We start from the raw sequence: 57,671 nt of genomic DNA on the forward strand, positions 1-57,671 counted from the left end.
TGCCTTTCAAGATGTTGGACTCTCTGATTTATGGTTTAGCGGACAGTAATAATTACGGAATCTGAATTAATGACGCCTGACACCGTAGGTTACCCTAATCGGATGCCGGAATTTTTTAGAGGTCGTACAAATGTATAACCTTTAAGTAACTCGCAAAAATTATTTCGCAGATGATAAATTCTAAAGCTTTATATTTCCGCCGGAGAATTTTCGGTGCTTTCCGCTCTCTTCATCAGTCTTTTTCGCCGGCTCAAAAGCGCTTCGCGATAACATGTAGCTCGCTACACTCCCTCTTCATCGAGCAAAAATCGCTCGAAAATTCTCTCGTCGTAAATATAAAATAATTTTTGCGAGTTACTTATTCAATAAAAAACGGACGGGCGGAACCGAATATTTCGATGCCGCCCGTCCTGGGGTGTGCCATGAATAACTATTTAGATTATTTCATGTCGGGGAATTATGAAGTCATCGTTATTTCATGATCTTGGCGGAACGTGCCACCTGGCCGTTCTGCATCTTCACTACGTAAACGCCTGTGGCGAGATCGCCGAGGTCGAGGGTGTCGGCAGCGCTGACAAACTTGACGCAACGTCCGCTCATGTCGTAGATCCATGCCTTGTCGACGTTGGTGAAGTAAGCCACACCGTTGACAACCTTGACTGTCGATACGGTAACGTCACCGTCGATGTTCTCAACGGAAGATGTGCCGTTGATGCCTTCGGGCTGCTCGGGTTCGCCCTGGTCGCGGTAGTCCTTATAGGTCTTGGCGGGCTGACGGTCATTCTCGTTGTCACCTACGATTTCAACGGGGAATTCGGTGCAGCAGCCTTTCCATACGCCGCCTGTCGGGCCGGGGTGTGCGCCCCATGCGTCAGACGATACGATTCTCAGGCGGGTAACGCCACGATGTGCGTCGGCGGGAACCTTAAAGGTGAAAGTAACGCCCGGATTGATGATTTCCATCACGCCCTTCTTGTTCTCTCCGAACTGGGCGACTGTCTCGTCGGCGTCACCGAAGGAGTAGTTGCCGTCATAGTCCATGTAGACGTAGCTGAGGTCGTAGCGCATAGAGTTGCCGGAGTTGGCTGTGTTGGAGTTGTCAAGACCCTTGGCGGTGATTGTGATTTCCTGACCCTGGGCAACCTTCAACACGTGATCCTTTGCGAAATAGTAGTTGTTTTCGTCAGCGGGATTGGTAGCGGCGGTGTAATTGAGATTCTGGGTTGCACCGGTAGTGGTAATCTTCTCCCAATATACGCCTGCAAGGATATTTTCAATTGTCTGTCCGCCGAGGTTGGCCATATAGACATCTCCGTAGGGGTTCTCTTCCTTGAGTTCGGGAAGTTCGCCTGCCGAGTGGGGTACTTCAACCCATTGTACGGGAGAATAGGACTTGAGGTCGACAGACACAGCGCGCACGCCGATGAAAGCATTGGTGGCCTGGGTGATGGGGAGGTTGCCGATATATGTGGCCCACTGTGCGGTACGGCCGATTTCCTTTACCTTGCCATCGTTGCCTTCCTTGTAGAATACTTCGAAGTGGTCGATGTTGACCTCGTCGTTGTAGACCATGCCGAACTTGTCGATGGATGTGTTGTAGCCGGTGTGGTCAGGCTCCCAGTTGAGCTTAACGGAGAGCGACTTGGTGTACTCTTCCTTTACCTCTACGATGAAAGAGTTCTCCTTGATATTGGCGGGAGCCACCTTGAAGTCGTCGCTGATGTTGAGTTTGCCTACGAGCATCTTATAGCCTTCGTCGGAAGAGAGAACGCGGAGACCGATGTACTCGATCACGTCATCCTTGGCGAGTCCGCTTACGGCGAGTTCCTTGGCTTCCCAAGTGGTGCCTTTGAGTTCACCTACGGGAACCTCGATCCAGTTGTCAGAACCCTCTTTCTTGAGGATGACGGCGAGGTTGGAAGCGCCTGCAGCGCCCTTGACTGCGATATTGACCTTTACGTTGCCTGCAGAAGCCTTGAGGGCTGTGCGGTAGAGCACGATGTCGTTGCCGGAAGCGGTAGCGCCGGAAAGACGGATGCAGGAGCCGCCTACGTAGGCATCCTCGTGGGTGAAGCGCACGTCGATGTCGTTGGCATATGACTTCATGTCACCCTTCTTGGTTACGAGCCAGCGGTAGGTGGGCACGATGTCCTGCATAGACATATTGTACCATGAGCCTGCTGCTACTTTTCCCTTATATAAGTAAGCCTCGCCGTTACCGAGGTTGAAGTGTGTCTCGAAGGGGAGGTTGCCACCGATAGCGGTGCGTTCGGGGAACATGGATGCGAAGCCCGGGGAGTTTTTGAGCTGAGTTTCCACAAGTTCAGCGGATGCAACCTCAAAGTCACCCCATGCATTGTTGATGGCGGGGCGGTTAAGCGGGTTGCGGTTGGCTCCGGAGAATGCCTTTTCCAGAAGAATCTGGTAGTTGGACTGTACATTCAGAGGATCCGAACCTGCACGGAACTGGAAGAAGCGGCTCTGGTCATGCTCGCCCCAGATACAGATATTCATTGCCTTTCTCTCGTCAGTATTCATCTCAGTCCAATAGTCATTGGAGAGACCTACGAGAAGCTGTCCCTGATAGATGCCGTCAAGTGGCAGCCCGTGCTTTTCTACAGCTTGCAGAGAAGAAGCCACTGTACGATATGCAAGTTTGTTGCCTGAGTAGTTGAGCATGCAGTCGTAAATCTTGCCTTTCTCGGCTGAACCGTAAAGATATTCCATATATGATTCGGATGCGCCGGCATTCTGGGTATATTGTCCTATACCGAAACCTTCAATCTCAAGTTCACGGGCAATTTTGCTGACTTCGGCATGGAAGTTTACCCAGTCATCTGTACGCCAGGTAGTGCCTTCTTGATTGTAGTTGTAACCGTCGCAACCGAAGAATGCGGCAGCATTGACGAATGCGCGTGCATACTTGTACGAGCCGTCCTCGTTCTTGGTGGAAATGAATTTCTGGAAAGCACCCTCGGAGCCATCATCGTTCCAACTTTCGAAGAACTTGATACCGCCATAGATGCGCGTACCGTTCTTGTGGGCTGCGTCGACCCATGAGCCTGGAGCCATAAGGAAGCCATAGTTCCATGAACCGAAGATGTTGGTGTAGTTCCACATCGAGAATACGTCGTTGTCAAATTTTGTGGAGGGGTATCCGCCGAGATTCTTGCCGTAGCCTGCGGGGAGGTTGCACCAGAGTAGACGGTCATGGTTGATGTCGGAAACCACGTCTTTAGATGCGTCCTTGTAGGTGGGGCGCTGACGTGAGTGCGAACGAACGAATTCGAGGTCGAATGTCAGACCGATAGCTTCGAATTCAGCCTTGGTGGGATAGTTGCGTCCCTGGTCCCATGCCTTGGAGAAGAGTTCGAGTACCTGCTCGTTGGCCCACGGTGACTGGTCGTAGACACTCTCCGAAGATTCCTGGGCCATCATAGGGCTTGCGAACATCAACGGAGTCAGGAACACCGGACTTAGAAGAAAAGATCTTTTCATGTTGGTTGATGATTGGGTTAATTAATTGGTTAAAAGATTTAAGATATATCATCTACGATGTGGGGATGCACCGGGTGTGTATTCGCTTTCCGGATCATGCGCTCGGGTTTGTCGCGGATGCACCGGGGTGCATCCCTACACCGCAAATCGATGTATTTGTCTTTGTTGAATGGTTGTTTAGAAATTTGGGGTTTCTTTGTCCCAGAACACGCGCGTAGCCTGCTTGTCAGGACCGCCGAGAGCTGCTATACCGGTGTTGGCGATGTCGTCATGTCCGGCCTGGAGGTCGCCATGGGGGAGGGGCATGCGGCGGATAAGGTCTCCGTCGTTGAGCGAGCCGTCGCCGAGAGTGGGATTGAGTACCGGGAAGGTCTTGGGATATCCGGTACGACGCATATCAGTCCAGGCTTCGTAGCTGTAGGGGAATATGGCGATATATTTCTGTGTGATGATTTTCTCGAGTTTGGTCTCGCTGTCATCGCTGTCGTTCCACTTCACGCCGATTTTGGTCACGCTCTCGATGTCGTTGTTGGAGTCCATCGGATCGACATACTTGTAAGCGGTCGGAGTCTCTACGGCCATGTAGTCGTCGAGATATGTTTCATAATTTCCTGTAGGATATCCGAAGCGGTCGCCGCAGTCGCCATTCTTGATGCCGCGTTCGTAGAAGAATTGCGGGGTGCCGCCCATGGCCCATCCTCGGAGAGCTCCTTCGGCACGGAGGAAATCTACCTCAGCCCATTTCATGGCGTAGATGTTCATGAACTCGAAATCTTCACCGGTAAACTGTGAATAGGCCACACGGGGATTGGCGTAATATTGCTGGCCGTTCAGCATGCGTACGCCTGCACGCAATCCATAGATTCCGGAGTTTTTCTCCACATCTCCAATATTATCGGTGTTTTTTGCAATCAGATAGTGGATGTACGGATGGTTAAGTGATGATAAAATACTTACGAAAGATGCGTTTACGCGGCAGTCGTTCCATGATGACATGATTGCTTTCAACGGATGGGCATTGAAGAAGTTGGTGGTGGAGTTCAGTCCGACTTCCTGGGACTTATCCTCAACTACTCCCGATGCAACAGCCTCTTCCGCTATTCTCTGGGCCTCGGCGGCATCGACTTTCACAAGGTGCATTGCCATACGGAGCTTGATGGAGTTGGCAAAGCGTTTCCATGTGGAGATCTGCTTGTCCTGGGTGATGATGTCGTTCATCGAGAGGATGCTGTTGATCTCATCCTTGTACCACTGCGGACGGTTGGGGAAGTTGTCGAATACGGCAACTATATCATCGATGTTCTTGATGATGGAGGTATAGATGGTGTATCCGTCGTTGAATGCGAACGGGTTGGTCTCTTTGTTGCTCTTGTGGTCCTGGTATGCGATAGAGCCATAGAGGTCGGTGCACTCCTGTGCGGCTATGTCAAACAGCAGCAGGCCGATAGCCTTGATTTCTACAAGATTGTTGGTGGCATCGTTGTTGAGGAGGTTTCCGAGGTTGTTCTTCATTGAGAGGAACCGTCCGTGGGGCCCTTCGCAGAAGTTGCGCTTGTAGCTGTAGGTGGTCTCGAAACTACCGCCCCAGCTTTGGTCGCAGGTTGTATAGCCGGCATAGGCATCGGTAGTCAGGCTGTAGACATACTGCCACTGGTGTTCTGCCGGTGGGTTGCCGTCCTTACCGCCCATAAGATAGTATTGGGCGGTAATTAGCATGTCTACATCATTTTTGATTTCGTTTTTGGCAGCTGCAAAATTCGTTTTTGCAGCAACGAAAGCTTCATACCCTTCGCTGCCTTCTTGAACTTCAGCGGGTATTTCCTTGATTTCGAGGTTGTCGGCGTCACCGTGAAGCGGCTCCGGACGTACGTTTACGTCTTTTTCCTTATTGAACTCGTCGGAGGGAGTGTCGAAGTCCAAGCAAGACGAGAATGCAACAAGAGGGAGTGTCGCGAACGCGTATTTTATAATATTGATTTTCATATCGATTAATCTGATGATGGAGATTAGAACTCAAGTTTGAGATTGATACCGTAGGAGCGGGCCGAAGGCATGTTGAAGATGTCAAATGCACCGAGGCCGTTCTTGGTGGAGAGGGCGATGTCTGGGTCGGAGGGGCAATCCTTGTAGATGAAGAAGAGGTTGCGTCCTACAGCCGATAGGGTAAGGCCCTTGATTGCGCCGTGGAAGAGGTCGCGCATGGTATAGCTTATAGATACCTCGCCGAGACGGAAGTTGGTGGCGTCGTAGACATATTCGGAGGCGATTGTCTGGCCGCCAACGGTGTTGTAGTAGTCCTCGATGGGTACGAGAGTGCCGTGGGCCATCATACCGGGCTTGCGGGTCTGGCCGTCTGACGAAACCCATGTCAGCTTCTCGGGATTTGCCTCATAGGCGAGACGTGCATCGGCTGTGCGCTGCGAGATACCTGCCTGGTCGAGATATGCCTCGGTGAGCGAGATGAACTTGCCGCCGATACGGCCCGAGATAAGGAAGTAGAGCGAGAGGTCTTTCCAACGCACGGTGTTGGACCATCCGAGGTTCCACTTCGAGTTCATGTTGCCAAGGTAAATGTAGGAGTTGCTGCTTTTTACAGGTGTTCCGGCCTGGGGATCGATGTAGATCGAGCCGTCATCGTTGCGGCGGAAGTCGAGGGCGTAGATGTCGCCGTATGAGCCGCCCTCTTCATAGCGCACTGCAATAGAATTGTTGGCTATGAGCTGCTCCATCTTGGAGGGGTTGCCCTGCTCGTCCTTGAAGGTCTTTTCAATCTTGTTGTCGTTGTACGCCACGTTGAATCCGGTTTTCCATGTCCAGTCGCGTCCGGCAAGGATATTGTAGGAGATCGATGTCTCTATACCACGGTTGCGGATGCAGCCGGTGTTGACCGGTTTCGATTTGCCGCCGGTGGTGGCTGCGAGGAAGTAGCTGTTGGTTAGCTTGGTGTCGTAGTAGGTGAGATCCCAGTTGAGGGTGCTGTTGAAGAGCGAGATGTCGTAGCCCGCTTCGAACGATTTCGATTTCTCCGGACGTGGATTGTCGAAGTAGCCGTAGGTGGAGGTGGCCAGTGCGCCGGTGACGAGGTTGGCAGAGCCTTTCGAGAACACCTCGTTGGGGATTGAGTTACCTACTTCGGAGTAGGATGCGCGGAGCTTGAGGTGGGTGATGACCTCCGGGAGCTTCAGATAGCGGTGCACGAGGGTATTTGCGCCGAGCGACCAATAGCCGTAGTGGTCGGGTGTGCCACGGTCGGCGAACTGCTTGAACGAACGGTACCAGTCGATACGGTAGCTTCCTTCAAGATATACCATGTCTTTCCATCCGAGCTGTCCGGTGAAGAACCAGCCCTTGTCCCAGTTGGAGGAACGGCCGTAGGAAGCCCCGTTGCCACCCGACCAGCGTGCGGTGGGGTCGAAGTAGTTGACGAGGGTCGGCATCTTGCGCATCGAGAGCGGCTCGAAGTAGGTGGCTTGCGTCCATATCTTCTGTGTTGTGCCCTTTACGGTGTGGCCTACCCAACCTGTGGATGCGGATACGGAGAGTGCCTCGGCGAAAGTCTTGTTGTAGCTGGCCATCACGTCGACATACCAGTCGTTGCTTGAGTAGATGTCTTGGCCGTAGATACCGAAGTCCTCCATCTGGGCCACATTCTGGGTGGTCGCATAGCGTCTTGTTTCGCCCTGGAACTTGGAGCGGTCGACGTTAAGACGACCCTGCACCATGAGTCCGGGTATGATCTCGTAGCTTATTACGGCCGATCCATAGACGCGCTCCTCGGTCTGCTGTCCGCGGTTCATGTTGGTGAGCCAGTAAGGGTTGTTGTTTCCTGCTGCATTGTATGCCCAAAGCTGCTGAGGGCCTTCGAGCATCGTACGTCCGATCACGGTCTTTCCGGTCTTGTCAAGATAGGAGATGTCGTTCGACTCCCACTTGCCGTTCCAGTCGACATAGTTGTCGCGGTAGTAGTCCATATCCACGTTGCCGGGCACACGGTAGAGGTCGTAGAGCGGGTTCATAACCGTGCCACCGCCGGGACGGTTCTTGTTCTTCGCATAGACATAGTTGATCGAGAGGTCGATCTTCAGCTTGTTGTCGAGGAGGTTGTAGTTCTGACGGAAAGAGAATGTGTTGCGGTTGTAGGAGTTGTTGGGCATCATTCCTTCCGAGTTGGAGTTGGCGTAGGAGAAGTATGAACGTACTTTTTCAGTACCGCCGGAGATAGAGAAGGAGTTGTTCCATGTGGTTCCGGTGCGGAAGAAGTCATCCACGTGGTCGGAGGTGGTGTTGCGCAGTTTGGCGTTTGCGTAGGCAAGTTCGGCATCGGTGTATGTTCCGATTTTCTTGCCCCATGCTCCGAGGCGCATACCATTTGCTTCGCCGCTGGAGTTCAATGTGACCAATGAGCCGTAGACGCTCTGCAGGTCGGGAGTAGAGAGGGGCTTGTCGAAAGTGACGTTGGAGTTGACCGTGATGCTGATCTTGCCTTCCTTGCCTTTCTTGGTTGTGATCATGAGCACACCGTTGGCGGCAGCCGAGCCGTAGAGTGCGGCGGCGTTGGCGCCTTTGAGCACGTTGATGCTCTCGATGTCGTCGGGGTTGATTAGCGAAAGGGCGTCGCCGCCTTCGGATGAGCCGGAGTATCCGAGACCGCTACCACCATCCCAGTTTGATTCGGCGGCCTTGCCTACCTGGTTTGTCATGGGGATGCCGTCGACCACGATAAGCGGGCTGTTGTTGCCCATCACCGACTTGTTGCCTCGGAGAAGGATCTTGGATGTACCGCCCGCACCGCCTGCGCTCTGGGTGATGGTGACACCTGACACCTTGCCGTTGAGCGAGTTGACGAAGTTGGCATCCTGCACTTTCATGAGGTCGTCGCCCTTGATTTCCTGGGTGGCGTAGGTCAGCGATGATTCTTTGCGCTGGATACCCATGGCGGTCACAACGACCTCGTCGAGCAGCTGGCTGTCCTCTTTCAGAACCACGTGCAGCGGAGTGCCGTTTTCAACTTTGATTTCCTGGGTAGCGTAGCCGATATAGCTGAACACAAGGGTGTTTCCCTTGTTGAGTTTGATGGAGAAATTACCGTCGATGTCGGTAGCCGTTCCGTTTGATGTACCTTTTACCATCACACTGACGCCAATCAACGGTTCATCAGTTCCATCGTAGACAGTTCCCGTTGCGGTGATGGCATCCTGAGCCCAACCGATGAGGGGAAGCAGCATTAACGCAGAAATAAGCAGACGTTTTATCATGCGATTTAAGTTATGTGATAATTAATATTGGAATTTAAAATGTTTAGTGTTTTCCCTCGGGAAAGTCCGGAGTTGTTCACTTGATGTCTGCAAATATAAGATAAAATTTTTAACGAAATTTCACCCCCCCTATTCTTTTTAACGTTAATTAACCGAATTAAGTCTACATGTTAAATAATATTTTTAAAAATGTGCATTTTGATAGTAAATTTTTTATGAATTATGGTTTGACTTATTTTTTGCAGGAGGATATTCCGGATAAAACCGGGATATGTGTTTCAGCGACTTGGAATGACATATAGATGCGACGCTGCCGTGTCGCATCATGGATTGCTTATCAGCATTTTACCCTATGCAACACGGCAGCGCCGCGTAGTCGGATATTTTACCGGAGTGGAGAGTTGCCCGGTAAACTATTTTTTCTTATGAACGGGGAATTGCATTGAATTTATCACATCGCCTCCGCGAAGCCGCAGCCATGTGTCGAGCCGCGGTTCGCCTTCATAAAGCACGATTACGCGTGCTCCGTTCTTGCCAAGATGGTTGTAGACGGTCTTGCCCCCGGAATAGCGTCCGTAGGCAAGTAGCACGCCGGCAAACTGTGTGGCGAAGTCGTTGTCGTGGTCGTGGCCGCAGAACACACCGAATACGTCGCCCATCTCCTTTATCGAGGCGAACATGCCGCTGTTGGCGGCCTGGCAACATATCTCCTCACCTTTGGTGCCGAGAAGGAAGTTCCGTGTGTCGCCCTGTGCAGCGGCATATTCCTGCAATGGTATGTGCATGAACATCAGCGAAGGCAACGGCGCTCCGGCAGCCTCGGTGCGTGAGGCGCTCTGCGCCCTGTACCAACCTATCTGGTCGTACGTGAACCATGCATATTTGCCTATCCCCGGCACACGTGCGCCGGAATGGCTGTCGAGGCAATAGAATGCTCCGACCGGGCGCTCGGACCCGTCGCTTCCGAGCAGGTCGATCACGTAGTCGGGGCTGTCGACTCCCATGGGGCGGGGCGGCATTATGCATCCGGGCATCACCTGCAAGGCATCGTACATCTGCGGGAGCGTCATGTCGAACTGTTCGTCGTGGTTGCCGAATACCATGGCCCATGGCAGTCCCCGGCGTGTAATCGGTTCGGTAAGTTCTGTCAATGCCTCGGCCACACCATCGGCATAGACGAGGTCGCCCGTGATGATGACGAAATCGGGATTTTCCGCGTCAAGGACCTCGTCCATCATCTCTGTGGCCGCCCGCGAGGCCTTTTTGCCATGCTTGTAGTGTATGTCGGTGAATTGCACTATCTTAAGCTTTCCTTCCGGATTGAAACGCAGTGACGACTGCACTTGGGCGGCAGCGGGGATGAAACATGCCAACAGCATGGCCACGGACAGGATGATGGCTAACGGATGACGGATCATATGTTTGATATCCTATTGACGGTTTAAAATCAGTCGGTGGTGAGTACGAGACGGAAACCGGTGGAACGTTCGCGCATGTTCTCCTCTACACGACGGCGGTATGCGTTGCGGAGATGATCTACGCTTTCGCTGTCCCATCCGCCGCCTCGGCGCACGCGGTTTTTCGACGGCGACGAACCGAACTGGTCGACTACATCTTTCTTAGGATAGTCGTTCTTATAATCCTCGCAAAGTTCCCAGACGTTGCCGCTCATGTCGTAGACACCGATTTCATTTGGTTTGAGCGACTTCACCGGCTGTGGACGCGACGAGCTGTTGATGTACCAGAAGCCCACTTCCTCGGCGGTGTTGTCACCGCTGTACTTGAAGTTGCCGGTCTTGTGGCCCCCACGTGCGGCATACTCCCATTCGGCCTCTGTCGGTAGGCGGAAGTTGACACGGGTAAGTTGGTTGAGGGCGCGGATGAATTCGTGTGCGTCGTTCCAGCTGACATTGGTCACGGGCAGCTGCGGGTCTTTTATCACCGAGGGGTTTGAGTTCATCACATATTCCCAGAGTTCCTGGGTGACCTCCGTCTCCCCGATGTAGAAGTCCTTGGAGATGGTCACCCAGTGCACCGGTTTTTCATCATCCTCGTTGCTTCCCTGCTCGGGGGTGGCACCCATTTTGTACATGCCTGATTTGACTTTTATCATGTTGAAGGTCACGGGTTGTCCCTGGTCGGTGGCCATACCTCCGATGGACGCTCCGGCGCGTGCGGGGAGTGTCACCGGCACGAGATCGCCGAGCCCCTTTTTCTCCTGCGGCTTTGGCATGACGTTGAGCACGTAGGTGGTGTTGGCCTTTACCGCTTCGGGGAAATCGTAGCGCAGAGGCACGTACTGCGAAGTCTTTACATTGAGCCAGTTGGAGCCTTCGGGCATGTAGATCCAGTATTCGCCTTCCTTCGGTTCGGACTTGATGATGTCGCCTTCGAATGACGCTTCGGGCACTGCGAGGCCAAGTCGCACGAGGGCGCATGGGTTGCCGTTGGCATCGGATACCTGGTGGACGACGGCGCTGAGGTCGGACGGGTCTGCCCGGAATTCGCGCACCATAAGTTCCTGCGCCATAGCGCCGGCTATCATGAATAGGGTTGCAAGAAATGTTGTGACAATACGTTTCATGGGTTATAAGTCTATTATTACGTATTACGTTGAGAATCAAATGGAAATCAGTTGCGGTCGAGCGTGAACGATGCGTTTTCGGAAGGCTCAGGGAGCTTGAAATCGCCCATGGTGAAGGCGGTGTCCTGGAGAGGCTGCCACGTGCGCACGTGGATTTTTGGATGGTCCTCGTCATTGAAGTCCCATATGAGGAACACGATGCCCTCGTCGGAGTATCCCCTTGTGTGCCATTGCTGGCGGAGCGTCACTCCGTAGTAATTAGGTTTTGATGCGTGGCGCACAACGCGGTAGTCGTCGAACTTCACATTGACGTAGCCGCCGCGCTTCTGGCGGTCGAACACGATCTTGAGCTTGCTGAGATATTGCTGCTTGTTCTGCTTGACATACTCTACCTTCGTGGGGTTGGCAAGGGCTATGTCGCTGCGGCGACGGTCGGTGACCACGCGTCCGGTGATTATGAGGGCATCGTCGCTGAACAGGTCGTCGAGCATGCGTATGTCTTTCTGGCAGTAGGCGTTGCGCAGCTTCTCGCACCAATTGATGATCTGCATGCGGTTGGCGGCATCGCCAAGGCGTGCGCCGTCGCGCAGGAGTGTTAGATACTGCGTGTTCTCCATCGCGAAGTTGAAGTCGGCGAGCTTGCCTGTCGGAGTGAAGTCGAGCACCACTTCCTGGGCGAGCGGCCCTTCGTAGGTGTCGTCGAGCGGCTTCATGTCGACCTGTTGGTTGCGCACCTGGAGGCCGCGCATCGAACCGTTGGAATTCTTTTCCTTAAGGAGCTGTCCCACGTAGTCGTCCTGCGCGGTGGTGAAATGCACGTTTTCCCATGTCATCACTATCGACTGCTTGGCGTCGGTGGTGAGGTCGATGCCGGCGAAGTTGATGTCGGCGCCGGTGGCTGCGGCGGTGTTTATAGCGGAAAACAGTCGTGACACGTTCTGCTCTATCGCCGACTTTACAGCCGGGCTTACCGTGGTGGGTGCGAGCTTGAAGTCATAAGCACCCTGGGCCGATGCTGCCAGCCCGAGGGTAAGAAATAAAAGTGAGATGTATTTTTTCATATCGTATATTTGCACGTTTGTTTCATGAAGAAGGACCTCTAAATCGGTTCGGTATGGTGGTTTGTCAGTCGGCGGTCAGGTGCGTCGCTCGTCCTATCTGCTGCGTGGGGTGAACCATACGGCATATTTCCCGCCGTAGGATGCGAGATGCCCCGTCGTTCCCGACACGTAATCGTGGCGGTTGTCGTCGGCACCGGGGCCGAGCAGGGCGATTATCGAACCGTCGTTGTTGATTATCAGCCAGTATGCTCCTGCCGCGTCGCGACATGTGGGGAGTGCGCCGTAGCCGCGCAGTTTGCCGGTAGTCTTGTAGATGTTGAGGAGATAGGCGGCTTTGCGGGCGTCGGAGCTTTCGAGCAGTTCGGAAATCATATCGGCTACACGGCTGTCGTCGCCCTCGGCGGCATGGTATTCTATCGGCGCGGGTTCGTCGTCCCACAGGTCGTCGCTGAATGTGTCGCCGAAAAGCATTCCCAGCATCATGAGTCCTGCGGCAGCGGCCTCTGGCGAGAATGTATCGGTCTCCGAGGATGGTGCGGTCGTCTCGGCTATGGCTGGCGCCGGAGTCTCGGCGGGTGTGGGGACGGGTGTCGCCGGTTCTGCTGCCTGAGCGGGTTTGTTCGAGGCGAATGCAGAAATGGGGATGTAGCCGAATACGTAGTTGGCGTTGCCGCGCTTTCCGGTGATGTATTTTATCGCTCCGAGTTCGGCGGCGGCCACCTTGCGCGGCTCTCCACTCTCCTCCAGGTATTCGTTCATGAAGTTGGTGAGGGTCAGGCACACCGTCTCACGCGCCTCGTCGGCATTCTCCATGGTCGATTCCGCAAAGACATAGGCCGGATCAAGCTTGATTTTGTTGATCTCTTTTGTCTGCGACTCGCTTTGGGCCGACATCAGCATCGGTAGGCAGGCCGAAAGGATGCAAAAGAAAAGGCGATTGATAATTCTCATATTCGTTATTGATAAATCTTTTTAAGAGAGAGTTATTTTTATTTGTCGGGTGTCGGAGGTTCGCCGAAGAGCGCCGCGACACGCGACATGGGTATATATGGGGTAAGGCGGCACTTTATTCGGCCCTGTCGTTCATCAAGCTGCGACACGTCGGCGGTGATACGCATCAGGTGGCAGTAGCCTTCAGCTGCATTTCTGAGCACGAGATAGCACGTGGCCGTCCCGTCGGCAAAATCGCCGACTCCGAAGAATGGCGAGCAGCCGTGGCTACGGAAATAACCGAGCGCATTGTTGACCGCTACCGTGATTGGTGGGAGGGGGTTGTAGCAATCGACTTTCATGTCGAATGTGAAATCGTTAGGAATCGCGCCTGTCACCAGGAGGGTGGCAAGGGATTCGAGAGGATAGTGTCCGGAATATATAGGGACGAACAGCGAATCGGCATGCTCTTCTTTCCGGAAATATCGGTTGGAGGTGAGATTGTCAAGGAGATATGATTCACCAGGGAGGATGTAGTAGTTCTTGTGGTAGATCGGGACAAGTCTCTTTCTGGATGGTACGACAGCTTCCGGAGGGGCTGTATCCACGAAAGATGTGAGATTGTCCACGAGGCGGCGCTCGTTTTCAATCATCGATGTGCCGTGGAGTAGATCGTAATCGATGGGAAACTCGATATGGTACAGCGGTCTGTCGTCTTTAATCCATTCTATCCGATAGCGGTTTCCGTTGAGATTTGTCACAGTGACCGCAAGGGTGGTGTCTGTGGCAACGGGATAGAGCTGCCGGAATCCGGATTTCGAGCATGTCACGTGGTCCTCGGCGAGCATCTTCTCCACGCTCTTGACGCGCTTTCCCGGGAGGTCGGCATCGAGTGCGTAGCGTTCCAGAAAGTCGAATACCGGACGATATGGCATCAAGCCTCGCTGGCTGTCGGAAAACATGCGGTAGCCGACATGCGTCACGCGGCCTGCGGCCATGTCGACGCGCACTTTCCGTTTCTTGAAGTCGAGCAGTAGGGTGGTGTCGCCAAGTTCCGATAATTCTCCGGAATCCGGGACGCCGGGGACTGCCCGGAGCATGCGCTCCAGGCAATCTGCGTCGTAAGATACAGGTGCACCAAACGCTGCCGACCCACCAAAGGCCGACAGCGTCAGTGTAAATGTAATTATGTTGGCGAAAAGTTTCATTCGTCAATCAAGGTCCGGAGGATGTCGTATGACATTCCTCTGTCTGTCAGTTCACACCGATGGTGATCTGTCTCGCTGTCTCGTCGGGACGTTCGAGCATTCCTGAAGCAAGTTTGCCGTTGACAAACTTGCATCGGGAAATCTTGTCACCCGGGTTCAGCTGCAACTGCTGTCCGTTATGGAGATTGAGCGAGTACGACTTCGTCACTTTCACATCGCCGTTAGGACCGTTGGGGCGGCCGTTCTTCGCCGGACCTGTGTAGAGTCCGTAGGGGAGGGCGTAACCGGTGAGATAGTTGGTCGGCTGCTCGGTTGTTCCCCCATTGTTGTCATCGGTTTTGTTTCCCCCTTTCGCTTCTGATTCAGGCTCGGTGACGGGGGCTACGGTGTCGGTTTGGGCTGTCTCTGCTACTACTACAGTGTCGGTAGTGGCCTGTTTCACCACTTCCACGACATTTTCTTTCGGATCTGCTTTGGCCTCGGGGGTCTTTTCACCGGAGAATACTCCGAGGAAATAGCATACAGCGAGGGCTACTACTACGACACCGCCTACGATGCCGCCGATGACGGCACCGCCGGGTCCACTCTTTACCTCCACGATCATATCCTTCTTGCAGTCGGGGCAGATCTTCTCCGCGCCCTCTGCTATCTCGAATGTCTTGTTCTCGTTGGCTGTCTGGCAGTTGCCGACGTTCATGCAACGATACTTCTTTACATTTGCCATTGCTTAAATTTTATATGTCAGTTTATTGTTAAATCGTTAAATCAGCGTTGGGGACGGTAGGTGGCGATGAGTTTCTTGGCCTCCATGGTCCAATTGACGAAATCGTTGTAACGCGACTTGGGAGTGGGGTTCTCCTCCTTCATCACCTTGCCGACGACAGCCATGAACTCCGCATCGGTCTCTTTCAGCTTGTCCTGTATGGCCTTAAGCGCGGCGGGATCTACATCCTCAAGGCGTGAGGCAAGAGCCTCGCGGGCTATGCGGATGGTCTCTTTGGCGTGGTTCTCGATAAGGCGGTCATCATAGGCCATCTCCGTGAACTTGGAGTATCCCCAAGGCACGATGGTGGAGTTGCCGAATATGTCAGGCTCGCCGGCTGCGCCCCATTGCTCGGAAGTGGACGAGTCGAACTGTATCGCACCAAGTCCGAGGGCAAGCATCATGTAGGGCATCACTTCGGCACGCAGTTGGTCGGGAGTTTTTGGCGGACGTGCGGAGAGCGATCTGTAGTCCTCTGCCTTGCCTTCTGATGTTAGCACGATTGAGTTGGACGGATTGGCGGCGATGAGGCGGTCGAACTCTGCCTTCAGCATTGGCAGCGAGCCGATAGCGCGCATCGGGAAGCAGTTCTCGACAATCATCACGGTTATTTCGTTGGGTCGTGCGCCCTCGGTGCTTACTGCCACGGAGGCACCAGTGCCGCCGGGGATGGCGCCCTGGAGCTTGCGTTTCAGTTCATCGGCAAACTGCATGAGCGCGGGATCCTTTGCTTTCGGAAGGGTTACGAGCACGCGTTTGATGAGGATGTTCTTGCCTACCTCGGGAGCTGCTGTGTTGGCGTTGTTCAGAAGAATCTCATTCTGGTTGATTTCAAGGAAAGCGCCGCTTGCTTGTATGATGTCCTGGGCGAAACGTCCGAGAGCCATGTCGTTACCTCCGAACTTGTGTTGCAGACGCTCGAGAATGGGCACGTCGAGCACTTTTTCGGTGCGCTCCACGAGCAGATCATTGTGGAACGTGCGGATAGTCTCGAACACCTGGCCGAGGAATGCGCTTGATATGGTGTTCTCTGACAGATTGGTGACGTTGGCGAAACGTCCTTCGCTGCTGAGGGCATCGACGATAGCAGAACGCACGCTGTCGGTGATGGTGCTCATGCGGTCGTGGTCACCATTGAGGCGGCGTTCGAGATCCTTCATGCGGTTGCGGTTGTAGAACTTGACGATAGGATCGGTAAGCGTCTCTGTTCCGTCGCGGTTCTCACCTTCGGCAAGGGTCTCCATGTCGCTGAGTGCGGCCATGCGTTCTTTAGTGAACTTGTACAGTTCGTCGAAGCGCGATTCAAAGCCGATAAGGCGTGTGTTGAGATCGTTGAAACGCTGTTCGAGATTCTCCAGAAGGGGCTTCGTGAAGATATCGACGGCTGCACGCTCCGTCATGGCTGAATAGAGCAGCTTGGCATAGTGTGTGGCACGCTCGAAGCGGTTGCCGAAGATGATCTGGCGCTTTACTATGTTGGTGTTGAGCACATCTTCCTTTGCCTGGTTGATGATGCCTTTGAATTCGTTGATTTTGGTGTCGAGGTCGGGTATTGTTTTCTCCGAGCAGTCAAGAGCCTGCTCGCGCATCTGCTTGGCGAGTTCGGCCACGACGTGGCGCACGCTGACGAGGGCTATGCGTCCGTCGGCCCACTCGCGGAACAGGTATTTCTCCACGCCTTCGGCTATCTGCTTGGCGTATGTGTCGAGGCTGCGTGCCTTGTCACGATAGAAATTCTCCACGCCCACGCTGCGAAAACCTTCGGCATATCCGCCTCGGCAGAGGTCGACGAGCTTGTCGAAAGGATGCTGTGTGCCCTTGGCGGCTTCGGCCCAGCGGTCGACACATGGATTCCAGTAGCTTGCGAAGTCACCTACGGGCCATTTCTCTTTCTCGTCGGAATCGATGACATGCTGCTTCAGGCGCAGATGTTCGGGAGTGAGTTTCCACGAGCCTCGGCGTCCCGGGTCACGCACGTATGTCACCTCGTCGAACGAAGGTGCTTCCTCGCGGTATCCGGAAGTGTTGCTCCAGTTGTTATATTTAAGTTGCAGCAGGGCGCTGCTGCCGAGTGTGTAGGCGATGTGTTCCTGAAGTTCGGTTTCCGGCACGATGATACGTTTGATGCCGAACGAGCCGATGGCACGTGTGCGCACCGGCATCGGTGTGCCCTCTTCAGGATCGGCGGTCTCGTCATACTCGTCGCGATTGTTGCTTAGGTTCTCGAAAGTGTAGAAACGTCCCAGTTCCTGACCCATCTGGTCGAGGGGCGAGAAGATGCGGCTGTAGACGAAATCGGCTACCAGCCCGGAAAGTTGCACTGGGTCGTTGACGGTGTATCCGAAGTCGTTGCGGTTTGTGTAGAGTATGAGGCCGCCGGCAATGTTGACCTCCTGGGGTATCGCACCTTTCTTGACATTCTCGGGTGTGGGGTTGGCATAAGTGAGGTAAAGGCGTCCTGTCTCTACTGTCGTCGATACGTCGTAGGGAGGGGTCGACACGCGTGTGCCCCATTCCATATTGTAGTGTGAGGTGAACATGTTGTTCAGCTCCAGCAGAGCGCCGTAGCCGTTGGCCTTGTAGCGTCCGTTGTCTCAGTTGGGCTGTGGATTGGCTTCCGGAATCTGGCAGAACACGGTGAGGGTGAATCCGTTCTTCTCGGCAATGTTGTGCTCGAACATCCATTTGCGCGTCTGCGCGATTGCATCTACTATCGAACCGGATCCGGTGCCGCCTGCAAGGCCGCAGAATAGGTGTATGTTGATTGTGCTCCCTACCTCTTTTTGCTGAACTTCCTGCACGGCATTCGCAAGTTTCGAGAGGTATGCGTCGATGTTGGATGCGAAGAGCAGACGCCCGGCACGGCGCTTCTGGTCGGCGGCGGCGCCTACCGGGCATACGGCAGACTGTGTGGCGCCTACGTTGCCGAGTATGCCGGTCAGTCGCGGATATCCTTTGGGATTGGCGAATATGGCATCGATATTGCTATGTGTCTTTATATCGACGAAGTCGTTAGTCTCGAATACGCAGTTTCCGTGTATTGTCTGGTAGGTGATGTCGGAAGCGTCGAGCATGGCCCGGTCGCTGTCTACATATATGAATCCGATAGGTAGGTTGCGACGCTGGGCAGCATCAAATTCTGTCCACAGGCGCTGACGGAATGCTTTGAGAATCTTTCCTCCGGTGCCTCCGAGACCAATTAGAATATCAGCCATAATGGTTGTAGGTGTTATATAGGTATTATTGTGTTAAGTCTAAAAATTTAAAGATGAGGCCGATGATGATGACGAGTAGCTTCCACCCCTGTACGTGTCGGCAGACAGGTCACGACGGCTGCGCCTGCGTGACGGGATTAAGAATCCTGCGGCAACGGTCACCCCGGTGAAGGCTGCGAGCCATAGCCAGCGGCGCAGGATATATCCGGACAGTACGTCATCAACAAGCTGCTTCAAGGTGACAGCTCCATCCTCAAGTCCTTGTCGTCCGGTCTCTACATAGTCGGCCATTCCGGGCACTTCATCCACGAGCGTCTGTATGCTCTGCGTGTCGGCGAGCATTGATGCCACCCGGGCGCTTTCCATAGCCGTTTCGGCATATCCTTTCACTGCTTCCGCCCCGAAAAGGAGCACAAACTGGAATGATGCCAGCACAAGGAGCACAAGTGAAAGAAGCCCATTGGCCAACCACGACGTGCGTGCCATATGGTGGAGCAACAACGCTACGGCCGTTGTCAGTGCCAAAGCGGCACCCACTCCGGTAATAAGAGAAGATAAGAAAGCCCAAACGGTGTCCATGGCGTGATTGAATTGCACTGTAAGTTGTGTTCTTCCTGGCAGTCATGTTAACAGCCGAAAAAGTCGGAAGATGTAGATATGGGCAAATTTAAAGTATTTTTCATAGTCCCGCAACTTTTTCCAGCCAATTTAACTTTGCGATTTCAAATTTTTGATGTTTCCCGCCGGCTGCATGTCATTTGTCAGGTATTAGGCCAAATAATACATACCAAATAATACATAAGAGTAGTATATCTCTATGAAGTAGCGGCGCCGAAATGCATGTAAGCATTCCGGCGCCGACGGATATCAGTAGTTTATGAGTAAACTTACTTGTTCTCGAGTGTCTCTACTTCGGGATCAACACCCCACTGCTGCTGGGCGAGACGCTTGTAGTTGTTGTAGCGCCACTGGGCGTTGGCCTTTGCTGCTGCGAACAGCTCGGCGGCCTCGGTGGGATACTGCTTCATCACGGAAGCGTAGCGCACCTCTCCCTTGAGGAAGCCCTCGAACTCGTCCCAGTTCGGCTCCTTGCTGTCGAGGGTGAAGGGGTTCTTGCCCTCCATCTCGGCTGCGGGATTGTAGCGCCAGAGGTGCCAGTAGCCGCAAGCGACCGCGTTGGCCTCTTCCTGCTGAGCCTTGCCCATTCCGGCCTTGATGCCGTGGTTGATACAGGGAGCGTAGGCGATGATCAGCGAAGGACCGTCGTAAGCCTCGGCCTCGCGGATAGCCTTGAGGGTCTGGGCCTGGTCGGCACCCATAGCCACCTGTGCGACATATACGTAGCCGTAAGTGGTGGCGATAAGGCCGAGGTCCTTCTTGCGGATGCGCTTGCCGGAAGCGGCAAACTTGGCGATAGCACCCAGAGGTGTGGCCTTGGAGGCCTGGCCGCCGGTGTTGGAGTAAACCTCGGTGTCGAGCACGAGGATGTTGACATCTTTGCCCGATGCGATCACGTGGTCGAGACCGCCGAAGCCGATATCGTAGGAAGCGCCGTCACCACCGATGATCCACTGGCTGCGCTTAACGAGATAGTGCTTGAGTTCGAGCACCTTCTTGCATGCGGTGCATCCGCAGGCTTCCATCAGCGGGATGAGGGCATCGGCTATTTCACGTGAGCGGTCGGCGTTGTCTTTCTCGTCGAGCCACTGGGTGGCGAGAGACTTGATCTCTTCGGAGCATGTCGGGCAATCGAGCAGGGCGCGCACGTCGGCATCGACGCGGGCACGGAGCTTGTCGTTGGCGAGTGTCATGCCGAGACCGAACTCGCAGAAGTCCTCGAAGAGGCTGTTGGCCCATGCCGGACCGTGTCCTTTCTCGTCGGTGGTGTAAGGTGTCGAGGGTACCGAACCTGAATAGATCGATGAGCAACCGGTGGCGTTGGCCACGATCTCGCGGTTGCCGAAGAGCTGGGTGATGAGCTTGACATAAGGTGTCTCGCCGCATCCCGAGCAGGCACCGGAGAATTCGAAGAGCGGGGTGGCGAACTGCGAGTTCTTCACGTTGGCTTTCACGTCGACGAGGTTCTGCTTCGACTTCACGGAAGCCACGCAGTAATCCCACTCGGCCTGTACGGGGAGCTGAGTCTCGAGAGGTTTCATCACAAGGGCCTTGTTTCCCTTCTTGCCGGGGCAGACATCCACACAGTTGGAGCAGCCGAGGCAGTCGAGCACGTCTACGCTTTGGATGAAGCGCATGCCTGTGAACTGCTTGCCGATGGCGGGAATCGTATCGTTCTCGCCGAAGGGAGCAGCTGCCATCTCCTCGGGTGTGAGGACGAACGGACGGATGGCGGCGTGGGGGCAGACATAGGCGCACTTGTTACACTGGATACAGTTCTCTTCGAGCCATTCTGGAACGAAGGCTGCCACACCGCGTTTCTCAAACGTTGCTGTGCCCTGCTGCCATGTGCCGTCGGTGAAATCGACGAACGTGCTTACGGGAAGGAGGTCGCCGTCCTGTGCGTTGATAGGACGCACCACGTTGTTGATGAAAGCGGGGTCGTTGTTGCATGCGGCAGCGTCATCGGGAAGCTGTGCCCATGCGGGATCAACGGCGAGCTTGTGGTATTCACCGCCACGGTCAACGGCTGCGTAGTTCTTGTCTACCACGTCCTGTCCCTTCTTGCCGTAGCTCTTCACGATGAACTTCTTCATCTGCTCTACTGCGAGATCCACGGGGATTACCTCGGTGATGCGGAAGAACGCCGACTGGAGTATGGTGTTGGTGCGGTTGCCGAGGCCGATTTCCTGGGCGATCTTGGTCGCGTTGATATAATATACGGTGATGTCGTTCTGAGCGAAGTAGCGCTTAACCTTTGCGGGAAGGTTCTTGGCCAGCTCATCGGCATCCCAGATGGTGTTGAGCAGGAACGTTCCACCCTTGCGCAGGCCGCGTGTCACATCATACATGTGGAGGTAGGCCTGTACGTGGCAAGCCACGAAGTTGGGGGTGGTCACCAGGTAGGTGGAGCGGATAGGCTCGTCGCCGAAGCGGAGGTGCGAGCAGGTGAAGCCTCCAGACTTCTTGGAGTCGTAGGAGAAATATGCCTGGCAGTATTTGTCGGTATTGTCACCGATGATCTTGACGGAGTTCTTGTTGGCACCGACCGTACCGTCTGCGCCGAGTCCGTAGAACTTGGCCTCGAATGTGCCTGCGGCGCCGAGGGCTATCTCTTCCTTCATGGGGAGTGACTGGAAGGTCACGTCGTCGACGATACCTACCGAGAAGTGGTTCTTGGGCTCGGGAAGTGCGAGATTTTCGAACACCGATATGATTTGTGCGGGAGTGGTGTCCTTCGAAGCGAGACCATAGCGGCCGCCTACGATGACGGGAGCGTTCTCAACGCCATAGAAGCAGTCTACTACGTCGAGGTAAAGAGGCTCTCCGTTGGCGCCCGGTTCTTTGGTGCGGTCGAGCACGGCGATTTTCTTGGCGGTCTTGGGGACTGCGGCAAGGAAGTGCTTTGCCGAGAAGGGACGATAGAGGTGTACGCTCACCAGACCTACCTTCTCCCCGTTGGCGTTGAGATGGTCGATAGCCTCCTGTGCGGCCTGGGTCACAGAACCCATGGCGATGATCACACGCTCGGCGTCCTCTGCACCGTAGTAGTTGAACAGGCCGTATTTGCGTCCGGTGATTTCGGAAATCTTGGCCATGTATTCCTCTACTATGGCGGGAACGGCGTCATAATACTTGTTGCATGCCTCGCGATGCTGGAAGAACACGTCGGGGTTCTCGGCCATACCGCGGGCCACGGGGGCATCGGGATTGAGAGCGCGGGCACGGAACTCGGCGAGGGCCTCGCGGTCTACCAGGGGAGCGAGGTCGTCGTTGTCGAGAGCCTCGATTTTCTGTATCTCATGGCTGGTGCGGAACCCGTCGAAGAAGTTGACGAAAGGCACGCGGCTCTTTATTGTCGAAAGATGTGCCACTCCTGCGAGATCCATCACTTCCTGCACCGAGCCTTCAGCCAGCATGGCGAAACCAGTCTGGCGCACCGACATGACGTCCTGATGGTCGCCGAAGATGCTGAGGGCGTGGCTTGCGAGAGTACGTGCCGACACGTGGAAAACGCAGGGGAGCAGCTCGCCTGCAATCTTATACATGTTGGGGATCATCAGCAGCAAACCCTGCGATGCTGTATAGGTAGTGGTGAGCGCACCGGCCTGGAGCGATCCATGGACTGCTCCTGCAGCACCGGCTTCCGACTGCATCTCCTGCACGAGCACAGTCTCGCCAAAGATGTTCTTACGACCGGCAGCGGCCCACTCATCGACATATTCCGCCATTGTCGACGAAGGTGTGATGGGGTATATGGCTGCTACTTCCGAGAACATGTAGCTCACATGCGCAGCGGCCTGGTTTCCATCACAGGTCAGGAATTTTTTTTCTTTACTCATAACTCTAATTATTGGAAATTGTAATTTCTATCTGTTGGATGATATTGAGGACCGGGGGGAGACGGAGGAGAATGTCAGTCCGGTCTGCGGCAAAATTAGTCAATTTAGCCGAACCGACCAAATTTTTTAGAGCTTGCGGCAACTGTGTTTTCACAACGATGAAATGATTTGAACCCGTTGCAAATCAAACCCCATCCGACATCTCGTGCGCCATATTGAACAAATCTCCGCCGACGGAATGTTTTATAGGGGTAGGAATCTAAAAAATATATCCTCGTTGCGAAAAAATAGTGCAATGATTTTCGTTTTCATTGAAAAAATATTTACTTTTGCGATGAAACTTTAAAATTGCCTCTGCTCTTCGCTCCGAAAGAAGCTGCAAGTACTCACGATACTCCGGTATCATGCATGATGGACTGTCAACCCTAAATAATTATATATCTGTTTGGTCATGAATAACAACAACGTTACTACCCGCTACGACGTGATTGTGATAGGCGGCGGAGCAACCGGTGCCGGCACTGCACGCGACTGCGCCATGCGTGGCCTTAGGACGCTCCTTGTGGAACGGTTTGATTTTACCGCCGGTGCCACAGGACGCAATCACGGGCTGCTTCACAGCGGTGCCCGCTATGCCGTGACCGACGGTGAGTCGGCTGCGGAATGTATTAAGGAAAACATGATCCTGAGGCGCATCGCACGTCATTGCGTAGAGGACACCGGAGGATTGTTTATCACTCTGCCTGAAGATGACCTCGACTATCAAAAGACTTTCATAGAGGCTTGTCACAAGGCCGGAATCGGGGCAGAGGCCATTGATCCGCGTGAGGCATTACGCATAGAGCCTGCCGTCAATCCCTATATCACCGGTGCCGTGAAAGTACCGGACGGGGCAATCGATCCGTTCCGTCTCACGGTGGCCAATGTGGTGTCGGCCAGGCAGAACGGCGCCGATGTGCTCACCTACCATCAGGTAGTGGCGTTTGAGCGTGATGGCGATCGTCTGACAGGTGTTAAGCTTCGTGACACACGCAACGGGGAGGAACGTGTCGAGCACGCCGACCTTATGATCAACGCCGGCGGCATATGGGGGCACAACATTGCGGCTCTTGCCGGCATAACAATAAATATGTTCCCTGCGAAAGGTGCACTCTTGATTTTCGGCCACAGGGTCAACAATGTTGTGATAAACCGCTGTCGCAAGCCCGCCGACGCCGACATATTGGTGCCGGGCGACACTATATCGCTTATCGGCACCACATCCTCCCGTGTGCCTTATGACCAGATTGACAATATGGAGGTCACTCCCGAGGAGGTCGACGTACTGTTGCGCGAAGGTATCAAGATTGCTCCGGCACTGGCATATACGCGTATATTGCGCGCATATGCCGGGGTTCGCCCGTTGGTAGCCGCCGACAACGATCCGTCGGGACGCTCCATATCGCGAGGCATCGTGTGTCTCGACCATGCGGTGCGCGACGGTGTGGAAGGCTTGATAACCATCACCGGCGGCAAGCTGATGACCTATCGCCTGATGGCCGAATGGGCCACCGACATGGCCATGAAGAAACTTGGACGTACCGGTGCGTGCTCGACCGCCGAAACGCCTCTGCCCGGCTCGGAGCTTGACGGAAGCTATGGCAAGGAGCCGGCATTCACCCATCATCACGCCCACACCATATCTTTGCCGGTCGGACAGAAGGCGGCTGAGGACCGCCACGGCACACTCAGCTCGCAGATAGAGTTCAACAGCCTGGAAGATGAGGCCGTTGTGTGCGAGTGCGAGCAGGTAAGCGTCGGGGAGATAAAATATGCCGTCGATCATCTGCATGTGGAGAACTTGATCAATCTAAGGCGACGCACACGCCTCGGCATGGGCACATGTCAGGGTGAGTTGTGTGCATGTCGCGCCGCAGGCCTTCTTGTAAAGGCCAACAACTGTGCCGAACGCACGTTGCGTGACCTGTCGTCGTTCATCAACGAACGATGGAAAGGCATGTGTCCCGTATCGTGGGGGGAGACGTTGGTGGAAGGCCAGTTCATGTCGTGGCTCTACGAAGGAGTTTGCGGCATCGACAAGATCGCGCTGCCTGAGGATGTGATAGACACAAAATAAACGGTCAACCGAAATTCAGCCAACTGTATAGACATGAAATATGATACCATAATAATAGGCGGAGGCATGGGTGGCCTGGTCACGGGCATAAATCTGCTGCGCCAAGGGCAGAAGGTGGTCATCATATCGGCCGGACAGAGCGCCCTGCATTTCAATTCCGGCTCGTTCGGATTATATGGACATCATGACGGGAAGGATGTTGTCGACAACCCGCTCGAACTTATCGCCACACTGCACGAATCGCACCCCTACGGCAAGGTAGGAATCGACAATATACGGCGTTATATCCCGCAGGTCCGGCCTCTGTTTGCCGATGCCGGAATCTCCCTGTATGGCGACGAGAGACGCAACCACTACCGCCTCACCCCGATAGGAATGTTCAAGCCGGCCTGGCTCTCGATGGAGGGATATGCCACGGTAGCCGACAGCAGTTCACTCCCGTGGGGAAAGACTCTTCTGGTGAATATAAGTGGATATCTCGACTTTTATCCTCAGTTCATAGCTCGCGGACTGGAGAAGGCGGGAATAGAGACTGTGAGCCGAACGTTCACTCTTGATTCACTACAGCATCTGCGCAAGAGCGCCACCGAGATGCGTGCCACCAACATGGCGAGAGTGCTTGACGGGAAGGTGATTCTCGATGTCTCCCACCATATCAACCGTTTTGTCGATGAGACCGGCGCTACCACTGTGGTAATGCCGGCTGTGGTGGGACTGTTCGACGAGTCGCCGGTGAAAGTCCTTCGGGAGCAGGTGAAAGTGCCGCTCTACATGGTCTCAACCATACCTATGTCGGTGGGCGGAATGAGGGCGCAGATGAAGCTGCGCACATGGTTCCACAGTCATGGCGGAACATATCTCCTTGGCGACACTGTCACCGGTGGTACGATCTCCGGCGGTCGGTTGAAGGAGATTCACACCGCCAATCTGTCCGACATGCCTCTTGCCGCCGACAACTATGTCATTGCCTCAGGCTCGTTCCTGAGCCACGGACTTGAGGCTAACCCCGACCGGGTGTTCGAGCCTATATTCGGCCTGGATGTAGTGGCCGACGCCGACAGGCCGGATTGGTGTGCTCCCGACTTGTACAAGGAACAGAATTTCGAGCATTACGGCATCGTCACCGATGAGTCGCTGCGTGCGAGCCATCACGGTGTGACCATCGATAATCTGTTCGCTGTAGGTGCGGTGATAGGAGGATGCAATGCCTTGAAAGAGGAGTCCGGAGCCGGCATAACCTTGATGACATCATTCAAAGTATCCGAGCAGATACTTAACGGAAAGAAAGGAGGCAAGCTATGAGCAACCCTGCAATAAGCCCTTCGGAGGCACGTGTGCAGTCGCTGAAAAGTCCCTGCTATCAGGCAACCAACATAAGCGACAATAATTTTGAGGATTGCATAAAGTGTACGATCTGCACCGTTTACTGTCCGGTGACTCCGGTTAATCCGGACTTCCCCGGCCCGAAGCAGGCCGGTCCCGACGGCGAACGCTATCGTCTGAAGAAACCGTTCTACTACGATGAAGCACTGAAGTATTGTCTCAACTGCAAGAGATGTGAAGTGGCGTGTCCCTCCAATGTACGCATTGGCGACATCATACAGTCGGCGCGTGTGCACTACAGCAAGAAAAAGCCTTCGCTACGCGACAAGATGCTCGCGTCGACAGACTTCGTCGGCACGATGGCTACCCCGTTCGCTCCGATTGTCAACGGCATGCTCCATCTTAAGCCGATGAAAGTGGTGCTCGACAAGGTGATGGGGATAGATAAGCACCGCCAGTTCCCATCCTACAGCCACACAACCTTCACGTCATGGTTCAAGCGCCATGCCGCTAAGGATCAGGCGCGGTATGCGCGTCAGGTGAGCTACTTCCACGGATGCTATGTCAATTACAACTACCCGCAGCTTGGCAAGGACTTCGTGAATGTGATGAATGCCGTTGGCTACGGAGTCAATCTTCTTGAAAAGGAGAAATGCTGCGGTGTTGCGAAGATCGCCAACAATCTTGTGGATGCAGCACGCCGCGATGCCGAGATCAATCTCGCATCGATACGCAAGTCGGTGGGGCAGGGCATGGAAGTGCTTACCACCAGCTCGACATGTACGCTGACAATGCGTGACGAATACCGCCATATTCTCGACATGGACACCGCCGACGTTCGCGAGCATATACAGCTTGCCACACGCTTCATATATAAACTTCTCGACGAAGGTAAGATAAAGGTTGCGTTCCGCTCCGACTTCCGCCGACGTGTGGCATATCACACGCCGTGTCACATGGAAAAACTGGGTTGGGCCATATACTCCACGTCTTTGCTGAAGATGATTCCTGGACTGGAGTTTGTTCCGCTGGAGTCGGCCTGCTGCGGAATCGCCGGGACTTACGGGTTCAAGAAAGAGAATTACAGGTACTCTCAGCAGATAGGCGACGTGCTGTTCGAGCAGATACGGCATGCAGGCATCGACAGTGTGGCCACCGATTGCGAGACGTGCAAGTGGCAGATCGAGATGTCGACCGGAGTGCATGTAGACAATCCGATAAGTATATTCGCCGAGGCGCTCGATATAGAGGAGACACGCCGTTTGAACGGCCTTCTCTGATTCCTAATAGAATGACGGTACTATGTGTCTGAAATCGGGTGGAGCGCACGGTACCACGTCGTACGCACCCCGGTTTCAGACACAGGATACTGACGGATATATCGAAATCATAACAACCAATCAATCTATTCCCGCCACGGGAAACACTTTTGAAAATGGGAAAAAACAACATCTACGCGTCATGGGATCCGGAGGTGACCAGACGCTTTAAATCCTGGCAGTTGCGCACCATCGTCGTGTCGATGGTAGGATACGCCATCTATTACTTTGTGCGCAAGAATTTTTCGTTGGCAATGCCCGGTCTGACAGCCCAGTACGGCATATCCAACACAAGTTTCGGCATAGTGATAGGCATAGGCTCGCTTGTCTACGGCTTCTCGCGCTTCGCCAACGGCTTTATTGTCGATAAGTTCAGCGCCCGTACCATCATGGCGATAGGCTTGCTGCTCTGCGCGGCGAGTAACTTCGCGTTTGGCTTCGGAGTGAACATATCGTCATGGATAACAGGAGTGTCCGATGGTCCTGACTTGATTAATATGCTCATCCTCGTGATGGGCGTGACCATCGTCCTCAACCAGGCATTCCAGGGGGTTGGTTATCCGCCATGTGCGCGACTGCTTCCATGCTGGATACACCCGTCGGAACTTGCCACCAAAATGTCGATATGGAACACATCACACTCTATCGGTGCGGGTGCGGCAGTGATAGCTTGCGGCTACATCATGGGTTCGATGGGCACCGACCTGAGTAGCAATCCGGAGATTATCAACCGCATAGCTGCCAATCTCAAGCTTGATCCGTCAACAGCCGAGGGTATGAACCAGATACTCCAGTATGCCACACATTGGGATGCCTGGAAATGGTGTTTCTGGATTCCGGCGGTCATAGCTGTGGCAGGAGCCGCATGGCTTTACTTCGGTCTGCGTGACGATCCCCAGTCGGTGGGACTTCCGGAACTCCCCGGCACAAAGACCGGCAAGAGCACCGGAAGCGGGGCTAAGAATCCTTCGCATGGACGTTTCCTGAAAGTGATGGTGTGGACCAACCGGTGGATTTGGACGCTGTGCATAGCCAATGTGTTCGTCTACGTCATGCGCATGGGTATCCTTGACTGGGGGCCGAAGTTCCTCACCGAGTCGCGCGGCATGAGCATAGAGGCCGCGGCATGGTCTGTCGCCGTGTTTGAGCTGTTTGCTATTGTAGGTACTATCGCGGCGGGATGGGCCACCGACCACATATTTAATGGAAAGGCCCACAGGATGTGTCTTGTCTGCATGGGGGCTGCCGCCATATTCATGGCATGCTTCATCATGTTCCCGGGAATGCCGGTAGTCGGTTCTATCGCACTTCTGGCCGGTGCCGGGTTCTTCATTTACGGACCTCAGGCTCTGATAGGGATCGGATCGGCCAATCAGGCCACCAAGGAAGCCGCTGCCACGGCCAACGGTCTGGCCGGGATATTCGGCTACGTAGGCTCTTTCCTATCTGCCATAGGAGTCGGCATAATTGCCGATAAGTATGGATGGGACATGGTGTTCTATCTCATAATCGGGGTGGGTGTGCTCGGTGCGATCACATTCGCCACCATGTGGCTCGCCCCGCGCGACGGGTATGCCCGCTCGCAGGCATTTTATGCCTCAGAGGCTCGCAATGTGGCGGAAGCCGAGGAGAACATAGCCCGTAACGGTGACGGCCCTGCATCGACCGATGAATAAACATATTCAACCATACTATACCATTAAACCAATGAAACGCTTTGCAATCATCGGTGCCGTAATGGCACTCTGCGCCGGTACGATTACCGCACAGAAAGTAGTGGCCCATCGTGGCTACTGGACAGCGCCCGGCTCGGCGCAGAACTCTATCCGTTCGCTAGTGAAAGCCGACTCCGTAGGTGTCTACGGCTCCGAACTCGACGTCTGGATGACCTCCGACGGACATCTGGTGGTGAACCACGACCGCAAGTTCAAGGGTGTGCAGTTCGAGAAGGATTCCTATGCCAAGGTGCAGCAGATACGTCTCGACAACGGAGAGACTGTGCCCACTCTCGACGAGTATCTGGCGGAATTTTCCAACCGCCCGAAAATCCATGTCGTGCTTGAAATGAAATCGTTGATGGATCCCGTGCGCGAGGACGAGATGGCCGGGAAAATCGTAGACGCCCTGCGCAAGTACAAGCTCCTCAACCGCACCGACATCATCGCATTCTCAATCAATGCCTGCATGGCCTTCAAGAAGCTGCTCCCCGTAGGAGTGCCCATCTACTACCTAGACGGCGATCTCGCTCCCAAAAAGATCAAGAGCCTCGGATTGGCCGGCGTGGACTATTCCATCAAGGCTCTCAAAGAGCATCCGGAATGGGTGGAAGAGTGCCACAAGCTCGGCCTGAAGGTCAACGTATGGACCGTTGACGAGCCTGAGGACATCCGGTACTTCATCGACAACGGCGTGGACTATATCACCACCAACTATCCGGAGCGTGTGCAGCAAATGATTGCCGACAGTGCCAAAAACGCAAAATCATCTAAGAAAAAGAAATAACAGGCCATATATTTCCGTATAATGATTGGAATATGGGTCAGGAAGCATCCTTGACCCGTATTCCAATATGTTTTTACAGTCTACTCCGTAAACCGATGCCCGTATGGAACAGCTCCTGACCCCGTTCTCCCGTCCGCTCTACATCATGACAAAGCCTGCCGGCTCTTCATGCAACCTCGCATGTGAATACTGCTACTATCTTGAGAAGAAGAATCTCTACAAGGACGCTTTGGCCGACCGTCGCTTCGTCATGTCCGACGATATGCTCGAACGCTTTATAAAGATGTACATCGAGTCGCAGTCGATGCCTCAGATTCTGTTCTGCTGGCACGGCGGGGAGACGCTCATGCGTCCGCTGTCGTTCTACAAGAAGGTGATAGAGCTTCAGAAAAGATACGGGCGCGGGCTTACCATCGACAATTCGATCCAGACCAACGGCACGCTGCTCACCGATGAATGGTGTCGCTTCTTCAAGGACAACAACTGGCTCGTGGGGGTGTCTGTCGACGGTCCGCAGGAGTTTCATGACGAGTACCGGCGCAACAACATGGGAGCGCCATCGTTCCATAAGGTGATGCGCGGCATAAATCTTCTCAAGAAACATGGAGTGGAATGGAACGCCTTGGCAGTGGTCAACGACTTCAACGCCGACTATCCGCTCGACTTCTACCGCTTCTTCAAGGAGATAGAGTGCCGCTACATACAGTTTACCCCTATTGTGGAGAGGATCCTGCGTCATGCCGACGGGCGCAATCTTGCATCGCCGGCCGATGCGGCCGATGCTCCTTTGGCCGATTTCTCTGTGGCGCCTGAGCAATGGGGCGAATTCCTGTGCACGATATTTGACGAGTGGGTGAAAAACGATGTAGGCAGCTACTTTATACAGCTTTTTGACTCTACGCTTGCCAACTGGGCCGGAGTACAGCCTGGAGTATGCACCATGGCTCGTACATGCGGGCATGCCGGGGTGATGGAATTCAACGGCGACGTATATTCATGCGACCACTTCGTGTTTCCGGAGTACAGGCTTGGCAACATCCGTACAGAAACTCTTGTGGAGATGATGTACAGCGACCGGCAGCAGAAGTTCGGTAATGATAAGTACGACACTCTTCCACGTCAATGCAAGGAGTGCCGATATCTCTTTGCCTGCAATGGCGAGTGTCCTAAAAACCGCTTTGCCGTCACTCCCGACGGCGAGCCGGGTCTCAATTATCTATGCCGTGGCTACTATCGTTTTTTCGAGCATGTGGCACCCTACATGGACTTCATGAAAAACGAACTCGACCATCATCGCTCTCCGGCCAATGTGATGAACGTAAGTTTTTGAGCACCTACATTAGCATGTTGGTGGTTTCAGACGTCTATATAATATCGACATACGATTTCTAACCAAAAACCAATCCTGAAAACCAATGCGAAAATTCTCCTGCCTTGTCTCCTTGCTGCTGTCCGGATATGCATGGACGGCTGGCCAAAGTAAGCCAAACGTCATCGTGGTGCTTGCCGATGATCTCGGCTTTGGCGACGTGAGCGCCTATGGATCAAAGACCATCCACACTCCCAACATCGACAGGCTTGCTCGTGGCGGTGTATGCTTCAACAACGCCTATGCCACATCGGCCACTTCTACCCCGAGCCGTTATGCCCTGATGACGGGAATGTATCCTTGGAAAAATCCCGACGCCAAGATTCTTCCCGGAGATGCCCCTCTGCTTATCCGTGAGGATGAATTTACTCTTCCCAAAATGATGCGCGAAGCCGGATATGCCACCGGTGCCATAGGAAAATGGCATCTCGGTATGGGAAAAGGTAACATAAACTGGAACGAGACTGTAAAGCCGGGAGCCAATGAGATTGGATTCGACTACTCGTGCCTGATTGCCGCCACTAACGACCGTGTGCCTACGGTCTATATCGAAAATGGAGATGTTGTCGGCCTCGACAAGTCCGACCCGATTTATGTCAACTACGAAGAGAACTTCCCTGGCGAGCCGACTGCGATCGACAATCCGGAGATGTTGCGCATGAAGTGGCATCACGGTCACAACAACTCCATTGTCAACGGTATACCGCGCATAGGGTTCATGAAAGGCGGACATTCCGCACGTTGGCGTGACGAGGATATGGCCGATTATTTTGTCGGTAAGATGAAGGATTATATAACGGCACATGCCGATACGTCGTTCTTCCTCTACTACGGGCTACATGAGCCGCACGTGCCGCGTGCGCCCCACGAACGTTTCGCCGGTGCCACAACCATGGGCCCGCGCGGCGATGCCATCGTTGAGGCTGACTGGTGTGTGGGACAACTTCTCGGACATCTCGAGAAGGAGGGCATACTCGACAACACCATGATTATATTCTCAAGTGACAACGGCCCTGTGCTGCAGGACGGATACTTTGACGATGCCGTAGAGAAGGTGGGTGAACACAGCCCTACGGGCGGTCGGCGAGGTGGAAAATACAGCCTCTTCGATGGAGGCACTCATATTCCATTGTTCGTCTACTGGAAGGGGCACATTGCTCCGCTCAATTCCGATGAGTTCGTCTGCCAGATGGATCTGCTCCCCTCGCTGGCATCGATGGTGGGCGGTAAAGTTCCCGAAGGACTCGATGGAATCGAAAATCTTGATGCGTTCACGGGTAAGGGCGCGTCGAAGCGCGAGGACCTTGTGATCGAGGCCAAGAGCAAGGTGGCTTTACGCACCGCCGGACCGTGGGTGATGATACCTCCTCATAAAGGTAAGGCACGCAATGTCACCGGCAATGAGCTTGGCAACCTTAAGGAATATGCACTTTTCAATCTTGTCGAGGATCCCGCGCAGCTCCACAATGTTGCTGCAGACCATCCCGAACTGCTTGAAAAACTTAAGCTACGTCTGTCGGCTCTGACCGACGGCAAGATTGTCAACCAATAATCTCTCTAATATGAGATGAGGCGGTGTTTCACATGTTTGAGTGATACACCGCCTTTTTTCATAGCTTCACGTATTATCGTGATTGCGTTATCTTGCGGATTCCATTATCTTGGACGGAATCATGGTGTTGTCGTTGAATCCGGCGAAGCGCTCCGCACCTACGCCTATTGCATATACAGGCACGAGTCCTGCGGTATGGTTGTTGGATGTCCAGCCGATTCCTGTGGCCTTGTCGAGGATATGGTAGACCGTCTCGGTGAACTGGTCGAAAGTCTTGTACAAGGTGTGGTTGTCGGTTCCTTCGTTGCGGGTTATGGCCTTGTCGAAGATTTTGCGCAGGCGTTCGGTGTCCTTGTCGCTTACCGGCACTCCGTCCCAGAATCCGAGCATAAGGCTCAGGTAATCCTTCATCTCTTCCCATGAATATGGCTTCCCCGACTTTATGATGTCGCGGCAATAGACTGTGAACCGTTCTTTCGACACACGTTGCCGGTCGTAGTGCCGCAGGTCGATGTTATATCCGAGCGCGTTGTTGCCGAGACCCATGCCGCCGGTCTCGTGGTCGGCGGTGACGACTATCAGTGTCTCGTCGGGATGGGCGAGATAGAAGTCATAGGCCATGCGTATCACGTCGTTGTAGTTTAGTACTTCTTTGATTATGGTGCCGGCGTCGTTGGCATGTCCGGCATGGTCGATGTTGCCACCCTCAACCATTATGAACCATTTGTCGCGGCCGTTTTTCTTGAGATGCTTCATGCATGATTCGGTCATGGATGCCAGCGTAAGACCCGGCACGGAGTCGATTGTGTAATACCATACGTCGGGAAACGACAGGCTGTCGAGCAGTACTACCTTCTTCGCTTCCGAACGTCCCAGCGCGTCAAGGCCGCGTACGACATCGACGCCGTTGTCCGCGAATATGCCGGCGAGGTCTGTCGGCTTTCCGTCGCGCGACATGCCGCGCAGGTTGCGCCCGGCGATGAAGTCGAACCCGCATCGTGCTGCATCACATCCGATTTCATAAAACATCCCCCTGTCTGACACGTGGGCATAGAATGCTCCCGGCGTGGCGTCGTCGGCATCTTCAGTGGTTATTATCCCTATTCCGTAGCCTTGCTGTTGCAACTGCGTGGCGATTGAGGTCAGGTTGGTAGAGTCGCGGGCCATGCCGAGCATGCGGTTGAGCGTCTTGCTTCCGGTGGCGAGGGCGGTTCCTGCCGCCGCAGAGTCGGTCACCGGCGACGATGCGGAGTGTGTGGTGCACTGCGATGCTATCGGAAACTGCATCATCGTTATCGGCGTGTCGTTGCCGGCTACGGTACGGTTGTAGGCTTCGGCCCCCATGGCGTGCCCCAGACCCATACCGTCGCCGATGAAATAGAATATGTATCTGGCCTCGCCGGCTGTTGCCGATATGGCTAAAGTCAGGAGGAGCAGGAGAAATGTGGTAAATCTTTTCATGATTGTTTTATTCAGGTATGGAGTTGAGTTTGTCGAGATAATATTTGCGGAGTATCTTCCATGAATAATAAGGGCCGTTCACGGGCTTGCCCGGAAGGGTGGTCTCGTTTTCGTTGAGAAGCACCTTGACCAATACGTCATCCGGGTCTGTCGACCCGATAGGCCGGTAGAATATCATCTGTATGTTGGCGGCCATAGGTATGATGTCGTGGCAGTACCATCCCGACTGCTCAAGTTCGTCGAGGCTGTTGATTTCGCGGGCGTAGTCGTTAAGTTCCATCAACACAGTGAGCGGAAGCACCATACCGTCGTGGCCGAAGCGCAGGTTTGCGCTTGTCGCCGCCGATGTCATGGCCGTGTCGGCACTCTCAATGAAGTTTAGCAGCAGGTTGCGCTGGCTGTAGGGTGCACGGTGGCGCGTGAGGCGGCTGTTGCCTGCATCGACAAACCAGTTGGCGTTGGAGCGGAGCCACTGGCTGCGCTGCTCCTCGCGGGAGAATACGCTGTCGACGAGCCAGGGCATCCCGATGTGGCTCTGCATGTTGGCAAGTACTCTCCAAAGACGTCGCTCGATGAGGCTGTTGTCGAGACTGTCGCGGATGAAGTCGGGATTGCTTACCAGACGGGCGAGATAACCACCCTTTTCAGGATATTTCGCCTGGAACTTCTTCAGCTCCTTTTTCTTTACGGTCTTGCGTATCTTCACCCCCACGGAATCGTCGAAGTTCATGTAATGCATGTCGGCGTTGCTCGCGTCGGTCAGGACGTTGACTCCGGGGGCGAGTTTGTTGATGGAGTTGAGTTCGTTGACCATCGAGAGTATGCATCGGATCACTACGGTTGATTTTGCATTGACCGTTGAGCCGGGGGCGAATATCTGGGGAAAGTTCATCACCATGCGCTGTCCGATCATCCGGTGCTGCAGGGCACCCATGTCGGTGAGCTCTTCACGGCGTCCTTTCTCTTTGACGGCGATGTCGCGCAGCAGTGCGAGGGTCTCCTTGCCGAGGGGTGTGAGGGCTTCGTTGCGCTCGGCCTTCTCAAGCTGTGCCACGGGGTATTCATAATCCCGCTGGTCGATAAGCCAGCGTGACCCGTGTCGACCGTAATGCTCTATGTGGAATGGCTCATAGCCTGCGGGTGATTCCGTGAGTTGCGGGGCGTCCTTGTCGGTATATGGATAGGCGTAGTATTGTGCCGCGAATTCATGGCTTGTCAGCTCCTCGGGGGCCTTGGGCCGAGCTGTGGATGCGTTCACGCCGAGCACAATGCTTACGGCGAGTAATGATAGGGTGTAGCGTAGAGAGGTTGTCATGATAATGTCCGGTTATGTCTGCAAATTTACGATTTATGATGGATTCCATTATCCTCCATGTACTCGAAATACTATGATTCACGCCATGTAAAGACATCTAAAAAGTGTTAAATGTGCATTCAATGCAGATTATTGCTTGTTTATTAAGAGAGATAAGATAGGTTGCTATCTTTAGAAATGTTAAATTTGCAGTTTAAAAATTATCAAGTATATAAATGGGAAGACTTGTAGCAATAGTCGGACGGCCTAACGTGGGAAAATCCACGCTGTTCAACCGTCTCACCCAGACCCGCACCGCAATAGTCGATGACATGGCGGGCACCACACGCGACCGTCAGTACGGCAAGGTCGACTGGATAGGAAAGGAATTTTCTATCGTGGACACAGGCGGCTGGGTAGTAAACTCCGAAGATATCTTTGAATCGGAAATCAACAAGCAAGTGCATCTGGCCATAGAAGAGGCCGACGTGATACTTTTCGTGGTAGACGCCATGAACGGCGTGACCGATCTCGACGACCATGTGGCCGAGATTCTGCGGCGCTCGAAGAAACCTGTGATTCTTGTGGCAAACAAGGTCGACTCCAATGATTGGATCTACAACGTGCCCGAATTCTACAAACTCGGTCTGGGTGACCCGTTTACCGTCTCGTCCGCTAACGGGTCGGGAACTGGCGACCTGCTTGACGAAATCGTGAAAGACCTTCCTGACGACGATGACGAGGTGGAGAATCTGGAGAGCATCCCCAAGTTTGCCATCGTCGGACGCCCGAATGCCGGGAAATCGTCGATAATCAACTCGTTCATAGGCGAGGAGCGTAATATCGTTACTGACATAGCCGGCACCACACGTGACTCCATCTATACACGGTACAATAAGTTCGGCTTCGACTTCTATTTGGTCGACACTGCCGGTATCCGTAAAAAGACCAAGGTCAACGAGGATATCGAATATTATTCCGTGATACGCTCGATCCGTTCGATAGAGGCCTCAGACGTATGCATCCTCATGATCGACGCCACGAGAGGCATCGAAGCGCAGGATGTCAATATATTCTCGCTGATACAGCGCAACAAGAAAGGTCTCGTGGTATGTGTCAACAAGTGGGATCTCGTCGAGGACAAGTCGGTGGCCGCCATCCGCTTTTTCGAGCAGACAATACGCCAGCGCTTTGCCCCTTTCACAGATTTCCCCATCATATTCGGGTCGGCTCTTACCAAGCAGCGCATATTCAAGGTGCTTGAGACTGCCGTCGCCGTTTACCATAACCGCAACCGCATCATCCCCACATCGCAGCTCAATACCTACATGCAGGAGGTGATCGGTGCCTATCCCCCACCTGCAAACAAAGGGAAATATATAAAGATCAAGTATGTGACCATGCTAAAGGAGTCGGTCATACCGACCTTCGTGTTCTTCTGCAACCTTCCCCAGTGGGTGAAAGAACCGTATCGGCGCTATCTTGAGAACAAGATACGCGAGAAATGGGATTTTACCGGCACGCCGGTCAACATATTCATGAGAGAAAAATGACACAGACATTTGAACAATTAGGCGTCAACGAACCCCTGCGCCGTGCTATTGAAGAAATGGGATTCGAGACGCCGATGCCTGTACAGGAAAAAGTCATACCCCACCTGCTTCAGGAGGACGGCGATGTGGTGGCTCTCGCCCAGACGGGCACAGGCAAGACGGCCGCGTTCGGCCTCCCCGTGCTGCAGCGCATAAATCAGGATGTCAACGCTCCGCAGGCGCTGATCATCTCGCCTACACGTGAGCTGTGTTTGCAGATAAGCAGCGACCTTGCCGACTTTTCCAAGTATCTGCCGGCAGTGAAGGTGCTGCCCGTCTATGGCGGGTCGAGCATCGAGAGCCAGATACGTACCCTGCGCCACGGAGTGCAGGTGATTGTGGCTACGCCGGGTCGACTGATGGATCTGATCAAGCGCGGTGTGGTCAATCTCGAGCAGGTGCACACCGTGATTCTCGATGAGGCTGACGAGATGCTCAACATGGGCTTCGTCGATGATATCAACGACATACTTACCCACGTGCCGGAGGGCCGCAAGATGCTGATGTTCTCGGCCACGATGCCAAAGGAGATAGCCAGGATAGCGCAGCGGTTCATGCACGACCCGCAGGAGTTCGTGGTAGGGGTGCGCAATTCAGGAGCCGAGAATGTGCGACATATCTACTATATGGTACATGCCCGCGACAAATATCTCGCACTCAAGCGCATTGCCGACGACAATCCCAACATATACGCCATCGTGTTCTGTCGCACACGAAAGGAAACGCAGGAGATTGCCGACCGTCTTATTCAGGATGGCTACAACGCCGACTCGCTTCACGGAGATCTCTCGCAGCAGCAGCGTGACATGGTGATGAAGAAATTCCGCGACCATGTGTTGCGCATACTCGTGGCTACCGATGTGGCCGCACGCGGTCTTGATGTCAGCGACCTCACCCATGTGATAAACTACGGCCTTCCCGACGACGTGGCCACATACACCCATCGCTCGGGACGAACCGGACGCGCCGGAAAGACCGGCATATCAATAGCCATAATCCACTCGCGCGAGCGCAGCCGCCTGCGCGACATAGAGAAGCGCATCGGCAAGACGTTCGAGCGCCAGGAGGTGCCCACTCCCGACCATATCATAGAGAAGCAGCTATACAACCTTGCTGACCGGCTTGAGCGGGTGCAGGTCGACGACGACCAGATTTCCAAGTATTTCAGTGGCGTGGAGCGTAAGCTCGGATGGCTCTCGCAGCAGGATTTGCTGAAGCGCATCCTGTCGCTCGAATTCAACCGTCTCCTCGAGTACTATAAAGACGCTCCCACCATCGACTTCATCGACGAGAAGCCGGCCGGACGCGGACGCAAGGAGAAGGACAAATCGATTTCTCCGCGCGAGAAGGACCGCCGTACCGCCGATCGCGGCATGGCGCGCATCTACGTCAATGCAGGCAAGAGCGACGGACTGTTTGCCGGAAACCTTATCGATATTCTCAATCACACCGTAGAAGGCCCGCGTGTCGATGTTGGCCGAATCGACTTGATGCCCGGGTATTCGCTGTTTGATGTGAAGAAAGCCGATGCACGTAGGGTGGTCAATGCGCTTTCGGGCCATGATTTCGTGGGACGGAAGCTCTACGCCGAGATTGCCGATCCGGAGAAGGACTACACATATGCCTCTCGACGCAAGAAAAAGGCTTCCGATGCGGAAGCACCAAAAGAGGGCAAGCAGCGACGCAAGCCTGCGGGAAATTATGATAAATTCATAAAGAAAGGTAAAAAGTATAAATAATAAGTGGTGTTTTTCCGGGTAATTGTATAACTTTGGATAAACAAACTTTCGCTTATGCGCAGACTAATTCTCCTATTCATGGCTATGGCTGCCACTGCCGTGGCATATTCGCAGATTACGGCTTCGGCGGCGTTCCGTGACGCTCCCGCGTCGGTGCTGCCGTTGCTCGACCGCAACACACGGCTTGACATGATAGATTATTTCAACAGCGGCTCGGCCACGGCGTCGAAGAATTCCATGCAGGGTCAGTCGCGCATTACGGCCTTATCGCCTGCGTCGTTGTCGGCTACCCTTACGGGCAGTTCCGACTGCCAGCTCGCACTATTGCCGATGCGCGGAGATACTGCGATAGTCTATATAGAGACCGTGCGCCTGCCTGCCTCCGACAGCCGTGTAAGGGTGTACGACCGCAACTGGAAGCCTCTCGCATCGAAGTCTTTCGTTCAACCGTCGGTTGCCGACTGGCTGACCAAGGAAGGCGAGAAGAATTCCACGGCAGTTAATGCTCTTGTGCCGTTCATGCTCTCTTCGGCACAGTATGCACCGGAGACGCAGACGCTCACGCTTACCAATCGCCTGTCCGACTTCCTTTCGCCGGACATATATGGGCAGGTGGCTCCATGGCTTCTTCCGGAACTTACCTATCGCTGGGATTCTTCGCGCTTTACACGTGTAAAATAAAAGCCGTTGGAAACCCTTACTTTACTGCAACTCAACCAACGTATCGCCAGGCTGGTGGTCACCCCCGAGACTCAGAACGTCTGGGTGACTGCGGAGCTTTCCGATGTCGCTGTGCGCTCCGGCCATTGCTATATGGAGCTGTTGCAGAAGGATGAATCTACGGGACGCACCCTCGCGAAAGCCCGCGCGGCCATATGGGCCAGTGCATTTCCGGCTATACGTTCGGGATTTTATGCCGCTACAGGCAGGGACTTCACCACCGGACTGAAAGTGATGGTGCGGTTGAGCGTATCGATGCATCCTGTCTACGGTATGTCGCTGGTGATAAACGCTGTAAATCCCGATTATACCATGGGCGACCTGATCAGGCGTCGCAATGAGATGATTGCGCGGCTTAAGAGCGAGGGCATCTTCGACATGAACCGTTCGCTCGTGCCGGAAGAGCCTGTGCTGCGTGTTGCCGTCATTTCAGCTTCTGGTGCCGCCGGGTATGGAGATTTTATGAACCAGCTTTCCACTTCGCCGCTGAGGCTGCGCTTCGTGACGCGACTTTTCCCTGCCGTTATGCAGGGTGAGCGTACTCCGTGCTCGGTGATGGAGGCGTTGGCGGCCGTGGAACGCGAACAGCATGACTGGGATATCGTGGTGATTATCCGTGGCGGTGGCGCTACCTCCGACCTGCTCGGATTCGAGGATTACGACCTTGCCGCAGCTGTGGCACAGTTCCCACTGCCGGTAATGGTGGGAATAGGGCATGAGCGCGACGTCACCATTCTTGACTACGTGGCGTGCATACGTGTAAAGACACCTACCGCCGCCGCTGAATGGCTTTTGGCAAAAGGTAAGGAATGTATCGACAGGCTTGATTCGCTGGGGCGGGACATTGCTCTCGCCGTGTCGGGCTATCTGAGCGGCTGCAAGGAGCAGCTTGGCACGATAGAGGGCCGTCTACCGTCTCTTCCTCTCGCAATGCTTACCAGGGCGAATGCGCGTACCGACCGTTATGCTCTGGCGCTTCAGCAGCTATCGTCGAGGGCGATATCCCCGCATGTATCGGCCCTTGATCGGCTCACGCTTGCACTCTCGCAGTCGGCTTCGGCTGTGACGGCTCCACGACGGCTGTATCTTGAAAAGCTTGGCGCCACGCTGTCGACGGCATGTATGTCGGCATTGTCTACGCGCCGCAACCGCCTCGATGCTATGGGTCAGTTGCTTGATGCTTTGTCACCCGAGGCCACGTTGCGCCGAGGCTATTCCATCACCCGGGTTGACGGACATGCGCTGACCGACGCGTCGCAGGTGTCGCCGGGAGTCGTGATACGCACCACTCTGGCCCGGGGCGAAATTATCTCAACAGTAAAATAACAACATCTACCATAGAATGTCTCCGAAATTTACACCTGTGAGCGACATGACCTATACACAGGCTGTCGCCGAGATTGAAGAAATATTACGGATGATGCAGTCCGACACGCTCGATATCGACCTGCTCGCGGCATACACGCGCCGGGCCACGGAATTGTTGTCGGAATGCCGTCGCCGTCTTACAGACACCGACCGCGAGTTGCAAACAATACTTAACCCCCAGAAGTAATGGAATCAAAGAAATTCATACTTACAGAGAAAGACATACCCGTCGCATGGTATAACGTAATGGCCGAGATGCCGGTGAAGCCTCGTCCGATGCTTGATCCGGCCACTCACAAGCCTCTCAGTCCCGAGGACCTTATGCCGCTATTCACCCGCGAGGCATCGCTTCAGGAGTTCAATACCACAGACACCTGGATTGAAATCCCCGAAGAAGTGCGTGACATGTACCGCATATGGCGTCCGACACCGCTCGTGCGTGCACGCGGGCTTGAAAAGGCGCTTGACACGAAGGCCCACATATATTTCAAGAACGAGAGCGTAAGCCCTGTCGGTTCGCATAAACTCAACTCTGCCGTGCCTCAGGCATATTATGCGAAGAAGGAGGGTGTCACCAACATCACAACCGAGACCGGCGCCGGGCAGTGGGGGGCCGCCTTGTCGCTTGCCGCCAAGCATTTCGGATTGGAGTTGGCTGTGTACATGGTGAAGATTTCATTCAACCAGAAACCCTATCGCCGGTCAATCATGCAGACCTACGGAGCCGAGGTCATAGCCTCGCCGTCGATGTCGACAAAAGCCGGTCGAAAGATCATCACCGAGCATCCCAACTATCAGGGTTCGCTCGGCACGGCGATTTCAGAGGCCGTCGAGCTGGCCATGTCTACGCCCAACTGCAAGTATGTGCTCGGATCTGTGCTCAATCATGTAGCACTTCACCAGACCGTTATCGGCCTTGAGGCCGAGAAACAGATGGAGATGGCCGGAGAGTATCCCGACGTGGTGATCGGATGCTTCGGTGGAGGTTCAAACTTCTCCGGCATATCGTTTCCGTTTATGCGTCACAACTTCTCCGGCGAGCGCTCCACGAGATTCATCGCGGCGGAGCCTGCGTCGTGTCCTAAACTCACACGCGGTGTGCTTGAATATGATTTCGGCGATGAGGCGGGCTACACTCCGCTTATCCCCATGTACACCCTCGGCCATGATTTCTCCCCGGCCAACATCCATGCCGGCGGACTGCGCTATCATGGTGCAGGTGCCGTTGTGAGTCAGTTGCGCAGCGACGGCATGATTGATGCAGTTGACATTCCCCAGCTCGAGACTTTCGCCGCCGCCACTCTGTTCGCACGTGCCGAGGGCATAATTCCCGCTCCTGAAAGTTCCCACGCCATAGCCGCAGCCATACGCGAGGCAAAGCGCGCCAACGAGGAGGGCACAGCTCCCGTGATTCTGTTCAATCTGTCGGGACATGGGCTGATTGACATGGCGGCCTACGACCAGTATATAGCAGGCGACCTTGCCAATCATGAGGTTACTGACGAGGATGTGGCACGTACCACTTCATCGCTCCAGCATCTGATTTGACGGGACACTATGATCGAGTATGTGAAAGGTGCTCTTATGGAGCTGACGCCGACTGATGCCGTAGTCGAGACAGTAGGCGGAGTCGGATATTCAATGGCTATAACTTTGCCGACATATACCGCCCTTGAGCCGGAGCTGGCTGCACACTCCACAGTCAAGCTTCTCTGCCACGAGGTGATCCGTGAGGACGCGTGGCTTCTCTACGGTTTTGCCACCGAACGTGAGCGCGCGCTTTTCCGGTTGCTTATCGGTGTCAGCGGGGTCGGAGCCTCCACGGCACGCATCATGCTCTCTTCTATCCCCGTGGCAGAGCTTGAGCAGGTGATTGTCTCCGGCGACACGCGTCGTCTGAAAGCCGTGAAAGGGATCGGTGCAAAGACTGCCGAGCGAGTGATAGTCGACCTGAAGGACAAGGTGAAACCGGGTGACGACGTGGGCGTCGCGCAGTTGGCCGCCCCCGATTCCGAAGTGTTCGACGAGGCGTTGACAGCCCTCGTGATGCTCGGCTTCACCAAAGCGGCATCCCAGAAAGTGCTCAACAAGCTATTCGCCGACGATCCTTCCCTCAAGGTCGAGACCGCCATCCGCAAGGCTCTCGCTCTCCTGTAAACTTGATAATAACATGGGCGGGGCTGTATTGATATTCTCGATACAGCCCCGCTCGTTTATTTTCGGTCATGCAGCGAGATTCCGCTGCGTATCATTTACAGGATTTCCCTGGATTGATTATTTCTGGATTTGTCTTGTTGTCAATATTCTTTTTGCGATTTGATGCGTTGGAGCTGGCGTTCGATGGCCTCAAGGGAGAGATCGACAGCCTCTTCGAAAGTGTCGGCGATTTTCGAGGCATAGAATTCTTCCTGCATGGGGATGGTTATCTTTATGGCGGCTTCCTTGTTCATCGAGGTTTCCGGCTTGACCACCTTGAGGGTCACGTCGGCTTTTGTGATGGCTTCGAAACGGCGAGAGAGCTTGTTGAGTTTTTTCGCGATGAAGTCCTGGAGCTTTTCAGTTGCGTCGAAGTGGATTGACTTGATGTTAACTTCCATGGTTTCCTCCTTTCTTTGCGGCACGAGGATGTGCCTGTTGATAATTTTGTTTAAGTTCCTGATAGGTGATATGGGTGTACACCTGTGTGGTCTCTAATGATTTATGGCCGAGAAGTTGTTGCACTGAGAAGAGGTCGGCACCGTTGTTGAGCATGTCGCTGGCAAATGAGTGGCGCAACACGTGGGGGCTTCTTCTTGCCGCCACCGTACGGCCTTCGAGTGTCCCGTGTACCACCCTGTATATGAGCCGCCGGTAGAGCGGCTCACCGTCGGGCCTCACAAAGAACTGCGGGGCCGCGATGCCTTCGACTGTCGCGTCGCGCAGGCGCCTGTATAGGTCAATCATCTCGGTCAGTTCATCCCCGAAAGGGATTATTCTTTCCTTATTACGCTTGCCGTGTACTTTTAGTTCACGCCTTGCCATGCTCACGTCGGCATCAAGTAGCGATTCAAGCTCGGTGGTACGCATGCCGGTGGAATAGAACATGAGTATGATGAGACGGTCGCGCACCTCGGTGAAGTCGGTACGGTCGAAGTCGTCGGCGAGTATCGACGACATCTCCCCCTGACGTACATACACTGGGAGCGGTTTGTCGGTCTTAGGCTGGTGCAGGTCTGCTGCCGGGTTCACGACCAGTCCGCGGTGTTTGGCGAGATAGCTGAAAAATGCCCGCAACGACGACATCTTCCTGCGTATTGTGCGCGACGAGTCGCCCTCTGCAGCCATATGTCCGAGCCATAGACGCAAATCGGAGGTGGTGACGCTCAGAGGGTCGAGTCGCTCCGGATGGCTGTCAGTGGCGAAATCGGCCCATTGGCGCAAATCACGCATATATGCAGAAACGGTGTGTACTGAATAATTCAGTTCACACCGTATATATGTCGAGAAAGAGTCGAGCATGATATTCGCTTTTTCCCGGATGCTTTTTTCGGCTATCCGGATGTGTCGAAAGCGAATTTAACTCTTTCTTTGGATATGTCCAAATAATATGGAGGAAAAATGAGTAGGATTACTCCTCGACCATGCGCAGTTTCTGTACGTAGACGGCCTTCATCATCTTCTTGCGGTTGGTGATGGAGGGCTTTTCAAAAGCCTGGCGGCTGCGAAGCTCTTTTACGATGCCGGTCTTTTCAAATTTTCTCTTAAACTTTTTTAAAGCTCTTTCGATGTTCTCGCCTTCTTTGACTTGTACGATGATCATGTTTAGTTGTTGATTTTATGTTGTTTTTTTAGATTTTGCATTTTGCGCGACAAAATTACGCATACTTTTCCAAACCGCAAAATTTTTAACACCTCATTTTGACGTGTATCAATGAGATAACGTGTAAAAACAGATGGATGGCCAATGATCGGGTCATCCATCTGTCATATAGGGTTATATATTATTCTATTGGGAGCGGTCAGGGGCGGAGGATTTTGCGTGTGGAGCCGTCTGCACGGACTTCTATGAACATGCCTCCACGTACATCGCTGTCGACACGCACCCCCTGGAGATTATAGACCTCCACCGTCCGGTTGGAAAGGGCGGGGGCGGCGGGAATGCTGTCGATTGCCGACGAGGCTGCGCTGTCGACGGTGATGTTGCGCAGGGCGAGTCCTGCACCGTCAGCTTCGGAGCATGCATGGAAGCCGATGTGGTAGAGTCCGTCGGCAGTGGGAGTGAATGTGATGCTCTCATCAACGGGATCGTAGATAGCATACTCTTTTTCAGCGAGAATGGGGGTGGTCAGCGCGGATGGCACCGGTGCAGTGCCGTAGTAAACCGCAAGTCTCTCCGGGCACGACTCGCTGGCTGTGGACACCTGGAAGCTGATAGTGTACGCGACACCTCCTTCGAAAGATAGGGACGGGAGTATCATCCAGTCATCGGCTTTGTTTGTCGATGAGTAGGGGTACATGGCGGCGGTACACTCAAGGTCAAGAGCCTCGATATACCAGTATTCTTCTCGGTACCATTCGTTGCGGTCGCCGTTGACGTCGATTATTGTCAGGTCGGCGAAGCTGTCCTCCTTGTCGAAGTCGAGCACATAGGGAAGCGATACCGATCCGAGGCGATAGGCCGGGGTTGTGTAGGTGCTGACCATCTTTCCTCGATACGACATGTCGATGCGGTAGGAGTAGCCGGTCATCTGCTCCGGAATCGCCACGGCGTCAATGAGGCTCGTCGCGGTAGTCGCCGAGGCAACCTGCACGTTATCGGGCAGACGGGTCACGTCGTAGGTCAGCATCGACGCGTCCATGTATCCTCCATGTTCGGTGGCTGTGGGGTGTGCCCATGTGAGCGTGAATGCGCCGTCGGCATAGCTGAGGCCGGCCGATGTGAGTTTCACGGGAGTGTCGTGGCCTATCCATTGCGAGGCCTTGGCTTTCGGGCCTCGTCCGGCTTTGTTGGTAAGTTCGAGCACGAATTCATATTGGCCGTCCTCGTCGACTTTCCCTTTGGCTTCAATTTGTTCGCCTGGAGCAGCCGTGCCCCGTGCGAACAGTGATCCGTTGGCACGCACCAGATAGTCAATTTCACCTTCAAGGGTTGAACCGCCGAAAGTCTTGTCGGGCATCGTGAAGGATACAATGCCGTCGAGCGCTCCGCCGTTGAATTTGAGTGTCATGCCGGATGGTGCGGCTGGAGCGTTGTCATCGGCCAATGGGCCCGGGATATACATGCCGCCTATGGCTTCGCCGTCGGCGAATTCATAGGCGAGGGTCGCTGTGGTTGTGCTCAAGTCGACGGCATAAAGCTCCGACTTGCTGACACTGTAGCCATAATCGTCGAGAGTGGAAGAATCCTCGTTTGTGACGACTACGTAGAAAATGCCTGTAGAAGTGTCGATTGCTCCTGTAGAGCGTCGGTTGGCGGTGAATCCGAGGTCTGCCATCTTCTCCGTGTCACCTTTAGTCTTGTCGACCTTCCATAGAGTGCCATCCATCCCTACGGAATAGAGCTGTCCTGAACGTGTGCATCCGAGAGCTATCCACGGAGTGTCTATCTCCTTTATGGCACGGCGTTCGCCTGTGGCCTCGTTGATAGTGCCGAACACGTATTTCCCGGCGGTTTCGCCCATGTCGGGATCTGTATAGAAACATCCGTAAATCTTGGCAGTGGTGTGGTCGTAGGCAAGGTCGGTGGCTACGCCGTGGACGCCGCCGAACAGTTGTGAGTTGTATTCCCACGTGTCGGGTTTGAAAGTGAAGTGGGTGACCTCGGTGAATCCGTAGTCGGTCGATTCCTTCGTGCAGAAATAGAAATCCTCGGTCATGACGCCGCCTCCGCCGGCATCGATGTCGGAGTCGGACTTGACGAGCTGTCGGTCGGGAGTGTCAAGGCCGAAGCTGTACATCCCTATTTCCGACAGCCGGGGATATTCTTTCCATTCGTTGGAACTGTAGACCGAGGCGTAAAAGCGTTTTTCGGCGGCCTGCATGCCGCAGGTCATTATAACGGTGGCAATCGCTACAGCAGATAGTCGTAGAGTCAGATTCATATGTCAGATAGTTTTGTTGTGTTGAAATGAGTGGTCGTGGATGATGTCGCGGAGTGGTCAGGGGACCGTTTTCAGCGGGTGTCGCGTGTCAAGCCTCGGGAAGCGGAACACTATGGAGAGGAGCAGAAACACGATCAGTGCCCATGGATAGTAGAGGTAGGGCCACGGTGCTACCGGGGATATTGAGGCGAGCGACGTGGCGAGGAGGGTCTGGGCGCCATAGGGTATGAGGCTCTGCACGATGCACGACGCAGTGTCGAGCAAGGAGGCCGTCTTGCGTGGATCTACGCCGAAGCGTCGCGACAAGGAGGCGGCAAGCGACCCTACGGTGATGATGGCGACAGTGTTGTTGGCGGTGCAGAGGTTGACGATGCCTACCACCAGGGCTATGCCGCCTTGTGCGCCGCGCGGACCTCTGATACGTCGCGTGAGCAGCTGTAGGATGTAGTCGATTCCTCCTGCTGCTTTTATGAGTCCGAGCATTCCGGCAGCAAGGAGTGTGATTATTATCAGCTCGCCCACTGAAGCTATTCCGGCGCCCATGAAGCCGAACATGGTGATGATGTCGTGGCCGGTGAGTATGCCGAGCAGCAGCGCCGCCACAATGCCTATGGCGAGAACCACGGTGACGTTGAGTCCGGCAAGTGCGAGCAGTATGATGAGCAGGTAAGGGATGACGAGCACGGGATTGGATGTGGTGAGATCGGCCATGTCGGGTAGCTGCACACCGAGGATCACGTAGAGCACGAGCGAGGTCAGTGCCGCCGGGAGGGCTATCCATAGATTCACGCGGAACTTGTCGCGCATGAGGCATCCCTGGGTGCGTGTGGCGGCGATGGTTGTGTCGGAGATGAATGAAAGATTGTCGCCGAAGAATGCTCCACCGAGCACCACGGCCACAAAGAATGGCACGTTGCCGCTCTCGGACTGGGCAAGCTCTACGGCGAGCGGGGTGAGAGCCACGACCGTGCCTACCGACGTGCCTATGGCGAGCGATATGAAGCATGATGCGGCGAAAAGTCCGGGTATGAGCATCTCGACAGGAAGAAACCGCAGCGCCAGATGTACGGTGGCCTCTACAGCGCCTATCTCCTTGGCTATAGAAGCGAAGGCTCCGGCGAGGATGAATATCCATACCATGTACATGACGTTGGAACTGCCGGCATCGTGAGAGAATATTTCGACGCGTTCGCTGAGCGGCTTGCCGCGCATTATGATTACAGCCCAGGCCGAGCCGATAAGCAGCGCTACGGAAATGGGCATCTTGTAGAAATCTCCGATTACGAGGGATACCACAAGGTAAAAAATGAGGAATACCAGTATCGGCGATACGGCAAGCAGTCCGATACGGGGCGGTATGCGTGGAGGAGCGGATTGGTTGTCCATGTTTTATATCAGGAGAGACGGCTTTCTTTCAGCAATTCGATAAACCGCTGCAAGGCGGTGGAGGACTGGAACGAGGAGTAGGGAATGAGCAGCATCGGAGCCGGCCGTTTTTTGTCAAGGAGTAGTCCGATGGCCGACGATGAGCGAATCGTGCCGCAGATGTCGGACATATTGATAACAGTGGTCGACACCGGCTTTTCCGAGGCATCTTCATCGTTTTCGTCGGTGAAGAAATCTATTGTCAGGTCGATGCCGTCGCAGGCCACGGAATGTAGTGGAATGTTGAGGCGCGCATGCGGAGAGAGTGCGTGATAATAGTAGACGATGAGCATCGCCGGCGGGATGACGAGACACACGAGCACGAGTGCAAGCATCAGATAGCGGATGTCGGCGGAGGCAAATGCCGCCGATATGGAGCATAGTGGTAGGAGAGCTACCGCCCACCACCATTTTGACGCCCATTGGCGCATGATGGCTGAGGCATAGGCCGATGGGGAGATGCGGAACTTGGTCGTGACGATTGTTTCCGGCATGTCGGGTATATACTATATGCTCACCGGCGGTGTGTCAGTGATATGCTGGCACGCCGCCGGTGAGTGTGGCTTGGAATTTATGGTAGAATTATTTTCCGGCAGCTACTTCCGCCTCGGCGATACCGGCCAGCTCGGGATCAATCATGATGCGGCCGCAGTATTCACACACGATGACTTTCTTGTGCATCTTGATTTCCATCTGCTTCTGCGGTGGTATTCGGTTGAAGCATCCTCCGCATGCGTTACGCTGGATATAGACGATGCCCAGGCCGTTACGGGCGTTGTCGCGGATGCGCTTGAAAGCCTTGAGTGTGCGCTCATCTATTGTCGGCTCGATTTCCTTGGCGCGGACGCGGAGGCGCTCCTCGTCCTGGCGTGTCTCGGACACGATTTCTTCAAGCTCGGCTTTCTTCTCCTTGAGGATATGCTGGTTGTCGGAGAGTTTCTCTTCAGTGGCCGTGATGTCGGCATTGCGCGAGTCGATGGCGCGTGCGTACTCGTTGAGGTGCTTTTCGGAAAGCTCGATCTCGAGGGTCTGGAACTCGACTTCTTTAGACAGGAGATCGAACTCGCGGTTGTTGCGCACGTTGTCGAGCTGCTCCTTGTAGCGGGCGATCTTGGCCTGCGACTCGTTGATCTTCTCCTTTTCGATGGTTGTCTTGCGGCGGAAGTCCTCGATGTCGCGCTGATAGTTTTCGATACGAGTCTTTAGCCCCTCGATATTGTCCTCAAGGTCCTTCACTTCGAGAGGAAGTTCGCCACGTATCTGCTTGATGCGGTCGATCTCTGAGAGTATGGTCTGAAGCTCGTAGAGAGCTTTCATGCGCTGCTCTACAGAGAGGCCGTCGGATTTCTTTTCAGTAGCCATTCCTAAATATAGTTTATCGGATTTTTTTCTGAGTCGGAATAATTAACTGCAAAGTTAGGAAAATTCTGCGTAATTATATGATGAAAAATGCGTTTTGTGCATGATTCCGACTCGAAGTGGCCTATGTCTATGATGAAAATACGGTCGCCGTAGTCGAGGAAGTCGTGATAGCGGACATCGGAGGTGACATAGGCCTGCGCTCCGGAGGCGATGGCATCGGGAATCATTGATCCTCCGGATCCTCCGCAAATGGCCACTTGCTCTATGACCGCTCCCTCGGGTGGAGCGGTGCAACGGCACACAGGTGAGGAGCACGCTTTCTTGACTCGTTCTACAAGTTGCATGGCGGTAAGTGGTACAGCCGATATGGCTACAGCTCCTGCACCGGCTTCTGGCATGTCGGCGTTAATCGGCATGAGCGGGTGAAGGTAGTCGAGGCCGAGGTCGCGGGCAAGCCATGCGTTGACACCGTCAGGGGCGTTGTCGAGGCTGGTATGTGCGCAGTAGATGGCGATACCCTGCTCTATGGCGCGTATCACGGCCTGCTGTTGCGGGGTGGCTCCGGTGATCTGCTTCAGTCCGTGGAATAGTAGCGGATGATGGGCGACGATGAGGTTGTACCCGCGTGCCACCGCCTCGTCGACACGGGTCGGGGTGACATCGACGCAGAGTAGCACGCCAGTGCACTTCCGCGAGGAGTCGCCGAGCTGTAGCCCTGAGTTGTCGTAGCTCTCCTGGAGAGCAACAGGGGCCATCTTTTGGATGGCCCCGATTATGGAATCAATGGTGATGTTCATTACTGTGATGTTCATGAAGTGTGGTGTTCGTCATTACTGCTTGTCGCGGATGTCGACCGTGAGGTTAAGCTCGTCGAGCTGTTTGGGGTCGAGCGCGGCGGGAGCGTCGAGCATGACGTCGCGGCCCGAATTGTTCTTCGGGAAGGCGATGCAGTCGCGTATCGAGTCGAGACCTGCGAAGAGCGATACCCAACGGTCGAGACCATATGCGAGGCCTCCGTGGGGTGGTGCCCCGTACTTGAATGCATTCATCAGGAATCCGAACTGCTCTTGTGCTTTCTCGGGTGTGAAGCCGAGTATCTCGAACATTTTGGCCTGCAATGCGCTGTCGTGTATACGGATTGAACCTCCGCCGACTTCCACTCCGTTGACCACCATGTCGTAGGCATCGGCGCGCACTGCTGCGGGGTCGGTGTCGAGCATGGGTATGTCCTCGTCCTTGGGATGGGTGAACGGATGATGCATTGCCATCAGGCGCTGCTCCTCGTCGCTCCACTCGAACATGGGGAAATCGACCACCCACAGGCATGCGAACTTGTTCTTGTCGCGCAGTCCGAGCTGACGGCCCATTTCAAGGCGCAACTCGCAGAGCTGCTTGCGGGTTTTCATCGCGTCGTCGCCGGAGAGGATGAGTATGAGGTCGCCGGGCTTGGCATCCATGGCTTCCTTCAGTTGTTGTAGCACCTCCTGCGAATAGAATTTGTCGACTGACGACTTGACGTTGCCGTCGGCCTCGACGCGGGCATAGACCATGCCTTTGGCGCCTATCTGCGGACGCTTGACGAATTCGGTGAGCTGGTCGAGCTGTTTGCGGGTATAGTGGGCTGCTCCGGTGGCACAGATGCCTCCGATGTAGGCGGCGTTGTCGAATACGCTGAATCCGTGGCCCTTGAGCACATCCATCAGTTCGACGAATGTCATGCCGAAACGCAGGTCGGGTTTGTCCGATCCATACAGGCGCATGGCATCGGCCCAGGGCATACGTATGAACGGTTCGGTAAGTTCCACACCGCGCAGTTCCTTGAACAGGTGTTTCGCCATCCCTTCAAACAGCTGGATTATATCGTTCTGGTTGACGAACGACATCTCGCAGTCGATCTGAGTGAACTCAGGCTGGCGGTCGGCGCGCAGGTCCTCGTCGCGGAAGCATTTCACAATCTGGAAGTAGCGGTCCATGCCCGACACCATGAGTAGCTGCTTGAGGGTCTGTGGCGACTGGGGAAGCGCGTAGAACTGTCCGGGGTTCATGCGCGAGGGCACAACGAAGTCGCGTGCTCCCTCGGGGGTGGAGCCTACAAGCATGGGGGTCTCTATCTCAAGGAATCCCTTGGAGTCGAGGTAGCGGCGCACTTCCATAGTCATGCGGTGGCGCAGCTCAAGGTTGCGGCGCACGCATGGACGGCGCAGGTCGAGATAGCGGTATTTCATGCGTATGTCATCGCCGCCGTCGCTCTCGTCCTCGATGGTGAACGGGGGCACCTCGGAACGGTTGAGCACATTGAGCGAGTGGGCCTCGATCTCGATGTCGCCGGTGGGCATGTCGGGATTCTTGGCATAGCGTTCGGCTACTTTTCCCGTAATCTGCACTACGAATTCACGTCCGAGATGGTTGGCCTCCTCGCAGAGTGGGGCGTCGACCTCGTTGTTGAAAACGACTTGGGTGATTCCGTAGCGGTCGCGGATATCGACAAATGTCATGCCGCCCATCTTGCGGATGCGCTGCACCCATCCGGCTATTGTGACGGTCTGACCGGCATCGGCGAGTCGCAACTCGCCACAGGTCTTGTTACGATACATAATTGGCTTTGAAAATTTTGCGTAAAGTTAGTGAAAAGTAGAAAAAACGCAAAATAGAATCTTTTGAGGCGGAAATATGAGTCGAAAACACCGTGTCCGTCATGTCACTGTCCGTGTCATTCGAATATTGTTCCGGTAATCCATCTGCAAAGGATGGCAATGGGCACTGTGATTGCTGTAGTGGTGGCAAACCTCAGCCAACCGGTTTTTACTCTTTTCTTGAGGCATGAGTCTGTGACCGTGATAAGGACCACGTACACAGGTATCAGTACCAAATCTATCGATAGCATTTGTCTGGTTCAGATCGATGGGGTTAACGGGATTGCATTACATGGCTTTTCTTCATACCATAGAGGAGTATGCCGGCAATGGCGGCTATCGACAGGAATATGAAATCGCCCGGGGTGGAGGGTATACGCCACTCGTTGACGTATGTGATTATAGGAATCAGGTAGGTCAGTTTGAACAGTTCTTTGGCTGTTTTTATTCGGAAGCTGCGTGCGCCGAGATGCTGTGCTTCGTCCTCCGGCAGATCCGGATGACGAGTGGCGAATCTGGCGATATGATTAAGATATTGTCGACGTAATGCAAACCCGCAATAAAATCCAATGATAGCCATCACTCCGAATATTATTCCCGAATAAGTGTCGGGAGAGCCGGCGATGAATTCTTGCAGAGTCATTGGACTTTCGTTGTGCAGCAAACCGCGGACGGCAATCATCAGATAAATTATCGTCAAGAGGGTTATCGAGCCAATCAATCCGGAGAGGCAGCAGGAGGCCGTTTTATTTTTCATAATTTTTGTGGGTTACTCAGTCTATGGATGTGTATGTTTTTTAGTCATGTTGTTGACAGATGATTCAGTCAGATGTGTATCAGAGGATGCGCATAATTATGGTGAAGTTGCATATTGAATTTTTTTGGTGGTTTATGATGCAAATGTAATGTTTCTCCGGCTATAATGCAAATGAAAAATCAGTCTTTTCCTCTCATAAGCTTAATATAGCTGATTGTTCCGAAAATAATGAGTGACGTTGTCGAGATTGCAAGTTTCCAGCGATGGCATATGAATAATGTATAGAGTGGCCACGCCAGAATAGCCAGGCCTCCTATATAAATCAATGTGTAAAGTATCTTCTTGTTCATTTGCTTTCTGTTTGATTGCCGTGTGCAATGATTTGTGTTTGATTATTTGGAAAGAGTTGGTGAATTTATGTCAAAGAGGTCAGCCGGCAAAATTTTCAGTCTTGAAAATATTTATCATTTTGAAATTCCATGTTATGTAACATGTTGGTAAACAATTTGTTATAAGTGATGAAAAATTTAATTTTTTATCACTTATAAGATAGTGGTTAATCCACTGGTAATCAGCAAAGTACTATGTGCTTAAACTTTTGGCTGATAATTAACTGAATAACAGACTGTTATTTTTGATGCGGCTGTTCTTGATTCCACTTGGAAGCTTTGTGATATGATTCGTGGAGATATGATTAATCCCGACTGCGGGTAGCGGCCGGGAGGTTGCGGTAGGGGAGATGGTGTTGATGGACAAGAGAGGGAACGGGGTGGGGAGGGGCTGGATGGGGAGGAGATTGGGAGTGGAAGAATGGGGGCGGCGTAGTCAGGCCTTGCAGAATTTCCAGCGGAGGCGCTCCCAAATGGAGGGCTGCTCGGTGCGGATGTGTACGTTGACTCCGGCATCTTTCTTGTTGAGGAAGAGGATGGAACTGTGGAGCACGATGGCGAGGGTGTCGTCTAATCGCGATATGCCGTGTACGTGGGAGAGGGCTATCTCGTGGAATGGCGACCTGGAGTCGAGACATCCGATCACTATGTTGCCGTTGCCGTCGATACTGAGGTCGTGCTCCTCCGAAGCGTGGTCGAAGAGGAGTGGTATGTCAAGAGCGTCGATGCTGTCAGGACGCCGGTTGTATTTGTGGTAGAGTTCGTCTATGACTTTCTTGGTAATCATGAATATGCGGTATATAGCAAGATTTTTCGGAGAGGGTGATGCGATTATCGTTTTGGAGACGTGCTTCAACCATAATACACCGTTTGGTGTGTGAAAGTTCGTGGCAACGGGGTTGCGGAAGCTGATTGTAACCGTATTTTAACATCCACTATGGTCGCACAAAGAATGCACAATCAATGAAGCCGACGGCGCCATCGGGCTAAAAGCGGGATGGCGCCGTTGACTATGACGTTGAGGGTCAGGCAAGGAAGCCGAGGAGCACACCTGCAGCGACGGCAGAACCGATCACACCGGACACGTTGGGACCCATGGCGTGCATGAGCAGGTAGTTGGTGGGATCGTATTCGAGACCGAGGTTGTTGGATATGCGGGCCGACATAGGCACAGCCGACACACCGGCGTTGCCGATGAGCGGGTTGAGCTTCTTGCTCTGTGGGAGGAAGAGGTTGAAGAACTTCACGAAGAGCACACCGGAAGCCGATGCTATGATGAAAGCCATGAATCCGAGAGCAAAGATGAAGATGGTGTCGACCGTGAGGAATGAAGTGGCCTGTGTGGAGGCGCCTACGGTGAGGCCGAGCAGCATGGTCACGATGTCGGTCAGAGCGTTGCTTGCTGTCTTGGCCAGACGGGTTGTGACGCCGCATTCACGCAGCAGGTTGCCGAAGAAGAGCATGCCGAGCAGCGGTATACCGGAGGGCACCACGAAGCAAGTGAGGAGCAGGCCGATGATCGGGAAGATGATCTTCTCGTTCTGGCTGACCGCACGCGCGGGTTTCATGCGGATGACGCGCTCTTTCTTGGTGGTGAGCAGTCGCATGATCGGCGGCTGAATCAGTGGCACGAGGGCCATGTAGGAGTAGGCCGACACTGCGATTGCGCCCATCAAGTTGGGGGCGAGCTTCGATGACAGGAAGATGGCCGTTGGGCCGTCGGCACCGCCGATGATGGCGATTGCTCCGGCCTGGTCGGGGGAGAAGCCCAGGGCGAGGGCCACCATGTAGGCGCCGAATATGCCGAACTGCGCCGCCGCGCCGATAAGCATCAGCTTGGGGTTGGCGATCAGGGCGCTGAAGTCGGTCATCGCTCCGATGCCGAGGAATATCAGCGGCGGATACCATCCGGCCGAGACGCCGTTGTAGAGGATGTTGAGCACTGACCCTTCTTCGTAGATGCCGATTTCAAGTCCGGCGGTGGCGTTGAAAGGTATGTTGCCGAGGAGAATACCGAAACCTATCGGCACCAGAAGCATAGGCTCGAAGTTCTTCTTGATGGCAAGCCATATGAAGAAGAGGCCCACGAGGAGCATCACTCCGTGCTGCCAGGTGACATTGGCAAAGCCGGTGAGCACCCAGAACTGGTGGAAGTTTACGGATATGAATTCGCTGAAACTCATTAATGATATCATATTCCGGAAAAGTGGGATTAGACGTTGTTACGGAATATGTACTTATTCCAGGGTGATTAGCACTGCGCCCTCAAGCACGGCATCGCCGGGATTGCAGGTGATGGATGCTACCTTGCCGTCGTAGCCGGCGTGGATGGCGTTTTCCATCTTCATTGCCTCGAGGATGATCACTGTGTCGGCGGCCTTTACCGTGTCGCCGACCTTGCAGTTGATTGACATTACGGTGCCGGGCAGGGGTGCCTTTATCTGGATGCTTCCGCTGGCTACGCTCGGTTTTGAAATCACCTTTTCGCCGGCGGCTGTGCGTGGAGCGGCAGCGGCTCGCGGAGCGTGGCTTACTACGGTTACGGGAGCCTTCTTTTGGTCAAGCTCCACTTTGTAGGGAGTGCCGTTGACAAGCACTTCAGCTTTGCCGTCGACTATATCGCCAATGGCAACATTATAGTTGTTGCCGTTGATTTTATATTTGTACTCTTTCATTTGTCTAAACGTTGGTGGAATGAGATGTTTTTATGTAGGAGATTTACGCGGTTAACGGTGAGGCAGCTCGCGCAGGCCGTAAATCTTCGAGCTCCAGGGGGAGTAGGAGCGGCGTACCTTGCTGATGGTAAGGATGGTACTTTCGCGGTCGTGGGCGTTGAGGTGGTCGTTGAGGGCCATTACTATCGCCGCGATTTCCTCGCCGGAGTCATGCTGCGGTTTTTCTTCCCTGGGTAGCTGCTTGGTGTCGATGCCTTGCGATGCGGCTTTGTTCTTGCGCGACACGGATGCGCCTATCCTGCTGATTATATAGAAGCATACGCAGAGCAGTGCAAGCGCGAAGAACACGATGAGCATTGCCATCAGCGACAGTCCGAATCCGTGGCCGTCGGTCTCGGCAAACATCTCGACCTTGCCGTTGGTGTCTACGATCTGGTTGGCGCTGGAGGGGGTGATGTACTTGTCGCCGCCGTCGCGCACCTCCCATGCGCCTTCTCCGTCAATGGCGCGGGCATAGGTGGTGTTGGGGAGCAGCGAGGCAGGCACGGTCACCGAGTCGATAAGGGTGCGCCCGTTGGCGTCGTATATGCCGATCCAGTTGTCTTGTCCCGGCACGAGGCGGAAGCTGAGGTGGAAAGTTCCCTTGTTAGGTTCTCCGTCGGCCCAGAACACTACATGCTGGCGTGTGGGAATCTCGGTGTTGACATCACCCAGGGGCACGGGATATTTCTTGGGATTGGCGGGATCGTCGGTGAGGTAGACGCTCGAAATCTCCATCGGCGCGTAGGTAGAGTTGAAAAGCTCGATCCAGGCCTGGTGCTGACCGTAGTCGTCTACGTAGTTTGAGTCGTTCTGTACCATCACCTCGTTGATGCGCAGGCCTTTGCGTCCTTGGGCAAAGGCCGATGCGCCACATACGAGGGTGAGGGCGAGAAACAGGATGATACTCTTTCTCATTGTTGATGGATTAAAGAGGTATGTTGCCGTGTTTCTTGGCGGGATTTGTGACTTTCTTGGTGGC

The 57,671-nt window shown here is 54.2% G+C and carries 42 protein-coding genes and 1 pseudogene (1 of these 43 running past the window's edge); 14 read left to right on the forward strand and 29 right to left on the reverse strand.

Annotation, left to right across the window (positions count from 1 at the left end):
- Window positions 1-471: 471 nt before the first annotated feature.
- The 12 genes and pseudogenes from QZ303_RS04095 to nifJ all read right to left on the reverse strand — a co-directional run bounded on the left by QZ303_RS04095 (window position 472) and on the right by nifJ (window position 22,974).
- Window positions 472-3,498, reverse strand: a complete 3,027-nt coding sequence (locus QZ303_RS04095) for a GEVED domain-containing protein (protein WP_295729512.1) — start codon at window positions 3,496-3,498, stop codon at window positions 472-474.
- A gap of 177 nt (window positions 3,499-3,675) precedes the next feature.
- Window positions 3,676-5,481, reverse strand: coding sequence for a SusD/RagB family nutrient-binding outer membrane lipoprotein (locus QZ303_RS04100; RefSeq protein ID WP_295729513.1), 1,806 nt, complete (start codon window positions 5,479-5,481; stop codon window positions 3,676-3,678).
- Between the two features lie 23 nt (window positions 5,482-5,504).
- Window positions 5,505-8,753 (reverse strand): SusC/RagA family TonB-linked outer membrane protein, encoded by a 3,249-nt coding sequence (locus QZ303_RS04105; RefSeq protein ID WP_295729515.1) that lies wholly within the window; start codon window positions 8,751-8,753, stop codon window positions 5,505-5,507.
- A 413-nt stretch (window positions 8,754-9,166) separates the two neighbouring features.
- Window positions 9,167-10,171: a metallophosphoesterase family protein gene (locus QZ303_RS04110; RefSeq protein ID WP_295729518.1), complete on the reverse strand. Its 1,005-nt coding sequence runs from the start codon at window positions 10,169-10,171 to the stop codon at window positions 9,167-9,169.
- Between the two features lie 29 nt (window positions 10,172-10,200).
- Complete coding sequence (locus QZ303_RS04115) at window positions 10,201-11,337, reverse strand: formylglycine-generating enzyme family protein (protein WP_295729521.1); 1,137 nt, start codon at window positions 11,335-11,337, stop codon at window positions 10,201-10,203.
- Window positions 11,338-11,384: 47 nt separating this feature from the next.
- Entirely contained in the window at window positions 11,385-12,398 is a 1,014-nt protein-coding gene (locus QZ303_RS04120; protein WP_295729523.1) for a hypothetical protein, read from the reverse strand.
- Window positions 12,399-12,491: 93 nt separating this feature from the next.
- Window positions 12,492-13,349, reverse strand: coding sequence for a hypothetical protein (locus tag QZ303_RS04125; protein WP_295729525.1), 858 nt, complete (start codon window positions 13,347-13,349; stop codon window positions 12,492-12,494).
- Between the two features lie 38 nt (window positions 13,350-13,387).
- Window positions 13,388-14,536, reverse strand: a complete 1,149-nt coding sequence (locus QZ303_RS04130; RefSeq protein ID WP_295729528.1) for a hypothetical protein — start codon at window positions 14,534-14,536, stop codon at window positions 13,388-13,390.
- A gap of 46 nt (window positions 14,537-14,582) precedes the next feature.
- Complete coding sequence (locus QZ303_RS04135) at window positions 14,583-15,260, reverse strand: hypothetical protein (RefSeq protein WP_295729530.1); 678 nt, start codon at window positions 15,258-15,260, stop codon at window positions 14,583-14,585.
- Between the two features lie 41 nt (window positions 15,261-15,301).
- A pseudogene (locus QZ303_RS04140) lies at window positions 15,302-18,514 on the reverse strand (tubulin-like doman-containing protein).
- 39 nt (window positions 18,515-18,553) lie between these two features.
- Window positions 18,554-19,093, reverse strand: a complete 540-nt coding sequence (locus QZ303_RS04145; protein WP_295729533.1) for a hypothetical protein — start codon at window positions 19,091-19,093, stop codon at window positions 18,554-18,556.
- Window positions 19,094-19,401: 308 nt separating this feature from the next.
- Window positions 19,402-22,974 carry a pyruvate:ferredoxin (flavodoxin) oxidoreductase gene (gene nifJ, locus QZ303_RS04150; protein WP_295729537.1) on the reverse strand — a complete coding sequence of 1,191 codons (3,573 nt, stop codon included), beginning with the start codon at window positions 22,972-22,974 and terminating at the stop codon, window positions 19,402-19,404.
- Window positions 22,975-23,425: 451 nt separating this feature from the next.
- Between nifJ and glpA the strand changes: the two genes are divergently transcribed.
- The 7 genes from glpA to QZ303_RS04185 all read left to right on the forward strand — a co-directional run bounded on the left by glpA (window position 23,426) and on the right by QZ303_RS04185 (window position 33,155).
- Window positions 23,426-25,090, forward strand: a complete 1,665-nt coding sequence (gene glpA, locus QZ303_RS04155) for an anaerobic glycerol-3-phosphate dehydrogenase subunit A (RefSeq protein WP_295729540.1) — start codon at window positions 23,426-23,428, stop codon at window positions 25,088-25,090.
- Window positions 25,091-25,123: 33 nt separating this feature from the next.
- Window positions 25,124-26,392, forward strand: coding sequence for an anaerobic glycerol-3-phosphate dehydrogenase subunit GlpB (gene glpB, locus QZ303_RS04160; protein WP_295729542.1), 1,269 nt, complete (start codon window positions 25,124-25,126; stop codon window positions 26,390-26,392).
- A complete protein-coding gene (gene glpC / locus QZ303_RS04165) occupies window positions 26,389-27,693 on the forward strand; it encodes an anaerobic glycerol-3-phosphate dehydrogenase subunit GlpC (protein WP_295729545.1) in 1,305 nt (434 codons plus the stop codon). The genes glpB and glpC overlap by 4 nt, the downstream gene beginning before the upstream one ends.
- Window positions 27,694-27,848: 155 nt before the next feature.
- Entirely contained in the window at window positions 27,849-29,408 is a 1,560-nt protein-coding gene (locus QZ303_RS04170; protein WP_295729548.1) for an MFS transporter, read from the forward strand.
- Between the two features lie 31 nt (window positions 29,409-29,439).
- On the forward strand, window positions 29,440-30,234 hold the full coding sequence (locus QZ303_RS04175) for a glycerophosphodiester phosphodiesterase family protein (protein WP_295729551.1): 795 nt from the start codon (window positions 29,440-29,442) through the stop codon (window positions 30,232-30,234).
- A gap of 103 nt (window positions 30,235-30,337) precedes the next feature.
- The gene (locus QZ303_RS04180) at window positions 30,338-31,564 is read left to right on the forward strand and encodes an anaerobic sulfatase-maturation protein (protein ID WP_295729554.1); all 1,227 of its coding nucleotides are present in this window, start codon (window positions 30,338-30,340) and stop codon (window positions 31,562-31,564) included.
- A gap of 85 nt (window positions 31,565-31,649) precedes the next feature.
- On the forward strand, window positions 31,650-33,155 hold the full coding sequence (locus QZ303_RS04185) for a sulfatase-like hydrolase/transferase (protein ID WP_295729557.1): 1,506 nt from the start codon (window positions 31,650-31,652) through the stop codon (window positions 33,153-33,155).
- 87 nt (window positions 33,156-33,242) lie between these two features.
- Here the strand turns inward: QZ303_RS04185 and QZ303_RS04190 are convergent, their stop codons facing one another.
- Window positions 33,243-34,616: an alkaline phosphatase gene (locus tag QZ303_RS04190; RefSeq protein ID WP_295729560.1), complete on the reverse strand. Its 1,374-nt coding sequence runs from the start codon at window positions 34,614-34,616 to the stop codon at window positions 33,243-33,245.
- Window positions 34,617-34,623: 7 nt separating this feature from the next.
- The gene (locus QZ303_RS04195) at window positions 34,624-35,931 is read right to left on the reverse strand and encodes a histidine acid phosphatase (RefSeq protein ID WP_295729563.1); all 1,308 of its coding nucleotides are present in this window, start codon (window positions 35,929-35,931) and stop codon (window positions 34,624-34,626) included.
- A gap of 215 nt (window positions 35,932-36,146) precedes the next feature.
- Here QZ303_RS04195 and der point away from each other — a divergent pair, with 215 nt between their 5' ends.
- Genes der through ruvA form a run of 7 tightly spaced genes read left to right on the forward strand, consistent with a single transcriptional unit; the run spans window position 36,147 to window position 43,486 of the window.
- On the forward strand, window positions 36,147-37,463 hold the full coding sequence (gene der, locus QZ303_RS04200) for a ribosome biogenesis GTPase Der (RefSeq protein WP_295729565.1): 1,317 nt from the start codon (window positions 36,147-36,149) through the stop codon (window positions 37,461-37,463).
- Window positions 37,460-39,241 (forward strand): DEAD/DEAH box helicase, encoded by a 1,782-nt coding sequence (locus tag QZ303_RS04205; RefSeq protein WP_295729567.1) that lies wholly within the window; start codon window positions 37,460-37,462, stop codon window positions 39,239-39,241. The genes der and QZ303_RS04205 overlap by 4 nt, the downstream gene beginning before the upstream one ends.
- A 54-nt stretch (window positions 39,242-39,295) precedes the next feature.
- On the forward strand, window positions 39,296-39,922 hold the full coding sequence (locus tag QZ303_RS04210) for a DUF3256 family protein (protein WP_295729569.1): 627 nt from the start codon (window positions 39,296-39,298) through the stop codon (window positions 39,920-39,922).
- A 6-nt stretch (window positions 39,923-39,928) separates the two neighbouring features.
- Window positions 39,929-41,287 (forward strand): exodeoxyribonuclease VII large subunit, encoded by a 1,359-nt coding sequence (xseA, locus tag QZ303_RS04215; RefSeq protein ID WP_295729572.1) that lies wholly within the window; start codon window positions 39,929-39,931, stop codon window positions 41,285-41,287.
- 16 nt (window positions 41,288-41,303) lie between these two features.
- Entirely contained in the window at window positions 41,304-41,516 is a 213-nt protein-coding gene (gene xseB, locus QZ303_RS04220) for an exodeoxyribonuclease VII small subunit (protein ID WP_295729575.1), read from the forward strand.
- On the forward strand, window positions 41,516-42,877 hold the full coding sequence (locus QZ303_RS04225) for a TrpB-like pyridoxal phosphate-dependent enzyme (protein ID WP_295729578.1): 1,362 nt from the start codon (window positions 41,516-41,518) through the stop codon (window positions 42,875-42,877). The genes xseB and QZ303_RS04225 overlap by 1 nt, the downstream gene beginning before the upstream one ends.
- Before the next feature lie 9 nt (window positions 42,878-42,886).
- Window positions 42,887-43,486 (forward strand): Holliday junction branch migration protein RuvA, encoded by a 600-nt coding sequence (gene ruvA, locus QZ303_RS04230; protein ID WP_295729581.1) that lies wholly within the window; start codon window positions 42,887-42,889, stop codon window positions 43,484-43,486.
- Window positions 43,487-43,626: 140 nt separating this feature from the next.
- Here ruvA and raiA read toward each other — a convergent pair whose 3' ends face one another.
- The 15 genes from raiA to QZ303_RS04305 all read right to left on the reverse strand — a co-directional run.
- Entirely contained in the window at window positions 43,627-43,926 is a 300-nt protein-coding gene (gene raiA, locus QZ303_RS04235) for a ribosome-associated translation inhibitor RaiA (RefSeq protein ID WP_295729583.1), read from the reverse strand.
- A complete protein-coding gene (locus QZ303_RS04240) occupies window positions 43,916-44,827 on the reverse strand; it encodes a tyrosine-type recombinase/integrase (protein WP_295729586.1) in 912 nt (303 codons plus the stop codon). Before QZ303_RS04240 ends, raiA begins: the two co-directional genes overlap by 11 nt.
- 109 nt (window positions 44,828-44,936) lie before the next feature.
- On the reverse strand, window positions 44,937-45,128 hold the full coding sequence (gene rpsU / locus QZ303_RS04245; RefSeq protein ID WP_068959768.1) for a 30S ribosomal protein S21: 192 nt from the start codon (window positions 45,126-45,128) through the stop codon (window positions 44,937-44,939).
- A gap of 199 nt (window positions 45,129-45,327) precedes the next feature.
- Window positions 45,328-47,409, reverse strand: coding sequence for a choice-of-anchor J domain-containing protein (locus QZ303_RS04250; protein WP_295729591.1), 2,082 nt, complete (start codon window positions 47,407-47,409; stop codon window positions 45,328-45,330).
- A gap of 57 nt (window positions 47,410-47,466) precedes the next feature.
- Window positions 47,467-48,795, reverse strand: coding sequence for a Na+/H+ antiporter NhaC family protein (locus QZ303_RS04255; RefSeq protein ID WP_295729594.1), 1,329 nt, complete (start codon window positions 48,793-48,795; stop codon window positions 47,467-47,469).
- An 8-nt stretch (window positions 48,796-48,803) separates the two neighbouring features.
- Window positions 48,804-49,328 carry a hypothetical protein gene (locus QZ303_RS04260; RefSeq protein ID WP_295729597.1) on the reverse strand — a complete coding sequence of 175 codons (525 nt, stop codon included), beginning with the start codon at window positions 49,326-49,328 and terminating at the stop codon, window positions 48,804-48,806.
- Between the two features lie 88 nt (window positions 49,329-49,416).
- Window positions 49,417-50,196, reverse strand: coding sequence for a C4-type zinc ribbon domain-containing protein (locus QZ303_RS04265; RefSeq protein WP_295729600.1), 780 nt, complete (start codon window positions 50,194-50,196; stop codon window positions 49,417-49,419).
- A 2-nt stretch (window positions 50,197-50,198) separates the two neighbouring features.
- The gene (locus tag QZ303_RS04270) at window positions 50,199-51,008 is read right to left on the reverse strand and encodes a Nif3-like dinuclear metal center hexameric protein (RefSeq protein ID WP_295729602.1); all 810 of its coding nucleotides are present in this window, start codon (window positions 51,006-51,008) and stop codon (window positions 50,199-50,201) included.
- An 18-nt stretch (window positions 51,009-51,026) separates the two neighbouring features.
- Window positions 51,027-52,790, reverse strand: coding sequence for an aspartate--tRNA ligase (gene aspS / locus QZ303_RS04275; protein WP_295729605.1), 1,764 nt, complete (start codon window positions 52,788-52,790; stop codon window positions 51,027-51,029).
- Window positions 52,791-53,103: 313 nt separating this feature from the next.
- A complete protein-coding gene (locus tag QZ303_RS04280) occupies window positions 53,104-53,586 on the reverse strand; it encodes a hypothetical protein (RefSeq protein ID WP_295729607.1) in 483 nt (160 codons plus the stop codon).
- An 825-nt stretch (window positions 53,587-54,411) separates the two neighbouring features.
- Window positions 54,412-54,762, reverse strand: a complete 351-nt coding sequence (locus tag QZ303_RS04285; protein WP_295729610.1) for a hypothetical protein — start codon at window positions 54,760-54,762, stop codon at window positions 54,412-54,414.
- A 238-nt stretch (window positions 54,763-55,000) separates the two neighbouring features.
- Window positions 55,001-56,158, reverse strand: coding sequence for a sodium ion-translocating decarboxylase subunit beta (locus QZ303_RS04290; RefSeq protein WP_295729612.1), 1,158 nt, complete (start codon window positions 56,156-56,158; stop codon window positions 55,001-55,003).
- Between the two features lie 54 nt (window positions 56,159-56,212).
- Window positions 56,213-56,650, reverse strand: coding sequence for an acetyl-CoA carboxylase biotin carboxyl carrier protein subunit (locus QZ303_RS04295; protein WP_295729614.1), 438 nt, complete (start codon window positions 56,648-56,650; stop codon window positions 56,213-56,215).
- A 51-nt stretch (window positions 56,651-56,701) separates the two neighbouring features.
- The gene (locus tag QZ303_RS04300; protein WP_295729616.1) at window positions 56,702-57,607 is read right to left on the reverse strand and encodes an OadG family transporter subunit; all 906 of its coding nucleotides are present in this window, start codon (window positions 57,605-57,607) and stop codon (window positions 56,702-56,704) included.
- 10 nt (window positions 57,608-57,617) lie between these two features.
- Window positions 57,618-57,671, reverse strand: the end of a protein-coding gene (locus QZ303_RS04305; protein ID WP_295729618.1) for an acyl-CoA carboxylase subunit beta. The gene runs 1,500 nt beyond the window's last position; only the last 54 of its 1,554 coding nucleotides appear in the window; its start codon lies off the right edge, out of view — the gene reads right to left on this strand; its stop codon occupies window positions 57,618-57,620.

The sequence above is a fragment of the uncultured Muribaculum sp. genome, assembly GCF_910583865.1.
Taxonomy (GTDB): domain Bacteria; phylum Bacteroidota; class Bacteroidia; order Bacteroidales; family Muribaculaceae; genus Muribaculum.

Excerpts from the sequence above, each read along its gene's own strand:
- glpA (WP_295729540.1), top strand. The coding sequence starts at position 23,426 with ATGAATAACAACAACGTTACTACCCGCTACGACGTGATTGTGATAGGC.
- QZ303_RS04145 (WP_295729533.1), bottom strand. The coding sequence starts at position 19,093 with ATGGACACCGTTTGGGCTTTCTTATCTTCTCTTATTACCGGAGTGGGT.
- QZ303_RS04225 (WP_295729578.1), top strand. The coding sequence starts at position 41,516 with ATGGAATCAAAGAAATTCATACTTACAGAGAAAGACATACCCGTCGCA.
- QZ303_RS04290 (WP_295729612.1), bottom strand. The coding sequence starts at position 56,158 with ATGAGTTTCAGCGAATTCATATCCGTAAACTTCCACCAGTTCTGGGTG.
- QZ303_RS04115 (WP_295729521.1), bottom strand. The coding sequence starts at position 11,337 with ATGAAACGTATTGTCACAACATTTCTTGCAACCCTATTCATGATAGCC.
- QZ303_RS04205 (WP_295729567.1), top strand. The coding sequence starts at position 37,460 with ATGACACAGACATTTGAACAATTAGGCGTCAACGAACCCCTGCGCCGT.
- QZ303_RS04095 (WP_295729512.1), bottom strand. The coding sequence starts at position 3,498 with ATGAAAAGATCTTTTCTTCTAAGTCCGGTGTTCCTGACTCCGTTGATG.
- QZ303_RS04180 (WP_295729554.1), top strand. The coding sequence starts at position 30,338 with ATGGAACAGCTCCTGACCCCGTTCTCCCGTCCGCTCTACATCATGACA.
- aspS (WP_295729605.1), bottom strand. The coding sequence starts at position 52,790 with ATGTATCGTAACAAGACCTGTGGCGAGTTGCGACTCGCCGATGCCGGT.
- QZ303_RS04170 (WP_295729548.1), top strand. The coding sequence starts at position 27,849 with ATGGGAAAAAACAACATCTACGCGTCATGGGATCCGGAGGTGACCAGA.
- QZ303_RS04185 (WP_295729557.1), top strand. The coding sequence starts at position 31,650 with ATGCGAAAATTCTCCTGCCTTGTCTCCTTGCTGCTGTCCGGATATGCA.
- QZ303_RS04210 (WP_295729569.1), top strand. The coding sequence starts at position 39,296 with ATGCGCAGACTAATTCTCCTATTCATGGCTATGGCTGCCACTGCCGTG.
- raiA (WP_295729583.1), bottom strand. The coding sequence starts at position 43,926 with ATGGAAGTTAACATCAAGTCAATCCACTTCGACGCAACTGAAAAGCTC.
- der (WP_295729565.1), top strand. The coding sequence starts at position 36,147 with ATGGGAAGACTTGTAGCAATAGTCGGACGGCCTAACGTGGGAAAATCC.
- QZ303_RS04265 (WP_295729600.1), bottom strand. The coding sequence starts at position 50,196 with ATGGCTACTGAAAAGAAATCCGACGGCCTCTCTGTAGAGCAGCGCATG.
- QZ303_RS04280 (WP_295729607.1), bottom strand. The coding sequence starts at position 53,586 with ATGAAAAATAAAACGGCCTCCTGCTGCCTCTCCGGATTGATTGGCTCG.
- glpB (WP_295729542.1), top strand. The coding sequence starts at position 25,124 with ATGAAATATGATACCATAATAATAGGCGGAGGCATGGGTGGCCTGGTC.
- QZ303_RS04105 (WP_295729515.1), bottom strand. The coding sequence starts at position 8,753 with ATGATAAAACGTCTGCTTATTTCTGCGTTAATGCTGCTTCCCCTCATC.
- QZ303_RS04240 (WP_295729586.1), bottom strand. The coding sequence starts at position 44,827 with ATGCTCGACTCTTTCTCGACATATATACGGTGTGAACTGAATTATTCA.
- QZ303_RS04300 (WP_295729616.1), bottom strand. The coding sequence starts at position 57,607 with ATGAGAAAGAGTATCATCCTGTTTCTCGCCCTCACCCTCGTATGTGGC.
- QZ303_RS04175 (WP_295729551.1), top strand. The coding sequence starts at position 29,440 with ATGAAACGCTTTGCAATCATCGGTGCCGTAATGGCACTCTGCGCCGGT.
- glpC (WP_295729545.1), top strand. The coding sequence starts at position 26,389 with ATGAGCAACCCTGCAATAAGCCCTTCGGAGGCACGTGTGCAGTCGCTG.
- QZ303_RS04285 (WP_295729610.1), bottom strand. The coding sequence starts at position 54,762 with ATGATTACCAAGAAAGTCATAGACGAACTCTACCACAAATACAACCGG.
- QZ303_RS04125 (WP_295729525.1), bottom strand. The coding sequence starts at position 13,349 with ATGAGAATTATCAATCGCCTTTTCTTTTGCATCCTTTCGGCCTGCCTA.
- QZ303_RS04255 (WP_295729594.1), bottom strand. The coding sequence starts at position 48,795 with ATGGACAACCAATCCGCTCCTCCACGCATACCGCCCCGTATCGGACTG.
- ruvA (WP_295729581.1), top strand. The coding sequence starts at position 42,887 with ATGATCGAGTATGTGAAAGGTGCTCTTATGGAGCTGACGCCGACTGAT.
- QZ303_RS04195 (WP_295729563.1), bottom strand. The coding sequence starts at position 35,931 with ATGACAACCTCTCTACGCTACACCCTATCATTACTCGCCGTAAGCATT.
- nifJ (WP_295729537.1), bottom strand. The coding sequence starts at position 22,974 with ATGAGTAAAGAAAAAAAATTCCTGACCTGTGATGGAAACCAGGCCGCT.
- QZ303_RS04270 (WP_295729602.1), bottom strand. The coding sequence starts at position 51,008 with ATGAACATCACAGTAATGAACATCACCATTGATTCCATAATCGGGGCC.
- QZ303_RS04135 (WP_295729530.1), bottom strand. The coding sequence starts at position 15,260 with ATGGCAAATGTAAAGAAGTATCGTTGCATGAACGTCGGCAACTGCCAG.
- QZ303_RS04120 (WP_295729523.1), bottom strand. The coding sequence starts at position 12,398 with ATGAAAAAATACATCTCACTTTTATTTCTTACCCTCGGGCTGGCAGCA.
- QZ303_RS04110 (WP_295729518.1), bottom strand. The coding sequence starts at position 10,171 with ATGATCCGTCATCCGTTAGCCATCATCCTGTCCGTGGCCATGCTGTTG.
- QZ303_RS04190 (WP_295729560.1), bottom strand. The coding sequence starts at position 34,616 with ATGAAAAGATTTACCACATTTCTCCTGCTCCTCCTGACTTTAGCCATA.
- QZ303_RS04260 (WP_295729597.1), bottom strand. The coding sequence starts at position 49,328 with ATGCCGGAAACAATCGTCACGACCAAGTTCCGCATCTCCCCATCGGCC.
- QZ303_RS04295 (WP_295729614.1), bottom strand. The coding sequence starts at position 56,650 with ATGAAAGAGTACAAATATAAAATCAACGGCAACAACTATAATGTTGCC.
- QZ303_RS04130 (WP_295729528.1), bottom strand. The coding sequence starts at position 14,536 with ATGAAACTTTTCGCCAACATAATTACATTTACACTGACGCTGTCGGCC.
- rpsU (WP_068959768.1), bottom strand. The coding sequence starts at position 45,128 with ATGATCATCGTACAAGTCAAAGAAGGCGAGAACATCGAAAGAGCTTTA.
- xseB (WP_295729575.1), top strand. The coding sequence starts at position 41,304 with ATGTCTCCGAAATTTACACCTGTGAGCGACATGACCTATACACAGGCT.
- QZ303_RS04250 (WP_295729591.1), bottom strand. The coding sequence starts at position 47,409 with ATGAATCTGACTCTACGACTATCTGCTGTAGCGATTGCCACCGTTATA.
- QZ303_RS04100 (WP_295729513.1), bottom strand. The coding sequence starts at position 5,481 with ATGAAAATCAATATTATAAAATACGCGTTCGCGACACTCCCTCTTGTT.